We start from the raw sequence: 55101 nt of genomic DNA, 5'->3' as shown, positions 1-55101 counted from the left end.
TGTCGAGCCAGTCATCGGCCTCAACCAGGCGGGTGTCCGCGTTGACCCAGGGCGCCAGCTCCACGCGCGACACCTCCAGCCGCAGGCGCGCCGTCTCGGAGTTCAAGTAGACCTTGGCGGCACGGTGGGCGATGATGCGCGCGCCCAGGGCCTTGAAGGTCTGCAGACCGTAAATATGGTCGGCGTGGTAGTGCGTCAGGATGACATGCGTGATAGGCTGGGGCGTGACCTTGCGGATCTCGGCCACCAGACGCTCGGCCAGCGCCGGCGATCCCAGGGCGTCGATCACCACCACGCCGGCGGGCGTGACCACGAAACCGGCATTGGAGATGAAGTTCTGGTTGGCAGGTGATCCCAGGGCGGACACGCCCTCGACATACCAGGCCGAGGGTGAGACCTGCCGCGCCGCCATGACGGGCACCTCGGCCCGGACCCCGGCCAAGCCGAGCAAGGCCAGCGCAGCCACCATCAGCCGGGCGGCCCAGTGGCCTGCATTCATTCCATTCCTGCGCATCCCATCTCCTCTCGTGGGCTGCCAGACCCGCCTCTTATGCACCCCATGGCATATTTTTGAGGCAGGTCAAGCCGCTACCATTTAATTATGTTTAACATCAAATATAAGCAATTACGAAATTATGGGGCCGCGAGATGAATCTGGCAACCATCCTTGAACAACACGGTGAAAACCTGGTGCTGGCCGCCAGTGGCGCCCTGATCGGCCTGCTGTTCGGCTTTTTCGCGCAGCGCTCCAGGTTCTGCCTGCGTGCGGCGACCATCGAGTTCTGGCACCGCAAGTTCGGCGAGAAGCTCTCGGTCTGGTTGCTGGCCTTCTCCACTGCCGTGGTGCTGGTGCAAGGGCTGATCGTGCTGCACGCGCTGGACGTCAGCGCGGCACGCCAGATCGCCACCCGGGGCAGCCTCTCGGGCGCGCTGATCGGCGGCCTGCTGTTTGGCGCCGGCATGATCATGACGCGCGGCTGCGCCAGCCGTCTGCTGGTGCTCTCCGCCAACGGCAACCTGCGCGCCCTGCTCTCGGGCCTGATCTTCGCCGTCACGGCGCAGGCCGCACTCTCGGGTTCGCTGGCCCCGCTGCGCCTGACCGTCAGCAGCTGGTGGACGGTGGAAGGGGGCCCCACCCGCGACCTGCTGGCCATCACGGGCATCGGGTCCTGGGGTGGCCTGACGGTCGGCCTGCTGTGGTTCGCGGCCGCCCTGTTTTTTGCCATCCGCAGCGGCTGGGGCCTCTGGAAATGGGTGGGTGGCATGGGCACCGGCCTGGCCGTGGCCGCCGGCTGGTGGACCACGCACCTCATCTCCATCAACAACTTTGGCGCGACCCCGGTGCAGGGGCTGACGTTCAGCGGCCCCTCGGCCGAATGGCTGATGCGTGTGCTGGCCGCGCCGGCGCCGCCCGTGGGCTTCGACTTCGGCCTGCTGCCCGGCGTGTTCGCGGGCTCCTTCGCCGGCGCGCTGGTGGGCGGCGACTTCAAGCTCGAAGGCTTCAAGGACGGCTACAGCATGCGGCGTTACATCGCCGGCGCCATGCTCATGGGCTTCGGCTCCATGCTGGCGGGTGGCTGTGCGGTGGGCGCAGGCATGACGGGCGGCGCCATCTTCGCGCTGACGGCCTGGCTGGCGCTGATCGGCATGTGGGCGGGCGCCGGCCTCACCGACCGCTTGATGGACAGCCAGGCCACCCCGCATCAGGCGAACGAGCGCGTGACCGGCACGCCGGCCGATATGAAGGCGCCCTGACCGCTTGCCCGCATACCCGTATGGGTTTCAGGGTAAACACCGGGCGACAATGCAGGAACGCCTCGCTACATTCGTTCCGATTGATGCCAGGTGCACCCAGAAGGAGACCCATGATGCGCTTCAAAACCCGATGGGCCGCGATGCTCTTGTCCGGCATCGCTGCCACCTCCGCCTGCGCGCAGGACGCTGCCCGCCTGCACCAGCGCGCGCTGGCCGCCACCTGCGCCAACTGCCACGGCACCGACGGCCGCACGGTGCAGGGCTCGTCCGTGCCCTCGCTGGCCGGCATGCCCAAGGACTATATGGTCCAGCAGATGAACGCCTTCAGGAACGGCACGCGTCCGGCCACCGTGATGCACCAGTTGGCCAAGGGGCTGACCGATCAGCAGATCGAGTCCGCCGCCAGCTACTTCGCCACCCTCAAGCGCTGAAGGAGAGCATGCCATGAAACGTCGCAGCTTCGTACAAGCCTCTCTCGCGCTCGGCGCCGTGGGCCCGCTGTCCATGGTGGGTTGCGCCAGCACCGCCCCCCTCCCCGCCAAGGCCAAGGTCGTCGTGATCGGCGGCGGCTACGGCGGCGCCACTGCCGCCAAATACGTGCGCATGCTCTCCAACTACCAGATCGACGTGGTGCTGGTGGAGCCCAATGAGAGCTTCATCTCCTGCCCGATCTCCAACCTGGTGATCGGCGGCACCCAGACCATGGGCGATATCACCACGCCCTATGACAGGCTCAAGAGCACCCACGGCGTGATCCACGCGCGCGACCGCGTGACGGACATCGACCGCGGCAAGAAGACCGTCACGCTGGCCGGCGGCGCCACGCTGGCCTACGACAAGCTCATCGTCTCGCCCGGTGTGGACATGATGTGGGGCAGCGTGGAAGGCCTGAAGGACGCGAGCGCCTCGGGCCGGATCCTGCAGGCCTGGAAGGCCGGCCCCGAGACCGCGGCGTTGCGCCGCCAGCTCGAGGCCATGCCCGACGGCGGCGTCTACGCCATCGCCGTGCCGCTGGCGCCCTACCGCTGCCCGCCCGGCCCCTACGAGCGCGCCAGCCAGGTGGCCAGCTATTTCAAGAAGGCCAAGCCCAAATCCAAGGTGCTGATCCTGGACGCCAACCCGGACGTCACCTCCAAGGGCCCGCTGTTCAAGAAGTTCTGGGCCGAGAACTACGCCGGCATGCTGGAGTTCCGCGGCAACCTCAAGGCCATCGCCGTGGATGCGAAAACCAATACCGTCAAGTTCGAAACCTCGGACGACGTGAAGGCCGACGTGCTCAACGTGCTGCCCAATATGAGCGCGGGCCTGATCGCCATGCAGTCGGGTCTGGCCAATGCCAATGGCCGCTGGTGCAATGTGAACTACCAGACCTTCGAGTCCACCGCCGCCAAGGACGTGCACGTGATCGGCGACTCGGTGCTCGCCGCGCCACTGATGCCCAAGTCCGGCCACATGGCCAACTCGCACGGCAAGGTGGTGGCCGCCGCCGTGGTGGCCCAGCTCTCGGGCCTGGAGGTCAACCCGCAACCCCTGCTGACCAACACCTGCTACAGCTTCGTCAACGACAAGCTGGTGGTGCATGTGGCTTCGGTCCACCAGTACGACGCAGCCGAGAAGACCTACAAGACCGTACCGGGTTCGGGCGGCGTCTCACCCGGCCCCACCGAGCTCGAAGGCATCTACGCGATGAACTGGGCGCACAACATCTGGGCGGATACACTGCTCTGATCTTGCCGGGCCCGGTGGCACACCGGGCTCACCGCCGGCCCAGGCCGGCTTTTTCTTGTTGACGGATTAAGGAGTTGCTCATGTACAAAATCATCACCACCCTCGTCCTGGCCTGCGCGGCCACCCTGGGTTTCTCGTCGACAGCACAGGCGCAAGCCACGCAGCAGGTCAAGGCCGTCTACCACGTGAACACCGACGTGAACACGATGCCGGCCATCCTGAACAACATCCGCAACCACCTGAACGCCGATCCCAAGGCCAAGATCGTGGTGGTCACGCACGGCCCGGGCATCAACTTCCTGCTGCAGGACGCCAAGGACAGCCAGGGCCGCGAGTTCAGCGGCGCCGTCAGCGACCTGGCGAGCAAGGGCGTGGATTTCCGCGTCTGCAACAACACGCTGACGACGCGCAACATCAGCCCCGACCGCGTGCTGATGGAGGCCAGGATCGTGCCCTCGGGCGTGGCCGAGGTGGCACGCCTGCAGGCGCAGGAAGGTTACGTCTACCTCAAGCCCTGAGCACCCGACGCGCACAGCAAAAAGGGGCCTCTCAGGCCCCTTTGCTTTGGCGGACGCGCCAGTGCTCAGGCGGCCGGCGAGGTCGAATGCTCGGCCGAGGGCATTTCGAAATTCGCCTCGGAGGCGATCTGTGTGCACACCGCTCGGCACAGGGCCGACACCCGGTCATCGATGATGCGGTAGTAGATCTGCACGCCTTCGCGGCGCTTGCCCAGCACACCGGCCTGGTACAGCGTGGTCAGGTGCTGCGACATATTGGGCTGGGTGGTGTCGATCTTGCCCAGCAGGTAGCTGACGTTGCGCTCGCCGTCGCAGAGGTGGCTGATGATCTTCAGACGCATGGGCGCGGACATGACACGAAAAACCTCTGCCGCCAGTTCGAAAACCTGGTCGGGCTCGGTCACGGTGGCCGGGCTTGTCTGGATGGAACGCTTGCTCATGACAGCTGATCCCTGCTATATAAGTACATGCTCATTCTACAGATGGACGGGTACTTTCATCATCCATTCTTATCACGCAGGGTACGGCTCAGCAACAGCACCGGGATCAGGCCCACCAGCACCAGGGCCAGCGAAGGCAGGGCCGCCTCACCCAGGCGCTCGTCGCGGGCCAGCTGGTAGGCCACCACGGCCAGGGTGTCGCTGTTGAAGGGCCGCAGCACCAGGGTGGCGGGCAGCTCCTTCATCACGTCCACGAAAACCAGCAGCGTGGCCGCCAGCACCGAACGGCGCAGCAGGGGCCAGTGCACACGGGCGAGCAGGCCCCAGCCGCCACCGCCCAGCATGCGCGCGCTGTCGTCCAGGCTGGCCGGGATGCGGGCATAACCGCTTTGCAGGGACTGCAGGGCCACGGCCACAAAGCGCACCAGATAGGCCCAGACCAGGCCCAGCGAGGTGGCCGTGACCCAGTAGGCGGCGCCGGCCTGCGGCCAGCGGGCCTGCACCCAGCCCACGGGCAGGAGCAGGCCCACCACGATGACCGCGCCCGGCACGGCATACCCGAGGCTGGCCAGCCGGACCACGGTGCGTGTCAGCACGTCGGGCAGGCGCCGCAGCGCGTAGGCCAGCAGCAGGGCCACGGCCACGGCCAGCACGGCGCTGATCAGCCCCAGGCGCACGCTGTTGCCGGCCCAAACCGGGAAGCGCTCCCAGGGCAGCTCGGCCCAGCCGGCCACCAGCGGTCGGAACATGAAGAGCACCGGCGCCACAAAACCCATCAGCAGCGGCAGGCCGCAGACGGCCCAGGCGGCCACCAGGCGCAGGCCACGCAGCGGTACCGGCCGCGCTTCCGCATAGGCCTGGCGCGCGGTGCGCGAACTCACGAAACGCAGGCGCTGGCGCGAGCGGTGCTCCAGCCAGAGCAGCAGGGCCACGCAACCCAGCAGCAGGGTGGCCAGCTGGGCCGCGGCGATGCGGTTGTCCATGGCCAGCCAGGCTTTGTAGATGCCGGCGGTGAAGGTCTGAATGCCGAAGTAACTGGCCACACCGAAGTCGGCCAGGGTTTCCATGAGCGCCAGCGCCACGCCGGCGGCCACGGCCGGACGTGCCAGCGGCAGGGCCACCTCGCGGATGCGGCGCGACAGGGGCGCCCCCAATAGGCGGGCCGCTTCCATGAGATGGCTGGCGCGCTCGGCCAGGGCCGTGCGCGCCAGCAGGTAGACGTAGGGATAGAGCGCGAAGGTCAGCACCCAGGCCGCGCCCGCGGTGTTGCGGATCTCGGGGAACATGCGTCCCTGCAGGCCGGTGACCGCGCGCAGCCAGCCCTGCAAGGGGCCGCTGTACTGCAGGAAGTCGGTGTAGGCGTAAGCGATCACATAGGCCGGCATGGCCAGGGGCAGCAGGAGCGCCCATTCAAAGAAGCGCCGACCCGGAAAGTCGAACAGGGTCACGGCCGCGGCCGAGGACAGGCCCACGACGATCACCCCCATGGTCACCAGCAGGCAGAGCCCCACCGTGGTGGCCAGGTAGTCGGGCAGGACGGTGCGCGCCATCTCGCGCAGGATCTCCGTGGCCTGGGCCCCGGGTGCGCCACCGGGCAGCCAGGCGCCCAGGAGCGCGAGCACGGGCAGCATCAGGGCGGCAGTGAAGAGCAGCAGGAAAAGGTGACGAAGCCGGCGCAAGGCCATGAACGGGGCACCCGTGAGGGATAAGGAGCGTAATGAGAATTGTAAGCATCTAAAATGAGCCACCATGTTCCTTGAAGTCTCCAAGCTCGCAGTACGCTACCCCGGCGCGGCCCAGGCCGCAGTGCAGGACGTGTCGCTGGGGCTGCGCGCCGGCGACATCGGCGTGCTGATCGGTCCTTCAGGCTGCGGCAAGACCACACTCTTGCGTGCCGTGGCCGGGCTGGAGCCGGTGAACGGCGGCGAGATCCGCCTCTCGGGCCAGGTGGTGGGCAGCGCCAGCACCCAGCTGGCGCCCGAGGCGCGCCGCATCGGCATGGTGTTTCAGGACTACGCCCTCTTCCCGCACCTGGACGTGGGGCACAACGTGGCTTTCGGCATTCACCAGCTGCCGCGCGCCGAGCGCGCAGCGCGCGTGCAGGAGGTGCTGGCTCTGGTGGGACTGGCAGGCAGCGAGTCGCGTTACCCGCACGAGCTCTCGGGCGGGCAGCAGCAGCGCGTGGCCCTCGCCCGCGCGCTGGCGCCGCGCCCGCAGCTGCTGCTGCTGGACGAGCCCTTTTCCAACCTCGACGTCGAGTTGCGCGAGCGCCTGGCGCACGAGGTGCGCAACATCCTCAAGGCCGCGCAGGCCACGGCCCTGTTCGTCACGCACGACCAGCTCGAGGCCTTCGCCATCGGCGACACCATCGGTGTCATGCACCAGGGCCGCCTGCACCAGTGGGACGATGCCTACACGCTCTACCACCGCCCGGCCACGCGTTTCGTGGCCGACTTCATCGGCCATGGCGTGTTCGCGCCGGCCACCCTGCGCGAAGTGAACCAGCAGATCGTGGTGCAGACGCCGCTGGGCGAGCTGACCGACGTGGCCGAATGCCCCCTGCCCGGTGCGTTTGCCGGCGGCGAATGCGATGTGCTGCTGCGCGCCGACGACATCGTTCACGACGACAACGCGCCCGTGAAGGCCGAGATCATCCGCAAGGCTTTTCGCGGTTCGGAGTTCCTCTACACCCTGCGCCTGGCCGGTGGCCAGACCGTGCTGGCCCATGTGCCCAGCCACCACGACCACAGGATCGGCGAGTGGATCGGCATCCGGCCCGAGGTGGACCATGTGGTCACCTTCGAGCGGGCCTGAGGCTCAGACCGGCGGCGCTTCGCGCAGCTGCATGACCGTGGCGCGCAGTGCCTGCGCCCAGACCCGCCGCTCGCGTCCTTGCGAGTCCTGCACCACGCCAAAGACGATGCGCACCGTGATGCCGCGCGCGCGCACCGTGCGCCAGACCGAACCCAGCAGGGTGTCGTCACCCACATAAGCGGGCGCCCGGCTGCGCTCGCCGCTGCGCGTGTCGATGAACTGCAAGGCCACGGGCTGTACGGGCGCGCCGGCCGCGATGGCGGCCTGCAGCAGGTTGGCGTGAAAGGGCAGCAGGTCCACACCATCACTGGTGGTGCCTTCGGGGAAAACCGCCAGCACGTCACCGGCGCGCAGGCTGTCGGCCATGTGGTGCACCACGCGCATGGCGTCACGGCGTGACTCGCGCTGGATGAAGAGCGTACCCACGCCGCTGGCCAGGGCGCCGATCAGCGGCCAGGCCTGGACGTCGGCCTTGGAGACGAAGCGGCAGAAACGCGCGGCGTGCAGCGAGGTGATGTCCAGCCAGGAGATGTGGTTGGCCACCAGCAGCAAGGGGCCGGGCAAGGCGGCCTCGCCCTGCACTTCGAGCCGGATGCCCAGGCGCGCGAGCATCTCGCGCGACCAGACCTGCACGCGGATGGCGCGCTGCTCCTCACTCAGGCGCGGAAAACGCAGCAGGATGGTCAGCAGGCCCGCGACGATGTGCGTGCTGGCCCGCGCCAGTCGCCAGACCGCACGCAGCCTGGAAACTTCAGGCGGCCTGATAGGCAATCTGCCCACCGACGATGGTGCAGCGCACGCGCGCGGGCAGCTCGTAACCGGCAAAGGGCGTGTGCTTGCCCTGGCTGCGCAGCACTTCAGGCTGCACCGTCCACTCGGCCTGCGGGTCGAAGACGCAGACGTCGGCCACGCCACCCACCACGAGCTGGCCGGCGCTGGCCTGCAGGGTGCCCAGGGCGTTACCCAGCACGCGCGCGGGTTCGCTGCTGAGCACGGCCAGGGCCCGCGTGAGACCCACGCCGCTTTCCTGCCCCCACTTGAGTGCCAGACTCAACAGCAACTCCACGCCGGTGGCGCCGGGTTCGGCCTCGGCAAAGGGCAGCATCTTGGCGTCTTCGTCCACCGGCGTGTGGTCGGAGACCAGGGCGTCGATGGTGCCGTCGGCCAGGGCTTCGCGCAAGGCATCGCGGTCGGCCTGCTGGCGCAGCGGCGGGTTGAGGCGCATGCGGCTGTCGAAGTAACCGATGTCGTTGTCGGTCAGGTGCAGGGAGTTGATGCTGATGTCGCAGGTGACGGGCAGGCCCTGGTCCTTGGCCAGTCTTACCAGGGCCACACCGGCCGCGCTGCTGAGGCGGCACAGGTGCACGCGCGCGCCGGTGGCCCGCATCAGCTCGAAGATGGTGTACAGGGCGATGGTCTCGGCGGCCACCGGCACGCCCGACAGACCCAGGCGCGTGGCCAGCGCGCCGCTGGCCGCCACACCCTGACCCATGTAATGGTCGTTCGGGCGCAGCCAGACCGCGTAACCGAAGGTGCTGGCGTACTGGAAGGCGCGCTGCAGGATCTGGGTGTTGACCAGGGGCACATCGGCCTGGCTGAAGGCCACGCAACCGGACTCGGTAAGTTCGGCCATCTCGGTCAGGATCTCGCCCTGCAGATTGCGCGTGAGCGCGCCGATGGGGAAGACACGCGCCTGGTGCAGCTTCTCGGCGCGGAACTTGAGCATCTCGACCAGGCCCGGCTCGTCGAGCACGGGGTCGGTGTCGGGCGGGCAGGCGAGAGCGGTGACACCACCGGCCACGGCGGCAGCCATCTCGGATTCGAGCATGCCCTCGTGCTCGTGGCCAGGCTCGCGCAGGCGCACCGCCAGGTCCATGAGACCGGGGGCGACGACACAGCCGGCGGCCTCGATCACACGGTTGGGCGCGAAATCGGCCGGCAGCTTGCCGATGGCGACGATGCGGCCGGCGGCGATGGCCAGGTCGGCGATCTCGTCGCGGTTGCTGGCGGGGTCAATGACACGGCCGCCCTTGATCAACAATTTCATTCTGGTTTGCTCCCGCTCACGCTTCGTTACCGGCCACGATGCTCATCACCGCCATGCGCACCGCGATGCCGAAGGTGACCTGCGGCAGGATCACGCTCTGCTTGCCGTCCACCACGGCCGAATCGATCTCCACGCCGCGGTTGATCGGGCCCGGGTGCATGACGATGGCGTCCGGTTTGGCCAGCTGCAGCTTCTCGGGCGTGAGGCCGAAGCTCTTGAAGAACTCCTGGCTGGAGGGCAGCAGCGCGCCGCTCATGCGTTCGTTTTGCAGGCGCAGCATGATGATGACGTCGGCGCCCTTGATACCTTCTTCGAGCGTGTGGCAGACGCGCACGCCCATGGGCGCCATGGCGGCCGGCACCAGGGTCTTGGGGCCGACCACGCGCACCTCGGCGCAGCCCAGGGTGGTGAGCGCGTGGATGTCGGAGCGCGCCACGCGCGAGTGCAGCACGTCGCCGACGATGGCCACCGTGAGGTTGCTGAAGTCTTTCTTGTAGTGCCGGATGGTGTACATGTCCAGCAGGCCCTGCGTGGGGTGCGCGTGGCGACCGTCACCGGCGTTGATCACATGCACGTGCGGCGCCACGTGCTGGGCGATCAGGTAGGGCGCGCCGGATTCGCTGTGGCGCACCACGAAGAGATCGGCCGCCATGGCGCTCAGGTTCGCGATGGTGTCGAGCAGGCTCTCCCCCTTGGAGGCCGAGGAGCGCGCGATGTCGAGGTTGATGATGTCGGCCGACAGGCGCGTGGCGGCGATTTCGAAGGTGGTGCGGGTACGCGTGGAGTTCTCGAAGAAGAGATTGAACACGCTCTTGCCCCGCAGCAGCGGCACCTTCTTGACCTCGCGGTCGCTGACGCTGACGAAGTTGGCCGCCGTGTCCAGGATGTGCGTGAGGATCTCGCGCGGCAGCCCTTCGGTTGAGAGCAGGTGGATCAGCTCGCCGTGCTTGTTGAGTTGGGGGTTGCGTTTGTACAGCATGGGTCTGGTCTGGTCGGTTCGCTCAGTGAGGCAGGGTGCGGGTGGTGTGTTTCATGCCGCCTCCACCTGGAAGCTGAAGCGGTCGCTCTTGTCGCGTGCCAGCGCCAGCGACTGGTCGGCAGCGAGCGCCACGCGCGCGGCGGCGAAATCGGCCTGGATGGGCAGCTCACGCCCGCCACGGTCCACCAGCACGGCCAGTTTGATGTCGGCCGGGCGGCCGTAGTCGAACAGCTCGTTGATGACGGCGCGGATGGTGCGCCCGGTGTAGAGCACGTCGTCGAGCACGATGATCTGCGCCTCGTTGACGTCGAAGGGCAGCACGGTCTGGCCGCCGCCGGACAGGCCGCGCTGGGCAAAATCGTCGCGGTGCATGGCCGAGGAGATGGTGCCGTGCTCACCGGGCAGCTTGAGGTCGCGTTGCAGGCGCTCGGCCAGCCAGGCGCCGCCCGAGGTCACGCCGACCAGGCACGTCTGTGGCGTGCACAGGCCCTGCACGCCGCGAAAAAGCTCGCGGTACAGGGCCTCGGCATCGAGAAACAACGCCCCCACGCTGGCCACTGCGTGTGCTGCGCCGCCCCCCGAGGGGGCCTTCGCGCCTTGGGACGACCCGTCGTCGCTCAGGGTACTCATTCCAGGCTCCTCAAAAACTGCTCCAGGATGACACAGGCCGCTCCCGCGTCGGCATCGGCCGCGCCGGCGGCCAGGGCCTCGGTGGTGCTGTAACGTTCGTCGACCTCGTAGACCGGCAGGCCGAAACGCCCGCGCAGCTGACGCGCGAACTTCTGCGCCCGGGCCGTATTCTCATGCGGCGCGCCGTCGGGGTGGAAAGGCACGCCCACCACCAGGGCGTCGGGCTGCCATTCCTTGAGGCGTTCGGCGATGCGCTCGAAGCGGGCGTCCCCCTCGGCGCGGATGGTGGCTTGGGGCTGGGCCTGGCGCAGCAGGCGGTTGCCGACCGCGACACCGGTGCGCTTGAGACCGAAATCCAGAGCGAGAAAGCTTTGCTGTGCAGCAGGTACGGACGTCACGGCAGGCGCGGACGTTGTACTCATGCGTGCCCCGCATCGGGCGAGAGCATCCAGGCCTGCAGGCCCAGCAGGGACAGGGCCTTGTCGTAGCGCTGGGCCACCGGGGTCTCGAAGATCACGATGGGGTCGGCGTGGACGATGAGCCAGCTGTTTTCGCCGATCTCGGATTCGAGCTGGCCCTGGCCCCAGGCCGAGTAGCCCAGGGAGACCAGCACGCGGCTGGGGCCGGCGCCGGTGGACAGGGCCTCGAGCACGTCGCGTGAGGTGGTCATCTCCAGCCCGCCGGGGATCATCATGGTGGAGGCGTAGACCGGCTCGGGCTTGTCCTCGCCCTCGGCCGGTGGCGGCATGTTCAGCAGGGCCTCGTGCAGCACAAAACCCCGTTCGGTCTGCACCGGGCCGCCGTGGAACACCGGGCTGTCCTTGAGGTCGGCGCGGCCCAGAGGCAGCTCGACCTTGTCGAACAGGCCTTGCAGCTTGATATCGGTGGGTTTGTTGATCATCAGGCCCAGCGCCCCGCGCTCGCTGTGCTCGCAGAGGTAGACCACGCTTTTGGCAAAAGTCTCGTCGGCCAGACCGGGCATGGCGATCAGGAAATGATTCGTGAGGTTGATGGGTGCAGAATCATCGGCCATGCCCTGATTTTAACGGTGATATGCAAAAAACCCTGGATTCCGGTCTGGTCTGGTTCCGCCGCGACCTGCGGGTGGACGATCACGCGGCCTTGCACCTGGCCCTGCAGCAGTGCCGGCGGGTCTACTGCGCCTTTGTTTTCGACCGCGACATCCTCGATCCCCTGCCCCGCGCCGACCGCCGGGTGGCGTTCATCCGTGCCTGTCTGGTCGAGCTGGATGCGGACTTGCGCGCCCTGGCCGGGCAGGAGCGCGCTGGCCTGATCGTGCGCCAGGGCAGCGCCAGCGAGGCCCTGCCGGCCCTGGCCCAGGCGCTGGGCGTGCAGGCCGTGTATGCCGCGCACGACTACGAGCCTCAGGCCCAGGCACGCGACGCCCGCGTGCGCGGCAGCCTGGCCAGCCTGGGCATCGCCCTGCACACCTGCAAGGACCACGTGATCTTCGAGGGCAGAGAGGTCCTCACGGGCGGCGGCACGCCCTACACCGTGTTCACACCTTACAAGAAGGCCTGGCTGGCGCGGCTGCAGGCCACACAACTGCCGGTGTTCGACGTCGGCCCCCTGGCCGCCGGCCTGGCGCCCAGGCCCGAGTCCCTGCGCGACCCCGTGCCCGGCCTGGCCGACATCGGCTTCGAGCCCAGCCACCTGAGCCAGCTCAAGATCCCCGCGGGCAGCAGCGGCGCCCGCCAGCTCTTCGGGGACTTCTTCGAGCGCATGGACCAGTACCACACCACACGCGATTTCCCCGCGCTCAAGGGCCCGAGTTACCTGGGGGTGCACCTGCGTTTCGGCACGGTCTCGCTGCGGCGACTGGTGGGCACGGCCCAGTTGCGCAGTGCCCAGGGCAGCCCGGGGGCGGCCACCTGGCTCAGCGAGCTGGTCTGGCGCGAGTTCTATTGCCAGATCCTGGCCAACTTCCCCCATGTGACTAGCAGCGCCTTCCGCCCTGCCTACGACGCCATCCGATGGGAACAGGGCGCGCACGCCGAAGCGCTGTTTGCAGCCTGGTGCGAGGGCCGCACGGGTTACCCCATCGTCGACGCCGCCATGGCCCAGCTCAACCAGAGCGGCTACATGCACAACCGCCTGCGCATGGTGGCGGGCAGTTTCCTGGTCAAGGATCTCGGCATCAACTGGCAATGGGGTGAGCGTTACTTCGCCGAGAAGCTCAATGACTTCGACCTGGCGGCCAACAACGGCGGCTGGCAGTGGGTGGCTTCCAGCGGCTGTGATGCCCAGCCCTGGTTTCGCATCTTCAACCCGATCAGCCAGAGCAGGAAATTCGATCCTCAGGGCCGTTTCATCCGGCGCTACCTGCCGCAGCTGGCCGCCCTGCCTGACGCCGCGCTGCACGCGCCCTGGCTGGCCAGCCCCGTGGAGCTGGCGGCAGCCGGCGTGACCCTGGGCAGCGGCTACCCGCAGCCACTGGTGGCGCACGACGAGGCGCGCGCGCAGACCCTGGCGCGCTACGCCGTGGTGCGCAAAAACGGGGAGAAGGAAGAAGACTGAGCCACGCAGCCGGGCCTCGTGGCTCGGGGACAGAGCCTGTTCACGGTCTTAGGCCGGAACGGCCTGCGTGCAGTAGTGTTTCACCAGGCCCAGCAACTCGTCTTCGCCGTAGGGCTTGCCCAGATAGTGGTTCACACCCAGCTCCTTGGCATGCTCACGATGCTTCTCGGCAATGCGCGAAGTGATCATGATGATGGGCAGGTCGCGCAGCTTGGCGTCGGCGCGGATGTTGCGCGCCAGGTCGAAGCCGTCCATGCGCGGCATCTCGATGTCGGACAGCACCACGGCCGGACGTTCCTCGGCCAGGCGTTCGAGTGCCTGCAGGCCGTCGGCCGCCATGGACACACGGTAGCCCTCGCGGCGCAGCAGGCGCTGCGTGACACGACGCACGGTGATGGAGTCGTCCACCACCAGCACCAGGGGCAGTTCGCCGCCCGCACTGGGCAGCACTGTCTGTGCGGCCGCCTGCAAGCGCATCTCGCCGGGGGTCTGCGCCGCCAGCGTGGTGGCCTGCTGGAGTTCGTAGGCCTTCTCGCCGAACACGGTGGCCAGCGCGACCGGGTTGTAGATCAGCACCACGGCGCCGGAAGCCAGCACCGACATGCCGGCCAGACCCGGCAGGCGCGAGAGCTGCGGCCCCAGGTTCTTCACCACAACTTCCTGGTTGCCCAGCACTTCGTCCACGTGGATGGCCAGGCGTTGACCGGCGCTGCGCAGCAGCACCACCGGCTGGGTCTTGCCCGCGTGCTCGTAGCTGCGGGCCGAGGCCTGCAAGAGCGCACCAGACCAGAAGAAAGGCACTGTCTCGCCGCCGTAATCGATGCTGCCCTGGGCGTAGGCCTGCTCCAGATCGACATGGCTGAGGCGGCGCACGATTTCGACCAGATTGGCCGGCACGCCCACACTCAATTCACCCATGCGCAGCATGATCACCTGCGTCACGGCCGTGGTCAGGGGCAGCACCAGCTTGAAGCTGGTGCCCGCGCCGGCCGTGGTGGCGGTCTCGATGCGCCCCCCCAGGGCCTGCACTTCGGAGCGCACCACGTCCATGCCGATACCGCGTCCGGCCAGTTCGGTCACGCTGGCTGCCGTGGAGAAACCGGGCATGAAGATCATGTTCGCCGCGTCGGCGTCGCTGAGCGACTGGCCTGGCGCCACCAGGCCCTGGGACAGGGCCTTCTCGCGGATGCGCGGCAGATCGAGGCCGGCGCCGTCGTCGCTGAAGACGACCGAGACGTCATTGCCTTCCTGGTGCAGGCTGATGGTGATGGCGCCGGCGGCCGGTTTGCCGGCCGCTTCGCGCTGCTGCGCCGTCTCAATGCCGTGCGCGACGGAATTGCGCAGCATGTGTTCGAAGGCGGGTGTCATGCGGTCAAGCACGCCACGGTCAATTTCCATGGTGCCGCCGGTGATATCGAGCTTGACCTGCTTGCCCGAGTCCTTGGTGGCCTGGCGCACCACGCCGTACAGGCGTTCGGAGATGCCTTCGAATTCCATCATGCGCGTGCGCAGCAGGTCGCGCTGCAGTTCGCGCGTCTGGCGGCCCTGGGCGATCAGGTCGTCTTCCGTTCCGGTGATGGTCTGCTGCAGATTGCGCTGCACGGTGGCCACGTCGTTGACCGACTCGGCCATCATGCGGGTCAGTTCCTGCACGCGCGTGAAACGGTCGAACTCCAGCGGGTCGAAGCCCTGGGCCGTGTCCTTGGCCTGGGCCAGACGCGACTGCATCTGCGATTCGGCCTGCAGTTCGACATCGCGCAGATGGGTGCGCAGACGGTCCAGGTTGGCGGTGAGCTCGTCGAGCGAACCATTGAGCTGGCCCAGGCGGGCATCGAGCCGGCTGCGGGTGATCATCACCTCGCCGGCCTGGTTGACCAGGCGGTCCAGCAATTGCGAGCGCACCCGCACGGTCTGGCCCGGGGATGAGCGTGTTGCGGGCGTCGGCAATTTGGCCGGCGTCGCCGGCGCCATGACCGGCCGCACTGCCGGCGCAGGACGCGGGGCGGCTGCGGGCTGGGGCGCAGCCGCTGGCGGTACGGCTTTCGGAACTTCCCGCAGCGGCGGCGCAGCGCTGGCCACCAGGGCCGCAGCGGGGGTTTCTTCCTGAGGGCCGCCGCGGCAGAGTTCGTCAAAAACTTCTTGCACACGGTCGTAGCGCGCGAGCATGGGGTCGATCTGCGCGGCCTGGATGAAGTCGCTGCCCATCTGCTCGATGGCCGACTCCATGCGGTGCGCCAGCTCACCCAGGCGCATGGCTCCGGCCAGGCGGGCGCTGCCCTTGAGGGTGTGCAGTACACGCAGCACGTCCAGGCGCGCGCGGCCGTCGTCGGGCCGACCTGACCACTGGCGCAGGGACGAAGCCAGCTGGGGCATGAGTTCAGCGGCCTCTTCCTCGAAGATCGGGAACAGGTCGGGGTCGATCACATCGACGGCGTCGATATCCTCGTCGCTGTCATCGGCCACTGCCACGATCTTGGCAGCCCCCGGCAGGGGCGCGACAGCGGCGGGCGGCGGCGACACGGCGACAGGCCCGGCTGGCGCAGGTGCCGAGAAGTCGAAGCTGAGGTCGCCCAGGTCCAGGTCGGGATCCTCGATGACGGTCAGGGCCGGCTGGGCGCTGCCTGGCTCCATGGCATCAAGCTGGGCGAATTCGGTCCCCAGGATCTGATTCAGCGCTTCAACCAGCCCGGGCTCGGGCGACTTCAGGAAACCGGCCGCAAACTGGTGCAGAAGATGCCGGATGTCATCGGCCGCAGCCACAAAAACCTGGGCGTGCTCAGGCAGGCCCTGGCCGTGCAACTGCACGTGCTGCATGGATTGTTCCAGCGCACGGGCGATCTCGGACAGCGCGGAGAAGCCCACCGTGGCCGAACTGCCACCCAGCGAATGCGCCAGCGCGATGGCGCTGTCGGGCACGGGGTTGTGCAGCTCAAGCGACCATTCGTTGAGCTCGGTCAGCAATCGGCGCGACCATTCGTCGGCCTCGTTGAGAAAGACGTTGTACAAAGGAATGCCGATGCGCAGCGTTCCGATGACCTTGACCTGCTCGTCCGGCGTTTCGGCCGGGGTGGGCGCCGGCAGGTCGAACTCGAAGCCCTCAATCCCGGCGGCCTTTGTATCGGGCACATCCGGCAGGTCATCGTGCATGGAACCGGTCGCGGTATCGGCCCAGTTGTTCTGCAGCTCCGGCAGTTCAAAGGCCGGCAATTCGGTCGGCTCGGCCAGGCGCGTCGTCGCCCAGTCTTGGCTCGCGCCCTCTTTCAGCGGGGACAGATCTTCAGGACCGGCCAGACTGGTAGGTGCCCAGTCGAGGGACAAGCCGAGCTCGCCGTCCTGCCTGGCCGGAGGCTCGCTCACACGTGCAGGCGGCTGCGCGGCCTGGGGCACATTGGACAGACTGCTGAAGTCGATGTCGCCGATCTCCCCCATCGGTTCGACGACGGCTTGTTTGGCCGGCTTGCCAGGGGGCTTGGCATCGACCGACTCCATATCGAACATCCGGGTCGATTCGAAATCGACAGGGGGCGGCTCTTCGGTGAGCGGGGGCAGTTCAGGAACCGGAGGCACAGCCACGGCAGGTGCAGCCTGGGGCGCAGGCGCAGCAACCGGCAGGTCCAGCGCAACGAACCTGCCATCCGTGCGCATGGCGTCGGCCGACTGGCGGAAGGGCGCAGCACTCCAGCCGGCATCCTTGCCGGTGGCGATGTCCTCGACCCACTGCCCCAGGCCTTGCAAGGCGGTATTGGAGAGTTGCAGCAATTCCGGACGGGCCGGCTTCTGCTCGGCCAGCCAGCCGTTCATCATCTGCTCCATGGCCCAGGCGGCTTCGCCGAACTCGTTGAAGCCGACCATGCGCGAACTGCCCTTGAGGGTATGGAAGGCGCGGCGCAGCGTGGTCTGCTGCGACAGATCGGCAGGGTCCCCCAGAAGGGCCAGGACCGCATCCTGTCCGTTGTGCACCACTTCGCGGGCCTCGTCCAGGAAAATGTCGCGCAATTCGGCGCCATCATCGTCGGCGGCATCGACAGCAACCGGGGCGGCTGAGGGCGCCGGCGCAGCCGGCGCTGCGGGGCGGGCAAGCGGCACGGGGGCGGCGGCGGGTACAGGCGCGGTCGGGGCCTCGGGAGCCACGGCCGCCACTTCGCGCTCGCGGCCCATGAGGGGCTTGAATTCACCGAGGTCCTCGTCGTAGACGAAAAGCTTCTTGGCCAGGGCACGCTGGTAGCTCAGCATGTCGATCAGGAAACCCAGGGCGCCCAGGCTGTTGCCGAATTTCTCGAACACACCGGTTCGCGCCGAGTCCTCGTCGATGTTGTCGACCAGGAACTTCTCGACGGTATCGCGCATGCGCACGGTGGCCAGAGAGGCCTGGTCCAGCCCCAGCACCGAGAACACGCCGCGCATCTGCGCCAGCTGGTTGGGAACGTCGTTGAGCGGCGCCTTGTCCTTGGGGCTTCGGAAGAAGGTATCGAGCGACTTCTCGATCTCGGTCAGGCTGCTGCGCAGTTCCTCGACCACGCTGCCCATGGTCTGGCGGTCGCTGACGCGGCGGTACAACTCCTCCATCCAGGGTTCGAGCGCCTCGGGCTGTCCGCCTGCGACCACATGGTCCAGGCGACGCGCCAGCCGGTCGCTGCGCTCCTTCATGCTGGCATCGGTCGGATCCATGTCCTCGTACGCGGCATCAAGGTACAGGATGGAGGTCGCCACTTCCATGGCCACCGGCGTGCTCGGGGGTTCACCTGAGCGCACCGTGCCATCCACGGCCTTGAGCAGGGCGCGCGCCAGTTCCTTGTTCTCGGGGTGCAGCTTGAGCAGCGACTCGCCCACCAGGGTGAACTGTTCGGACACCACCTTAAGGCGGTTGGTGTCACCGCCGGAGAGGGCCGACCAGGTTTCGGTGGCGGTGGCGATGCGCTTGCGCGCCTGCACCAGCACGGCCGGATCGAAACGGCCGTACTGCGGCGTATCGTAGTTGACGGGCTTGGTCTGGGTCAGGCCATAGGCCAGCCTGACAGCGTTCAACACCGGTGCGGCCTGCGCATCGGCGGGGACGGCCTGGGCGCAGAAGAACAGCAGGTCCTGGGCCAGCCGGTCCGAGACTCCGGCCGAACCCTTGGCCAAGCTGGTGTACTGCATGAGTACACGCGAGGCGGCGCGCTTGACGTAGACGTCGGAGGGGCACAGCTTGAGCGCCATGGACTCGAAGTAGGCGGCGCAGATCTTCCAGAAAGAACGCACCTCCAACGCCTGCTGGCCTGCGGCCAGCCCCAGGCAGATGTCGCGCAGGGCCTGGGACGAGGACACGCTGCCGGTCTTGACCACCTTGAGCACGGCCGAGTCCAGCTGGGAGCGCAACCCCGCGTCGTAGCCCAGGGGCTGGGCTGCGGCTGGCGTATCGGCGTCGATCCAGCGCCAGGCATGGGCCCAGAGTTCGGCCGGGTGGACGCGCTCCTCGCCAACCAGCTCCAGGATGTCACGGTATTGCGGGAACAGGGCCACGGCCGAAGCCGCCTTGCCGCGCAGCACGCTTTCCAGGTATTCGATCAGGGCAAAACTGGCGCGCTCGACCTTGGTCGCAGCGTCCTCGCTGCAGGACTCGGGGCGCTCGACGAATTTCTGCGCCAGCGCCTCCATGGACCGCAGCACCTTGGCCGGCTCGGGCAGGCCCACCATTTCCAGGGCACCCACGGCCTGGTGCAGTTGCTGGCGCGCGATGCGCAGCTGGCTGGCGTCCAGCGACTCCAGATCGGAGCCGCGGGCCAGTTCGGCGTCGCGCACGAAACGACGGATGGCCTTGCTGGCGCCATCGAGCGATTTGCGCAGCTCGTCCAGCACCCAGGCCAGGGGCCCCAGGTCGTTGACCGGCTGATCGTTGTCGCCGCTAGCGGCTGCGAGGGCTTGCATGGATACGTCGCTCCTGCGGGTGACCGGCGCCTGAGGGGATCAGGAAATCTTGAATCGCGCCACCGACTGGCGCAGCTCTTCGGCCATGCGCGAGAGTTCGCGCACCTGGGCCGCCGTGGCGCGGGTACCTTCACCGGTCTGCTCCGTCACGGCAAAGATGTGCTGGATGTTGTCGGCCACCACGCTGGCCATCGCGGCTTCCTTGGAGGTCGAATCGGAAATCTGCTCGATCAGCTCGGCCAGCCGGCGCGACACGCGGTCGATCTCGGTCAGCGCGGTACCGGCGTTGTCGGAGAGTCGGGCCCCTTCGACCACACCCTGCGTGGAACGCTCCATGGCGGCCACGGCGTCCTGGGTGTCGGTCTGAATCGCCTTCACCAGCGCCGAGATCTGGCGCGTGGCGTCCGCGGAGCGTTCGGCCAGTCGCTGCACTTCTTCCGCCACCACCGAGAAGCCGCGGCCGGCTTCACCGGCGGACGCGGCCTGGATGGCGGCGTTCAGGGCCAGCACGTTGGTCTGTTCGGTAATGTCCGAGATCAGCTCGGTGATTTCACCGATCTCCTGCGAGGATTCGCCCAGGCGCTTGATCCGCTTGGAGGTGTCCTGGATCTGGTCACGGATGGAGTTCATACCACCGATGGCATCCTGCACGGCCTTGAGGCCGGACTCGGCAGCCTGCAGCGACTGACGCGCCACCGCGGCCGATTCCTGCGCCTGATGCGACACCTGGTTGATGCGGGTCGACATGTCCACGACGGAGCGGCCGGTTTCACGGATCTCGTGCAGTTGTTCGTTGGAGGCGGCCAGCAGCTCGGTGGACGTCTGGTCCACCTCGGCCGTCGTCTGCGCCACCTGGGCCGCCGTGTTCTGCACGTTGCCCACCAGCAGTCGCAACTCTTCCACCGTGTAGTTCACCGAGTCGGCGATGGCGCCCGTGATGTCCTCGGTCACCGTGGCCTCCTGCGTCAGGTCGCCTTCGGCCACCGTCTGCAGTTCGTTCATCAGTCGCAGAATGGCCGCCTGGTTGGCGTCGTTGACGCGCTTGGCTTCCTGCTCCTGGCGTTCGGCTTCGAGTCGCTGCGCTTCGGCCATCACCTGGCGGCGACGGCTGTCCATCAGCTGCACGCGGGCCAGACCGGCCGCGCAGATCAGCGCGAAGACGGCAGCGGCGATCAGGGACAGCAGCGAGGTGGTCCCCAGACCGGTGCGTGCGGCCAGATCGGCCTGCAGAGTCTCCAGGTCGCGGCGCAGGGGCTCGCTGTCGTTGATCACGGTGATCTGCGCGCTGCGCGCCGAAACCAGGCCCTGCAGATTGCCCAGAATGGCGCCGGCCTGCGTGCGGGTCTGCTCGTAGAGCTTGATCAGGGCTTCGATCTGCTCACGCGTCTGCGCGTCCTTGGAGGCATTGAGACGCAGCTCGGGGCTGCCGTCGAGCAGGCCCTGCGCGATTTCCTTGAAGGAGTTCAGGTCCTTGCCCAGCAGGAACACGGCCTCCGGGCTCACGCCTTCGGCCGTCAGGAATTCGTTGGAGGACTTGCCGATACGCTGGGTCAGCATCACCAGCTGGCCGGCCGCGGAAATCTCCGCGGCGCTGGCGTTCTGCTGCAGCTTGAGCGAGGACACGGTCTCGGCGATTTCCAGCAGGTCGGAGGACTGGCGGTTGATCGTGCGCAGGGCGGCGCCGACCTGGGTCAGGATCTTCTCCTGCGCCACGATGGCCGCCGCGCTCTTTTCGGCGCGCTCCATCAAGGGGAAGATCTTCTCGAGCTGGGGCAGCAGATCGGCGTCGATGGGCTCCAGGCGCATAGCGAAGTCGCTGTCGCGCAGGCCCTTGACGGAACGCACCAGATAACCCGAGCTTTCCTTCACCTCGGCGAAGGCCTGGGGCACACCCACCAGCGCCTGCGACACCGATTTGGCCAGACGCTGCGACTGCATGAGGGACTGGCCCGTGGCGTTCAGCTGCTGCGCCACCCGGTCGGCGGCCGTCAGCGCGACGAAGGCGATGGCCCCCAGGATCACCAGCGCCAGACCCAGCAACCACCACAGCAGACGCTGCTGCTCGGCAATCGGACGCTTCCCCAGCAGCGGCACGCTGACCAGGTCGTCCTGGTCCAGCGGGGCCGGCGCGGGCAGGTCCTGCAACCGGGTGTCGTTTACCTTCCCGGGATCTGCCCCACGTTGCGGCTGCAGACCGGACAGGTCGTCAGGCATGGCCAGACTCAGGCCGACACTCTGCTCCGAGTCAGGTGTCTTCTTGGCAAAGAGATGGGTCAGTTTGTTGAGGACGGACATGGTGCAACCTTAGAAATTGACTTAGGCACTGATGCTCAGAAACTCGGCCATTTGCGAGAGCTGCTGCAGATTGATTTCCTGCCAGCGGCTGCCGTCGACATCGACATAACGATTGCCGAAATAGGGGGGTGCGTCTTCCGGCGGCGGCTCGGAGCCCGAGAACGCCCCGACATGGCGCAAACCCGCCAGAGAATCGATCAGCAGGGAGCAGTTGATCTCCAGGGCGGCATTGAGGGTGACGACACTGGCCTCGGTCCAGTACTGCTCGGACCGCGCCGGCGCCTGGCCGGCGATGAAAGCTGCCAGGTCCACCACCCCGTACAGGCCGCCCCGCAGATTGACGACCCCCAGAAACCAGGACTGCGAATAGGGCACCGCCTGCACCGTCGGCAGCGGAAAAATCTCGCCCGACTGGGCCAGAGGCAGCAGGTAGTCCTGCCCCCCCGCGCGCACCGCCAGCCACGAAATGGAGAGACCCTCGGCCTTGGCCGCTTGCAATCGGCTAGCAAGTCGTGACTGCAGGTCTCTGAGAGCTTCGCGATTGGCCATGGGTCGTGAATCAGCCCAGTGCCTTGATCTTGCCCAGCAATTCGGCCTCGTCCACCGGCTTGGTCACATAATCCCGCGCGCCCTGGCGCATGCCCCAGACGCGGTCGGTCTCCAGGTTCTTGCTGGTGCAGATGATGATCGGAATCTCGGCGTATTCGGGCGTGCGGTTGATGGCGCGCGTGAGCTGGAAGCCGTTCTGCCCCGGCATGACCACGTCCATGAGGATCAGGTCGGGCTTGTCTTCGGCCAGGCGGCGGAACGCGTCGTCGGCATCCTCGGCCGTCTTCACGGCCATGCCGTTTTTCTGGAGCAAATCCGTCAGAAACATCAATTCCGTCTTGGAATCGTCCACGATCAAAACTTTGCGTATCGGCATCAATTCACTCCTTGCGAGACTATGCCAAACTGCTGTACGGCCTGCAACAGTTGGTCTTTGGTAAACGGCTTGGTCAGGTAGTCCTGCGCCCCGACCATGCGGCCACGCGCCTTGTCAAACACACCGTCCTTGGACGAGAGCATGACCACCGGCACCGAGGTGAACTTGGCGTTGCGCTTGATGATGGCGCAGGTCTGGTAACCATCGAGGCGAGGCATCAGGATGTCGCAAAAAATCAGGTTGGGCTGGTAATCGTTGACCTTGGCCAGGGCATCGAAGCCATCTTCGGCCAGCATCACTTCGTGGCCACCCTGCTTGAGAAAGATCTCGGCGCTGCGGCGGATCGTGTTGCTGTCATCGATCACGAGGACCTTGAGGGGCGATTCTTGCGTGCTCACTGAGCGCTACTCCTGATTACGGCTGACTGAAGCGATGACGGTCACCCTCTTCCAGACACAGCCTCAGATCTGAACCATTTCGAAATCCTCCTTGCGCGCACCGCACTCAGGACAGGTCCAGTTCATGGGCACATCGGCCCAGACGGTACCCGGCGCTATGCCATGCTCCGGATCGCCGGCCGCCTCGTCATAGATCCAGCCACAAATCAGACACATCCAGGTTTTCTTATCACTCACAGCTTACGGGACCTTCGAATAGAATGCAATATTGTACAAAGTGAAAACCACTCTCGAACGGCTTTCGCGCAACGACTTGCCGTATTCTGCCTGATGCCCATCACAGGCCAGCCCATGCAAACCCCAGTCCCCGAGGAAAACGAGCACGACCCGAGCCTGCCGCCGTGTGTGCTGGTGTTCAATGCCAACGACCCCAGCGGTGCGGGCGGCCTCTCCGGCGACGTATCCGCGATCGCCTCGGCCGGCGCCCATGCGCTGCCCGTGATCACCGGTGCCTACGCCCGCGACACGGCGGAGACCTTCGACCATTTCCCCTTCGACGAGGAGGTGGTGACCGAGCAGGCGCGCGGCCTGCTCGAGGACGTGACCGTGCAGGCCATCAAGGTCGGTTTCGCCGGCACGCCCGAGAACCTCAGCGCCATCGCCGAGATCGCCACCGACTACCCGGACATCCCGCTGATCGCCTACATGCCCGACCTGTCCTGGTGGAACGAGGTGCAGATCGACCTCTACCTGGACGCCTTCCAGGAGCTGGTTTTACCCCAGACGACAGTGTTGGTCGGAAACCACAGCACCCTGTGGCGCTGGCTGCTGCCCGACTGGGACGGCGAGCGCAGCCCGACGGCGCGCGACATCGCCCGTGCCGCCGGCGAATACGGCGTGCCCTACACCCTGGTTACCGGCATTCCCGCCCCCGAACAGCACATCGACAATGTGCTGGCCTCACCGCAAACCGTGCTGGCCAGCGAGAAGTTCGAGCGCTTTGAAGCCGTTTTCTCAGGCGCCGGCGACACCCTGACGGCCACGCTGAGCGCACTGATTGCCAGCGGCTGCGACCTGACCGAAGCCTTCGCTGAGGCTCTGGCTTACCTGGACCACTGCCTGGACGGCGGCTTTCGCCCCGGCATGGGCAACGTGATCCCCGACCGCCTGTTCTGGGCCCAGGCCGACCTCGACGACAGCGATGATGCCGACGACGGGCTGCCGGGCCCGGCCTCCCCATTGGATCTACCCCCCCATGACACCCAGCACTGACCGCAACGAAACCCTGTTCGAGCGCGCCAGGCGCGTCATCCCCGGTGGCGTGAACTCGCCCGTGCGCGCCTTTCGCGCCGTCGGCGGCACGCCGCGCTTCGTGCAGCGCGCCCAGGGCGCTTATTTCTGGGACGCCAACGGCAAGCGCTACATCGACTACATCGGTTCCTGGGGCCCCATGATCCTGGGCCACGGCCACCCTGCCGTGGTCGAGGCCGTGCAGCAGGCCGTGACCGAGGGCTTCTCCTTCGGCGCCCCGACCGAGCGCGAGATCGAACTCGCCGAGGAAATCCTGAAGCACGTGCCCTCCATGGAGATGGTGCGTCTGGTCAGCTCGGGCACCGAGGCCGGCATGAGCGCCATCCGCCTGGCGCGCGGCGCCACCGGGCGCAGCAAGATCATCAAGTTCGAGGGCTGCTACCACGGCCACGCCGACGCCCTGCTGGTCAAGGCCGGCTCGGGCCTGGCCACTTTCGGCAACCCCACCAGCGCCGGCGTGCCGGCCGAGGTGGTGCAGCACACCCTGGTGCTCGAGTACAACAATGTGCAGCAGCTGGAAGAAGCCTTCGCCCTGCACGGCAAGGAACTCGCCTGCCTGATGATCGAACCGATCGCCGGCAACATGAACTTCGTGCGCGCCTCGGCGCCCTTCATGCAGCGCTGCCGTGAACTCTGCACACAGTACGGCGCCCTGCTGGTGTTCGACGAGGTCATGACGGGTTTTCGCGTGGCCCTGGGCAGCGCGCAGAGTGTCTATGCCCAGGCCATCCCGGGCTTCCAGCCCGACATCACCGTACTGGGCAAGGTCATCGGCGGCGGCATGCCGCTGGCGGCCTTCGGCGGGCCGCGCGCGCTCATGGAACAGATGGCCCCGCTGGGCCCGGTCTACCAGGCCGGCACGCTCTCGGGCAACCCGGTCGCCACGGCCTGCGGCCTGGCCACGCTGCGCGAGATCGCCAAGCCCGGTTTCTTCGACGCGCTGTCGGCCAAGACGCGCACGCTGATGGACGGCTTGAAGAAAGCCTCCGCCACCGAAGGCGTGGCTTTCAGTGCCGACTGCGAAGGCGGCATGTTCGGCTTCTTCCTGCTGCCGCAACTGCCGCAGAACTACGCCACGGTCATGAAAACCGAGGGCGCCAGGTTCAACCAGTTGTTCCACGGCCTGCTGGACCGTGGCATCTATATCGCGCCGGCCTTGTACGAAGCCGGCTTCGTGAGCGCCGCGCACAGCGCGGAAGACCTCGAAGTCACCATCGCGGCGGCGCAGCACGTGTTCAAGGCACTGCGCGGCTGAGTCGTCAGCGTTTTTTCAGCAGCAGGTGGCGCGTCAGACCGAAGCGGGCAAAGTCGGCGTCGAACGTCACCAACCGCAGACCGGCCGCCTCGGCCGTGGCGGCCAGCCAGGCGTCGGTCCACAGCCGGGCCGGCAGCGGCGGCTTGGTGGTGGCGGCAAAGCGATCCAGCAGCTTGTCGGCATCGGGCGGCTCGGGCAGCAGACCGATGTCGGGCACCTCGCTCCACTGGCGGTACAACCGCAAAGCCTGGGGTAAGGCCAGCGCCCCCTTGCCCACCACCTTGGGTTGACACAGCAAGCGCACCAGCCCCAGCATGGTGGTACGGCAGAACCACAGGCGCGTGTCCTGCGCCCGCGCCTCCTGCCAGTAGGCGCGCGCGGCCGCGTGAAACGGGTGTTCGCGCACGGCCAGCGCCAACCAAACATTGATGTCGGGCAGATCGCCCGAGGCGAGTATCCAGCCGGGCGCCGGCGGCTCGCTGACGCGCCAGCTCGCGCCGGGGCGGCCCGCCTCAGTCATCCAGCCGCTCGGCCAAAGCCGCGTTGCTCAGTTGCCTGGCGCTCAGCGCCATGGGCGCGCCCAGCGAGATGCTGGGCAAGTCATTCTTCGCGCTACTGCGTTTGTCCAGCGGTGGCGCGGCCAATCCGCGCTCGACCAACGAAATCACCAGCTCACGCAGCGTCCGCCCTTCCAGGGCCGCGCGGGCCTTGAGGTGGCGAAACAGGGAGTCGGGCAGGTCGAGCGAGGTACGCATAAATGCATTTTTGCATAAAGGCGCGCACCAATCAAGTGACTGTATTCCGCCAGCACCTTGCCTGATCTTTGAAATTTCACGCCACCACCTCGCCCAAGGCGGGCGGCGTGAAACAGGGGGCACAAGGCGAGGCAGCGAGTTCGGCAATGGAAGAGCGTCAGAGCCGCTTGCGCTTGCGCTTGCCCCTCACCCCAGCCCTCTCCCCAGAGGGGTGAGGGTGAAGGCGCAGATCAGTGGCGGAAGTGGCGCACGCCGCTAAAGACCATCGCGACACCGCGCTCGTCCGCTGCGGCTATGACTTCCTGGTCGCGCATGGAGCCGCCGGGCTGGATCACGCAGCTCGCGCCAGCGTCCACCACCACATCCAGGCCATCGCGGAAGGGGAAGAAGGCGTCGCTGGCCACCACCGTGCCCTGCAGCGAGAGCTGGGCGTGCTGGGCCTTGATGCTGGCGATGCGCGCCGAGTCCAGGCGGCTCATCTGGCCCGCGCCCACGCCCATGGTCATGCCGTCCTTGCAGAAAACGATGGCATTGCTCTTGACGAACTTGGCCACCTTCCAGGCGAAGAGCAGGTCTTCGAGCTCTTGCTCGGTCGGCGCCTTTTTCGTCACCACCTGGAGGTCGCCGCGCTGCAGCTCATGGGTGTCAGCGGTCTGGATCAGCAGGCCCGAGCCCACGCGCTTCACGTCGTGCGAGTTCAGGCCGCGCTCCCAGGCTGTCTTGCCGTCGCGCTTCACACCCTCGAGCGAGATCTGCAACACGCGCACATTGGCCTTGGCCTTGAACAGCGCCAGTGCCTCGGGTGTGTAGGCCGGCGCCATCAGCACCTCGACAAACTGCTTGCTCACGGCCTGCGCGGCCGCCAGGTCCACCGGGCGGTTGAAGGCGATGATGCCGCCGAAGGCCGACGTCGGGTCGGTCTGGAAGGCCTTGCTGTAGGCCTCGAGCGGTCCAAGCCCCAAGGCCACGCCGCAGGGGTTGGCGTGCTTGACGATCACGCAGGCCGGCGTCTCGAAGGTCTTCACGCATTCCCAGGCTGCGTCGGCGTCGGCGATGTTGTTGTAGCTCAGCTCCTTGCCCTGCAGCTGTTGGGCCGAGACCAGGGAACCGGGGGCCGGGTAGAGATCACGATAGAAGGCCGCGGACTGGTGCGGGTTCTCGCCGTAACGCAGGTCCTGCAGCTTGATGAAGTTGCTGTTGGACTGGCCCGAGAAGGCAGCGTGTGTGCCGTCCTCGTTGATGGCCGACAGGTAGTTGCTGATGGCCGCGTCGTAGTTGGCGATGCGGTTGAAGGCCGCCACGGACAGCGCGAAGCGCAGCTTGTCCGAGAGCTCGCCGTTTTTCTTCAGCTCGTCGAGCACGGTCGGGTACTGCGAGGCGTCGGTCAGCACGCCCACGTCCTTCCAGTTCTTGGCCGCGCTGCGCACCATGGCCGGGCCGCCGATGTCGATGTTCTCGATGGCGTCTTCCAGCGTGCAGCCGGGTTGGGCCACGGCGGCCTCGAAGGGGTAGAGATTGACCACGAGCAGGTCGATGGTGTCGATGTTGTGCGCCTTGAGCGCGGCCATGTGCTCGGGCACGTCGCGCCGCGCCAGCAAGCCGCCATGCACCTTGGGGTGCAGGGTCTTGACGCGGCCGTCCAGCATCTCGGGGAAGGCCGTGACTTCGGCCACCTCGGTCACGGGCAGTCCCTTGTCGGCGAGCAGCCTGGCGGTGCCGCCGGTGGAAATGAGCTTGATGCCCAGAGCGTGCAGGGCCTGGGCGAATTCGACGATGCCGGTCTTGTCGGAGACGGAAAGGAGTGCGTTCATGGGAGGGGAGGTTGAGCGTTTGGCGTTGAGGGTTGAGCGAGGGACGGGGCGGGGAGGGTGTTCACGCTCGACACTGAACGCCCGACGCCGAACCTCATTTCAGGAGCTTGTGTTCGACCAGCTTCTTGCGCAGGGTGTTGCGGTTCAGGCCCAGCCAGAGCGCGGCGCGCGACTGGTTGTGCTCGGCCTGCTGCATCACCACTTCCAGCAAGGGCTTCTCGACGATGCGTACCAGCATGTCGTACATGCCGTCGGGTTCGGTGCCGCGCAAATCCTTGAAATAAGCTTCCAGGCTCGTACGCACGCATTCTTCGATCTGTTTTTTGCTCATGCGGCCAGCTCCATCTGCGCTTCGTCCCTGTCTTCAGAGGCGTCCGCCACGGCCACGGGCATGCGGTCCATGTGGGCGCCCAGTCCATCAAAAAATTCCGCCACGGCCAGCACCTGGGCCTGGCTGTCTTCCAGCGTGTTCATGCGGGCGCGGAAAGCCTCACCGCCCGGCAAGGCCTTGACATACCAGCCGATATGCTTGCGCGCGCTGCGCACGCCGGTGTATTCGCCGTAGAGCGCGTAGTGCTCTGCCAGGTGCTCCAGCAGCAGGCGCCGGACTTCGACCACCAGCGGCGGCGCCAGGTATTCGCCCGTGGCCAGGTAGTGGCCGATCTCGCGAAAGATCCAGGGTCGCCCCTGGGCGGCGCGGCCGATCATCAACGCGTCGGCGCCGGTCGCGCGAAGCACGGCCTGCGCCTTCTCGGGCGAGGTGATGTCGCCGTTGGCCACCACGGGAATGCGCAGCGCGGCCTTGACGGCGGCGATGGTGTCGTATTCGGCCACGCCCTTGTAGCCCTGCTCGCGCGTGCGGCCGTGCACCGTGACCATCTGCACGCCGGCGCTTTCGGCGGCACGCGCGATGGTCAACGCATTCTTTTCGGTCTGGCACCAGCCCGTGCGCATCTTCAGCGTCACGGGCACGTTGCGGGGCGCGCAGGCGGCCACCACCGCCTCGACGATCTTCAGCGCCAGCGTCTCGTCCTGCATCAGGGCCGAACCGGCCCATTTGTTGCAGACCTTCTTGGCCGGGCAGCCCATATTGATGTCGATGATCTGGGCACCGCGTTCGATGTTGTAGGCGGCGGCCCCGGCCATCATGGCCGCGTCGGTGCCCGCGATCTGCACCGCGATGGGCCCGGCCTCGCCCTCGTGGTTGGCGCGGCGCGAGGTCTTGAGGGTGTTCCAGAGGTCCTTGCGCGAAGTCACCATCTCGCTGACCGCGTACCCCGCCCCCAGCGCCTTGCACAGGCTGCGGAAGGGCCGGTCCGTCACGCCCGCCATCGGGGCCACGAACAGGGTGTTCGGCAGTTCGAAGGAGCCGATGTGCATGCGGTTGTGGAGGAAAGATAGACCAATGAAAAATGCCGCCGTCAGAACTGGCAGCAGCCGGGCCGCGTATTTTAGCTGCACAAAATTTCAGCAATTGAAATCAGACTGCATCGTGTGCCGGAGCCTGCCTATACTGCCAGGGCCTGCTCACACTCATTTCGCAAGATGCGTTGCGGATCAAAAGGGGTATGCGGTAGGCGTGTGGACGCCGCCGGGCTTGGGCCCCGGCAAGTCCGCGCAACACCCCGCATGGCCCTTTTGGCCGTAACCCGGAGGGAACGTGATTAAAACCGCGCCACTCGTTGTTGCACTCCTAGCCCAGGCCACCTGCCTGGGCGTCGTCGCACGCCTAGATTGGCGCGGTTTTAATCACGTTCGCACTTGCGAAATGAGTGTGAACAGGCCCTAGCTATGGAAGCCTGGTTTAGCCATCTGCTGGAGCTATTGGCCCTGCCCCAATACGGCCTGGTCACGCTGTTCCTGATCGCCTTCGTTTCGGCCACCCTGCTGCCCCTGGGCTCGGAGCCGGCCCTCTTCGGTCTGCTCAAGCTCAACCCGGATCTGTTCTGGCCCGCCATCCTGGTCGCCACGGCCGGCAACACCCTGGGCGGCGCCGTCAGCTGGGCCATGGGCTGGGGCTCGCACCGGCTGGTGGACACCTACCGTCATTCCGACACACACCTGCGCGCGCTGGACTGGCTGGAGCGCATCGGCCCCCGGGCTTGTCTGCTGAGCTGGCTGCCGGTGATCGGCGATCCGCTGTGCGCGGTAGCCGGCTGGCTGCGCCTGCCTTTCTGGCCCTGCCTGCTTTACATGGCCCTCGGCAAGTTCGCGCGTTACCTCACGCTGACGGCGGCGCTGCTCTGGCTGTTTCCGGGCGGTTTCAGCTTCTAGTGCGCCGGTAACGCCGGACCAGCGGCGGCAGCACCAGCAGCAGCATGGCCACGGCCATCAGCGAGCCCGACAGCGGCCGCGTGAAGAAGGTGAACCAGTCGCCCTGGCTGATCGTGAGGGCCTGCCGCATGGACTGCTCGGCCATGGGCGACAGGATCATGCCGACGATCAGCGGCGCCGCAGGAAAGTCGAAGCGCCGCATGACAAAACCGATCAGGCCGAAGAAGAACAGCAAGCCCACGTTGAACACCGAGTTGCCCGCACCGTAAACACCGGCGGTGGAGATCACGATGATGCCGGCATACAGCCAGGGCGGCGGGATTTTCAGCAGCCGCACCCACAGATGCACCAGGGGCAGGTTGAGCACCAGCAGGATGACGTTGCCGATGTAGAGGCTGGCGATCAGCGTCCACACCAGGGCGCCCTGCTGGCTGAAGAGTTGCGGGCCGGTCTGGATGCCATAACCCTCGAAGGCCGAGAGCATGATGGCCGCCGTGGCCGAGGTAGGGATGCCCAGCGTGAGCAGGGGCATGAGCACGCCGGCGGCGGCGGCATTGTTGGCCGCCTCGGGGCCGGCCACGCCCTCGATCGCGCCGTGGCCAAACTCCTCGGGGTGCTTGGAAAGCTTTTTCTCGGTGTAGTAGGACAGCATGGTGGGCAGTTCCGCGCCGCCCGCAGGCATGGCCCCGATGGGGAAACCGAAGAGCGCGCCGCGGATCCAGGCCTTCCAGGAGCGCGCCCAGTCCTCGCGGCTCAGGCGCAGGCTGCCCGTGAGCTTCATCACCTCGCCGCTGCGCGACTCACGCCCCTGCCAGGCCAGGTACAGGGCCTCGCCCACCGCGAACAGGCCCACCGCCACCACGGTCACCTCCAGCCCGTCGAGCAATTCGGCGCGCCCGAAGGTGAAGCGCGGCTGACCGGTCTGCAGGTCTATGCCCACCAGGCCGCAGAGCAGGCCGGCGCACAGGCTCAGCAGGCCGCGCAGCACGGAGCTGCCCAGCACCGCAGACACGGCCACCAGCGACAGCACCATGAGGCTGAAGTATTCCGCCGGGCCGAAGGCCAGGGCCGCCTCCACCACCCAGGGGGCGAAGAAGGTCAGCGCCAGCGTGCCGATGGTGCCCGCCACGAAACTGCCGATGGCCGCTGTGGCCAGGGCCTGGCCCGCGCGCCCGCGCCGCGCCATCTTGTTGCCCTCCAGCGCCGTCACCACCGAGGCCGATTCGCCCGGGGTGTTGAGCAGGATGGAGGTGGTCGAGCCTCCATAGGCCGCGCCGTAATAGATGCCCGCGAACATCACGAACATGCTGGTGGCCGGCACCTGGTAGGTCAGGGGCAGCAGCAGGGCGATGGTCAGCGCGGGGCTGATGCCCGGCAAGACCCCCACCAGGGTGCCGATCAGGCAGCCCGCAAAGCCCCACATCAGGGTCAGGGGTTGCAGGGCGCTGCCGAAACCGGTCAGCAGGGCGTCAAAGGCTTGCATGCTCGCTCCACTCGCAAGGTCAGGAAATCAGAAAGGCCATTGCAGCGCCGGCCCCAGGCCGATGCCCAGCAACTGGGCAAACACCAGCCAGAAAATGGTCGCGATGGCACCGCAGACCAGCGCAGAACGCCAGCCCAGCGGTGCGTCGAAGGCCCGCGCCACGCCCATGCCGCAGAGCGCGGCCGGCAGCACAAAACCCAGGGGCCCCACCAGGGCCATGAAGACGACGCCACCGCCCAGCAGGCTGGCCAGCCGCCGGCCGCTGCCGGGCAGGGGATCCTGGTCGGGCGCGTGGCTCACGTCGACCTGCCGGCCCCGCCAGGCGCTCACGCCGTAGAGCAGGGCCAGCACAGCCAGCCCCCCCACCACCACGGCCGGGGCCAGCACCGGCCCGACCGTCATCTGCATCAGGGACTCGGGAATGACCGTCACCTGCCAGACGGCCGCAGCAGCGATGGCGAGCAGCAGGACAGCCAGGCGCAGCGGTGTCATAGAGAAGCCCCCGTGCTTCGCACTGCGGCGCGAGTCCCCTTCGGAGCGGCCGTGCGGGGGCTCACTGGGTAACCTCCATGCTGCGCATTGCGGTGCGAGCGCCTTCGGACGGCCGGGCGGCGCTCATGCCAGCCCCAGGTCCTTCATGACCTCCTCGGTGTCACGGATATTGGCTTCGATCTCGCGCTCGAAAGACTGGGCGACCAGGAACACATCGGTCCACTTGCGCGTCTCCAGTTCCTTGCGCCAGGGCTCGGAGGCATGCACCTTGCTCATGAAGTCCACCAGCAGATCACGCTGCGCCGCATTGATGCCCGGGGGCGCGAACACCCCGCGCCAGTTGGCCGCGGTGACCCGCACGCCCAGCTCGCTCAGGGTGGGCACGTCCACGCCCGGGATGCGGCGGTTGCCCGAAACGGCCAGGGGTACGAGTCGACCGGCCTTGATCTGCTCCTCGAACTCGGAGTAGCCCGAAATTCCCGCCACCACCTGCCCGCCCAGCAGGGCCGCATTGGCAGGACCGCCACCGGAGAAGGCCACATAGGCCGCGTCGCGGGGGTTGCGGCCCAGGGCCTTGATGATGAGGCCCAGCAGCACATGGTCGGTGCCGCCGGCGCTGCCGCCAGCCACCGAAACAGCCTTGGGGCCGGCCTTGATCGCGGCTTCCAGGTCCTTCCAGGTCTTGATCTTGCCGCCGGCCGGTACGGCCACCACACCCGCCTCTTCGGTCAGGCGCGCGATCGGTGTCACGTTGCGCATGGTGACCGGGCTCTTGTTCGCGATGGCCGCGCCCACCATCACCGAACCACCGACCATCAGGCTGTTGCCCTGGCCCTTGCGCTGGTTCACGTAACGGGGCAAGCCCACCATGCCGCCAGCGCCGGCCACGTTCTCGAAGGCCATATTGCCCACCAGACCGGCCGCCTTGGCCGCGCGTTCAATAGCGCGGGCCGTGCCGTCCCAGCCACCGCCGGGCGCAGCCGGCACGAACATGTTGAGGGTATCGAACAGGGGCTTGCCCTGGGCCCAGACCGGTAAGGCCAGAGCCGCACCTGCAGCAGCACCCAGACCCAGAAACTCACGTTTGTTCATCTGCATCGCCATCTCCTGTGTAAGAATGAAATCGCAGGCCCAAGCCTGACCCGAGGAATTCTGGCCCCCGCCCCGGCGCGCGGCTTTCAAACAGCTGTCAATCCGGCTCAGTGAATACCCTGATACCCCCGTGAACACGCCCACCGCCCACATCCTGCTGGTCGAGGACACCCCCGACCTTGCGCTCTGGCTGGGCGCCGCCCTGCGCCAGGCGGGTATGAACGTGAGCTTTGCACGCGATGGGCACGAGGCCCTGGCGCAACTGCCGACCGGGCATGGCTTTGACGCCGTGCTGCTGGACCTGCAACTCCCCGGCCTCGACGGCCTGTCCGTGCTGCAAAAGCTGCGCGAGCGCGGCGACCCCGTGCCGGTGCTGGTGCTCACGGCCCGCGCCAGCGTACCCGACCGCGTGCTGGGCCTGAACCTGGGCGCGGACGACTACCTGCCCAAGCCCTTTGACCTGAGTGAGCTGGAAGCCCGGCTGCAGGCCCTGCTGCGCCGGCCCGGTCGCACGAAAAACGCCCACCTGCGCCTGGGGCCCCTGGAGATGGACCGTCAATCGGGCCAGATCAGCCTGTTTGAGCAGACCCTGGCGCTGACGCCCCGGGAATCGGCCGCCCTGCGGGTACTGCTGGAAGCCCCGCAGCGGACCGTGAGCAAGGAGGATCTGCACCGCGCCGTTTTTCCCGACGAAACCGCGGAACTGGAGGCCGTGGAGGTGCTGATCCACCGCCTGCGCAAAAAGCTGGAGTCCGCCCCTGTGCCGCCAGGTCTGGCCGGGGCGCCGGTCATCCACACCATCCGCGGCCTGGGCTATATGCTGATGCCGGCGGCCGGCCAGGACCGCTGAGATGGCGCGCACCGCCGCCTCACTGCGCGCCCGTCTGCTGAGCTGGATCCTGCCGCCGCTGGCGGGGCTGATCGCCATCAATGCCTGGGTGGCCTACGGCAATGCCATCGAAGCCAGCAATGAGGCCTACGACCGGGCCCTCTACCTGGCCAGCCGGGCCCTGGCCGAGGAGCTGGTGTGGCGCGAGGGCGCACTGCAGGTCAACGTGCTGCGCGCCGCCGGTTACCTGCTGGAGAACCACACCGGCGCACGCCTCTACTACCGCATCAGCGACGCCAGCGGCCGGCAGCTGGCAGGGGAAGCCACCCTGCCAGCTGCCGGCCCCGAACCGGCGGCCAGCGTCAAATACTACGCCCTGGTGCAGTTCGAGGATGGACAGTTCCGGGGCCGCCCCGTGCGCCTGGCCCATCTCACCCATGTGCTGGAGGACGAGCAGGACCGGCCGCACATCCTGAAGATCAGCGTCGCGGAAACCCTGGAAACGCGCCAGCAGATGGTGCAGTTGCAATTGCGCGAGACCCTGGTCAGCCAGACCCTGCTGCTGCTGGCGGCGGGACTGCTCGTGATTGCCGGTGTGCAGCACGGCATCCGGCCCCTGGAAAACTTCCGCCAGCGCCTGGCCGAGCGGGGTGACGACGATCTCTCCCCCATCCACCCCCCGGACCTGCCGCGCGAGCTGCGCCCGCTGGTGGGAACGCTCAACAGCTATCTGGCGCGCCTGGGCCGGCTGATCGACATCCGCAAACGCTTTCTGGACAATGCCGCGCACCAGCTGCGCACGCCGCTGACGGTGCTCAAGACACAGCTGGCTCTGGCCGACCGCGAGAGTTCGGCACTGGCTGCGGCGCGCAAAACGACCGATGAGGCCGTGCGACTGACCGAGCAGCTGCTGGCCATGACCCGCGCCGAACATGCTGGCGAAATGCATGCCTCCGCCGCCGGAACGTCCGTGGACCTGGTGCCCCTGGCACGGCAGGTGATCCAGGAATACCTGCCGCGCGCACTGCAGCGTGGCGACGACCTGGGCTTCGAAACCAGCGTGGACCGCTGCGAGGCGCCCGGCACCGAAGCCCTGCTGCACGAAGCTCTCGGCAACCTGATCGACAATGCCTTGCACCACACTCCCGCAGGCACGCGTGTCACCGTGCGCGTGGGGCCCTCCTGGGTGGAGGTGGAAGACACGGGCCCGGGCATCGCCCCCGAGCATCAAGCCCATGTGTTCGAACGTTTCTACCGGGCCGCATCCCCGTCGGTGCGCGGCAGCGGCCTGGGCCTGGCCATCGTGCGGGAAATCGCGCAGCAGTATGGCGCGCAGGTCACACTGCGCAGTGCCCAGGCACCGGATCAGGGTACGGCCGTGCGGCTGACCTGGGGCAAGGACCCGGCCATTTGACGGGCCTCAGGCAGACGAAGCCTGCCTGGCCTTGAGCTGGCGCGCGGCCATGGCGTAACCACCGTCACCGCCATCGACGAAATGGACGTGTTGCGTCATGGAGCGCACAAAGCAGGTCATCAGGGCATGGTCACTGGAATGCAGGCCGTAATCCACCTGCCCGGCGTCCTGCAGCGCCTGCAGGGACGCTTCCAGCGCCTGGGCTTGTGACTCGGTGACGTCCAGCACGGCACGAAACACATCATCGAACTTCAGATGGTCCGTGTTGTCCAGCAGGCCGGTCACGTACCGGCCTGCAGCGGTCCGCTCATCCGCCGCCTGCCGGCGCAGCAGCCGCGAGAACAGGCCAGTCAGCGCCCACAGGCCCGCATGGCACAGGGCACGCAGCCAGGACCGTTGGTGTTTGAGCCGGAGTTCGGTGCCCAGATGGCTCGGCGGCCAGCTCAGGGGCAGGTTGTCGCGACGCACCGGGTTCGCCTGGGGGATCAGGGCCTCGATCTGCGCCAGCAAGCCCCGCAACTGGCTGAGATCGTCGTGCTTCGCTCGCACGATCAGTGTGAGGATGCGGCCGTTGCGCGACGGCACATCGTTCCAGCGACACTCCAGGCCCTGGACCGAGGGATTGCGTCGGCGCTTCGATGAGACGGCATACAGCTGCGGATGGTCTTTCACCAGCGCATCGGCCAGGGACAAGCCACCCCCCGAAAAGAGCGCCATGTCAAAACCCGCGGACAAATGTCGCCGGGCCACCAGCAGATCGCTGCCCAGGGCCCGGATCGTCTTGACGGGCACGCGACCAACGCGCAATTGCAGGCCCAGGGCCGGCGCGGTCTGTTCGCTCAAGCCCAGCAGGACAGCGCCCACCGCGGCCTGCAGGGACGGTGGCACGACGAAGGCGGCACCATCGCCCCCGAAGCTGTAAGGAATGCGGTCGTCGCGGCAGGCGTTGGTGACCGCCACGATACAGGCCACGCCCAGGGCATTGACCGTCTTGTAGCGGCCGGCGGCAATGGCCGGGGTCGACTGCGCCACGTCGGCCACGAAGACGACCCAGTCGTCCGGCAGCGGCGTATAGGACGCACCGCGGATCCAGTCGGCCAGCCGGGTGACCTGACCCGCCTGCAGGTAGGGATCGAGATCTTGCGCCATGCCGTGCTGCTCAGGCGCTGAACAGGAAGTTCATCACGTCGCCGTCCTTGACGACGTACTCCTTGCCTTCGGCGCGCATCTTGCCGGCGTCCTTGGCGCCCTGCTCGCCCTTGCAGGCGATGAAGTCCTCGAAGCCGATGGTCTGGGCGCGGATGTAGCCCTTCTCGAAATCGGTGTGGATCACGCCGGCGGCCTGCGGCCCGGTGTCGCCCACATGGATGGTCCAGGCCCGCACTTCCTTGACGCCGGCGGTGAAGTAGGTCTGCAGGCCCAGCAGCGTGTAGGCCGCGCGGATCAGGCGGTTCAGGCCGGGCTCGCTCTGCCCGAGTTCCTCCAGGAACATCTGGCGGTCCTCGTCGCTCATCTCGGCCATCTCGGCCTCGAGCTTGGCGCAGATCGCCACCACCGGCGCGTTCTGCGTGGCGGCATATGCCTTCAGGCGGTCCAGGTAGGGGTTGTTCTCGAAGCCGTCTTCGCTCACGTTGCCGACGAACATGGCGGGCTTGGCCGTGATGAAGAAGAACTGCTTGAGCAGGGGCTGTTCTTCCTTGCTGAACTCGACCGTGCGCACCGGCTTGCCTTCGTTGAGCGCGGCCTGACATTTCTCCAGGATGGCCACCAGCTTGATCGATTCCTTGTCGCCCGAGCGCGCCGTCTTGGTCACGCGGTGCAGGGCCTTCTCGGCCGCGCCCAGGTCGGCCAGGCACAGCTCGGTCTGGATCACCTCGATGTCCGAGACCGGGTCCACCTTGCCTGCCACGTGGATCACGTTGTCGTCGGCAAAACAGCGCACCACGTTGACGATGGCATCGGTCTCGCGGATATGGGCCAGGAACTTGTTGCCCAGGCCCTCACCGGTGCTGGCGCCGGCCACCAGGCCGGCGATGTCGACGAACTCGACGATGGCCGGCACGATGCGTTCGGGCTTCACGATGTCCGACAGCTGCTGCAGGCGCGGGTCCGGCACCTCGACCACACCCACATTGGGCTCGATGGTGCAGAAGGGGTAGTTCTCCGCCGCGATGCCCGCCTTGGTCAGGGCATTGAACAGGGTGGATTTACCGACATTGGGCAGGCCGACGATGCCGCACTTGAGAGACATGGAATTCCTTTGAAATCAACCCCCTCCGCACCATCTGCCCCATACGGACAGGGTGGGCACACCCGACCGCGCCTGGCGCGAACGGGCGGCAAACGCATCAAACCAAGTGGAGGATGCCATTGTCGAGGAAGTTGTCCTCGTTTTGCCCAGGGGAAACTGGCGCCAATTGTACTGATCGGCGAATCACGGCGCCGTCGCGCCAGGACGCGAGGGCACCGGCATCAAAGCTCCTGCGCCTCCTGCATGGCCCGCGTTTGCAGCAGGCCGGTGGCACGGACCAGCACCTGCCAGCGCTCAAGCTCCGTTTTCACATGCCGCAGCAGTTGCTCCGGCGTGCTGGTCTTGACCTGCGCGCCATCCTGCTCCATGCGCGAGCGCACCTCCGGGTCTTCCAGCACCTGGTTCAAGGCCTGGTTCAATTTCATGATGACGGGTGCGGGCGTCCCGGCGGGCGCAAACAAGGCATACCACTGTGTCAATTCAAGCCCCTGGATGCCCAGCTCCGACAGGGTGGGCACGCCAGGCCAGGCGCTCAGGCGGGCGGCCGAGGCCACGGCCAAGGGCCTGAGCTTGCCGCTCTTCAGGTAAGGCAGGGCACTGAACAGGCTGGGGAACATCCATTGCGACTGGCCCCGCACCATCGCGCCGATGGCGGGCGCGGCGCCTGCATGGTGCAGGCCTTCCTGCCCCGCCACCCCCAGGGTTCGCAGGAACATCTCGGCGGCCAGGTGGGGGAGGGTCCCCTCGCCCGCCGAGGCATAGTGCTGACGCCCCGCCGCGGAGGACTGCAGCAGTTTGATCAGCGCGGGCACATCCTGCACCGGCAGCGCCGTGTTGACGACCAGCACCGTGGGGGAATACCCCACCAGGCCCACCGGCGCAAAATCCTTGAGGGGGTCATAACGCAAGGTTTGCAGTACCGGGTTGATGCCATGGGTGGCGATGTAGCCGAACATCAGGGTGTGGCCGTCGCGCCGGGAGGCCGCCACGTACTCGGCCGCCACACTGCCGTTGGCGCCCGTGCGGTTCTCCACACTCACGACGTGCCCCAGTGCGGGCCCGAGTTTGCGCGTCAGGATGCGGGCCATGGTGTCGTTGCCGCCGCCGGCGCTGGTGGGAACAATGATCCTGACCTCCTCCTGCGGGAAAGGTTCCGGTTCCGCGGCCGGGTCTGCGCCTGCCTCGGCCGTCCTGGCCGGGAAGACATACGCCGGCAGGTGCATCTCCCCCTGCATGATCTTGCGGGCCGTGCGCACCAGGGCGGCGCGCACGACGGCCACGTCGTCGCCCTGCGCCGCGATCTCGACATCCAGGTCGATCTGGCCTTGCGGATGGACGACCGCCAGCGGATGGCGCCCGGGGGCCCTGGCCACGCCGCTGGCCACCGTGCCGGGCAGTGCAAAAGCCGTGCTGACCCCGATGGCCCCGGTCACCGCATGCGAGGCGTGGCATTGGTGGGGGGTGAAATAGCGCGAGACGATGCTGTCGGGATGGTCCCCGGGGCTGACCAGCACGGGTTTGGGGATCACACTGTGGGTGACGTCGCCGAGCCCCATGCGCGCGCCCATCAGGATGCGCAGTTTTTCGATGCGCCCGAGCAGGGTCGCATGAGCGTCCAGTTCCGCGGGGCGCTCGCGGCCGGTGACGCCCAGATCACTGGCACGCAGGATCATCAGGGGCATGGCCGCATCGATGCAGGTCACCTCCAGGCCGTCCACCACATCGATACGCTGGCCCGTGGGAAACACCTTGCCCGTGACGGCGCCCCAGGCGTCCAGGAAGTTCAGCAGGATGGGCGCGGCCGTTCCCGCCACGCCATCGATCCGGGCGTCGCCTTCGTAGGTGACCTGACGGCCAGGGGTGCATACGGTGGACTCGATGGTCGCGCCGGTGTTGACGTTGTGGATGCGCACGGTGGTGCGGCCTTCTTCGGCCGGCACCAGGCCCTGCTCGATCGCGAAGGGCGCCACGCCGGCCAGCATGTTGCCGCAATTCGGACGGGTGTCCACCGACTGGTGGCCCACCCCCACCTGCGCAAACAGGTAGTCCAGATCGCAACCGGGCCGCGAGGACCGCGACACGATCGCCACCTTGCTGTTGAGCGTGCTGCCGCCACCCACCCCGTCCAGTTGCAAGGGATCGGACGCACCGATGGCGCCAATCAGGACCTGGTCACGCTCCTGCTCGTTCTCGGGCAGCCATTCGCGCAGGAAAAACGGACCGCGGGAGGTGCCCGCGCGCATCAGCACACAAGGGATCTTTCTGCCGGACATGCGGCTCAATCCGCTGCCAGCCCGGCACGCTGCACCACGCCCCGCCATTTCGCGAGATCGGTTTTCACCAGCTCGGCCAACTGCTCGGGCGTGCTGGCCTCCACATCCGCCCCATGGCCTTCGATGCGCTTGACGATCTCCGGGTCCACCAGCGCCTTGTTCAAGGCCTGGTTCAGCCTGACGATGATCTCCCTGGGGGTCCCGGCCGGGGCAAAGAGCCCGTACCATTGGTCGACCTCGACACCCTCCACGCCCAGTTCCTTCAGCGTGGGCACGTCCGGCAGCACCTGCGAGCGACGCGATCCGGCGATGGCCAGCGCCTTGAGCTTGCCCGCCTTGACGTAGGGCAGCGCGGTGAACAGGCTGGGAAACATCAGCTGGGTCTGCCCGCTGATGGTGTCCATGACGGCCGGCGCAGAGCCTTTGTAGGGCACGTGCAGCAGGCGGGTCCGGGTCGAGAGCTTGAACAGTTCCGCCGTGAAGTGGGGAGCGGTGCCATTGCCCGCCGAAGCAAAGCTGTAGGCATCCGGTTGGTCCTTGACCATCCGGACCAGGTCCTTCACATCCCTGGCTTTCACGGCGGGGTTGAGCACCATGAGGGTGGGCGAATACCCCACGCGGCCGACCGGCTCGAAGTCCTTGACGGGGTCGTAGCGCAGCTTCTGCAGTGCGGGGTTCATCGCATGGGTGGCGATGTAGCCAAACATCAGCGTGTGGCCGTCCGGCGCCGCCCGGGCCACGTATTCCGCCGCCAGAGCGCCATTCGCACCCGCCTTGTTGTCGACGATGACCGGCCGCTGGAGCAGCACACTCATTTTTTGACCGATCGTTCGGGCCATGGCGTCATTGCCCCCGCCGGCGGCGGTTGGAACGACGATCGTGATCGGACGCTCGCCTTGTGCATGACTGGAAACTGCAGCCCAGGCCATCACGCAGGCCAGCAGCAACTGGAATTGGGATCTCATCTTTCACCTTCCTTCGTGTCGCCTCTTTCACCGGAAAGAGGGCTTGAAAACGGATGGGGCGAATGGTGCAAGAAATCCGGACTTTATTGAAGTGCAACTTTTACTATCATTGATGCATGAAATACATCAATTTCGATCTGCATCAGCTGCAGGCCTTCATTGCCGTAGCCGAGCGGGGGAGTTTCCGGGCGGCCGCCGAACAGATCCACCTGTCACCGCCCGCCCTGAGCCGGCGCATAGAAAAGCTCGAGTCCATCATCGGAACGAAGTTGTTCAACCGGACCACACGGGAGGTCGAACTTACCAGCCTGGGACGCATCTTTCTGGACCGGGCCAGATCTGCCGTCGACGACCTGGAGTCGGCGATGCTGGGGATATCCGACATCGCCGCCACCCGCAGCGGCCGCGTCACGGTGGCCTGCGTTCCCTCGGCCGCCCTTTACTTTCTGCCGCAGGTCATCAGCAGCTTCTCACTCAAATACCCGGCCCTGCGCATCCGGGTCATCGATGAATCCATGAACCAGACGCTGCAAAGCGTGTTGTCCGGAGAATCCGACTTCGGCATCGGTTTCATGAGCACCTTGATGCCCGAGATCCACTTTGAAGGCATCCACAACGACCCCTTCGTCATCGCGATGCGACGCGAGCACCCGCTGGCCACGCGCAAGTCCGTCAGCTGGTCCGCCATCGCAGCGGAGCGGCTCATCTCCGTGGCGCGCAGCAGCGGCAACCGGCAACTGCTGGACGATGTGCTGGCCAAGGCGGGGATCCAACCCAATTTCGCCTTCGAGGTCAGCCATATCGGCACCCTGCTCGGCATGGTTGAAGCCGGCCTGGGGCTGGCTGCGGTTCCACGCATGGCCTTGCCCGCAAACCACAGTGTCGTCATCGGATTGCCGCTGAAAAACCCCACGATCTCGCGCAGCCTGGGCCTGCTCACGCGGCAGGGCCTTTCACTGCGGCCCGCCGCTGCCATGTTTCACGAGCATCTTTCCGTGGCCCTCAGAAGACGTCGGCCTCAACTCGAACCGCTACCCCGCTAGCCGGCTGCAAGCACCACCCGAAAACTCCGCCTGCGATCGATCAGCGTCAGCCAACCCGTCGGTCCGGGCGTTAAAGAACTGCTTGCCGGCAGCTACTGCCCCGCCCGAAAATGCCAACCCGAACCACCCATGAACCATCGACACACCGCCTTCCTGGTCTTGGTCCTCAGCCCGGCCCTTGCTCTGCTCACCGGTTGCGCCAGCCGCGGCTCGCGCAGCCCGGATGCCCGCCCCGTGCTGTACCCCAACGCCGCCTTCAAGCAGATGGGGGAGACCCGGGCCCTGGAAGAGCTCGACGTCTGCATGGGCTCGGCCAGCCGCGCCGGCCTGACCCCCGATGAAAAGGACAATGCCGCCGGGCGCGGTGCGGCCAAGGGCGCCGCCGTGGTTGGCACGGCAGCCGCCGTGGGCTCGCTGATCCGCGGCCGCGGCATCGACGGTGTGGCCACCGCCGGCGCCCGGGGGGCCGTGGTGGGCGGCTCGGTCGGCGCGGTGGCGGGTGCCATGAGCGAAAAACCAAACATGACCTACCGCCACTTCGTGCAGCGCTGTGCGGCCGAAAGCGGCCTCGAAGTCATAGGCTGGCAATGAGCCCGGTTAACCGCCGGGATCGCCTCAGTCGAAGCGGTAGTTCGCGCTGACGGTCTGGCCGACACGCAGCACGGTATCCACACCAGCGCTGACGATGGTGTTCATGCCGAAGGTGACCGCGCCGTTCACGCGCGCATCCTGCCGGTAGCCCTGCAGGGTGTCGCTCACCTCGGGGCTGCTGCGCGCCGTGTCGGGGTCGATATTGGGAATCGGGCAGCGCGGGCAGGGCTTGACCGGCGTCAGCACGGCCGGCCCCCCGGCGGTGGCGAACTGCAAGGGGCCCACACGGTCCTCGTCATGGGCCTCCAGCCCTTCGAGCACGATATTGGGCCGGAAGCGCCGGATGTCCACGGGCGCATGGCCCTGCGCCTGCAGCCGCTCATTGAGCCCCGCGAGTGCGGACTGGCCCAGCACGAGCACGGGGTAGCCGTCGCTGAACTGGTTGGGCGCCTCCACGCCGCCGGTCCACTGCAGGCTGGACAGGCGCCGGTGCTCCGGGTCGAAACGCACCAGGCGGTATTTGGGCGCATCGGCACGCGGCAGGCCCTGCGCGTTGAGCCCCAGGAAATCGGTGAACCACTGGGCCGCGATGTCGCCCATGTCGTAGGCCGGCACCACGTCGTTCCAGACGCGCACACGGGTCGACGCCTCGACGGCGTCCACCAGCAGGTGCAGGGCCAGCATGCCGGGCGCGCGCAGCTGCAGCTCGGTGCCGCCGCGCTTGAAGGCCGGCTGGATCAGGGCCAAACGCGGTTCCTCGCGCTGGGTCACGAACTCGCCCTCGCTGTCCACCACCATCCAGGCACGGTCCAGGTCCAGGCCGGTCTCGGTGAGCAGGACCTCGGGCATCTCGATGCCCGCGCAGGACTTGATCGGGTAGACAAAAAGGCGGGCGATGCGGGCCTGCACGTCGGCAGGGATTGTGGAGGAAGCACTCACGGTTCGATTTCCTGAAAGACGGACAACAGGACCGATTCTGCCCTGCCTTTAGAGCCTGATCACGGCCTCGCAGGGGCCGCGCAAGCGCCTTGCCGGGATGGGATGCAAGGCGCAAAACGAAGTCGGGCTTCATGTCCGGCGAGGCTTTGCAACGCCGCAGACCGCCCGGCAAAAGGTTTGCCCTTCGGGTTGGGGTGTCGTGATCTTGGCGGCCAACTCATCCCGATTGCGCCCCAACGCGCCCCCTGCGAGACCGCGATCAGGCTCTTACAATGCCGGCATGCCCCAAGCCCTGGACATCTGCATACGCGGCAGCGGCATCGTCGGCCGCACCCTGGCCCTGCTGCTGGCGCGCGAACGCCTGCGCGTCGGCCTGGTCGAAGCACCCGCCGCGCCCACCCCGAGCGCCGACGTGCGCGCCTACGCCCTGAACCGCACTTCGCGTGAACTGCTGGAGAGCGTGCGCGCCTGGCCCGAGGACGAAACCGCCGCCACCCCCGTACAACACATGCAGGTCTGGGGCGACCGCGGCAGCGAGCTGAACTTCGACGCCGCCCCGCTGGGTTCACCCGCCCTGACCTGGATCGTCGACGTGCCCGTGCTTGAGGCTCGGCTGGCCGAGGCCGTGCGCTACCAGCCCCAGATCGCGGTGCTCACGGCCCCCGCCCCGGCCAGGCTCACCGTGGTCTGCGAAGGCCGCGTCAGCAGCACCCGGGTCGAATTCGGCGTCGATTTCGACGTCACTCCCTATCCACAGCACGCCCTGGCCACCCGCCTGCACTGTGAAAAACCGCACGGCCAGATCGCTCGCCAGTGGTTTGCTGAGGGCGAAATCCTTGCTTTTCTACCTTTGGGCGGCCCGCAAGGGAACTCCGTAGCCGTGGTCTGGTCTGTCTCTACAGAGCGGGCCGCGCAACTGCAGCAGCTGGAGCCAGCCGCTTTCTGCACGGAACTGACCCGGGCCAGCAAGCAGGCCCTGGGCACGCTGAGCCTGAGCAGCGAACGCAAGACTTGGTCGCTGCAGAAGGCGCAGGCCCGGCAGTGGTCGGGCCGCAGCGCAGACGGCGCCTGGGTGCTGGCCGGTGACGCGGCGCACAACGTGCATCCGCTGGCCGGCCAGGGGCTCAATCTGGGCCTGGCCGATGCGGCGGAACTCACGCGCGTGCTGCACGGTCGCGAGTACTGGCGCGGCGTGGACGACAGCAGGCTGCTGCGTCGTTATGAACGGACCCGCAAGGCCGGCATGCTGGCCCTGGACGTCGGCATGGATGGGCTGCAGTTGCTGTTTGCCCGCGAAGGTGAGGTCTGGAGCGCGCTGCGCAACTGGGGCCTGCAGGGTGTGGAACGCAGCGGGATGTTGAAGAACTGGCTGGCGCGACGCGCCATGAATTTTTGAAAGCTGATGCGATGAAGAACCTGTCCAAACCCCTGCTGGCGGGCCTGCTGGCCCTGCTGACCCTGTCTTCCATGGCGCAGGAAGCTGCCATCCGCAAAAGCATCCAGGAGCGCCTGCCTGATTGGCCCAGGATCGACGAAGTCAACAAGACCCCGATGCCCGGCCTGTACGAAATCCGCATCAATGGCGTCCAGATCTTCTACACAGACGCGGCAGGGAACTATCTGATCGAGGGCGGCAGCCTGGTCGATCTGCGCCAGCGCCGCAACCTGACCGAGGAACGCATGGACAAGCTGACCGCCATCAGCTTCGATGACCTGCCGGTGAAAGACGCCTTTACGGTCGTGCGCGGCAATGGCACACGCAAGGTGGCCATCTTTGCCGATCCGAATTGCGGCTACTGCAAGCATTTCGAGCGCGAGCTCGCCAATGTCGACAACATCACCATCCACACTTTCCTCTACCCCATCCTCAGCAGGGACTCGGCCGAGAAGTCCAGAAACATCTGGTGCGCCAAGGATCGCAACAAGAGCTGGCAAGACTGGATGTTGAATGACCAGGTCCCGCCCCCCCTCAATTGTGATGCCGGGGCCATTGCCCGCAACCTGACTCTGGGACGCAAGCACAACGTCACGGGTACACCGACCTTGATTTTTGCCGACGGCAAGCGGGTGTCAGGCGCCCTGCCTATGCAGCAGTTCGAAAAACAACTGAGTAGCGCGACACGCTGAGCACCCATCCAACGACCCCATGCCACGCACCTTCAGTTCACCGGCTCCCCTGCGCTATCAAATCCGGCCTGCCGACCTGCACGCCCACCTCTATCACGTCACGCTCACTGTCACGCAACCGCAGCCCGGGCAATGCGTGACCCTGCCGGTCTGGATCCCCGGCAGCTACCTGCTACGTGAATTCTCGAAAAACCTGCAGAAGTTCCAGGCCCGACAAGGCCGACGGCGGCTCACGCCGCAACAGCTCGACAAATGCCGCTGGCAGATCGACTGCGACCCCCAGCAAGCGCTCGAACTGAGCTACGAGGTCTACGCCTTCGATAACTCGGTGCGCACCGCCTGGCTTGATGCCACGCGCGGTTTCTTCAACAGCACCAGCCTGTGCCTGCGCGTCGAGGGCCAGGAAGACGCCCCCCACGAACTGACGCTGCTGGCGGGCGCCGCGCCCGCCAACTGGTCGATCGCCAGCGGACTGACGCCCCTCAAGACCGATCGCCGCGGTTTCGGTCGCTACCGTGCAACGAATTACGACGAACTGGCCGACTGCCCTTTCGAACTCGGCACTTTCTGGAGCAGCGGCTTCAGGGCGGGCGGCGTGACGCACCGCTTCGTCGTGACCGGCGCCCCGCCCAGTTTCGACGGCACGCGCCTGCTGGCCGATGCCCAGCGCATCTGCGACACCGCCATCCGCTTCTGGCACGCAGGCGGGCGGGCCACCGGCCGCAGCGGCAGGCCCCCCTTCGCCAGCTATGTGTTCATGCTCAATGCCACCGACGACGGCTACGGCGGTCTGGAGCATCGCAATTCCACCGCCCTCATCTGCGCTCGCCGGGACCTGCCGCGCACCGAGACCAAACCGGGTGAGGGTTACACCACCTTGCTGGGCCTGATCAGCCACGAGTACTTCCACAGCTGGAACGTCAAGCGCCTGCGCCCGACCGAGTTCACGCGCTATGACTACACGCAGGAGAACTACACCGAACTGCTCTGGTTCTTCGAAGGTTTCACCAGCTACTACGACGATCTGCTGCTGCGCCGCGCCGGCCTGATCGACGACACCGCCTACCTGCGCCTGCTCAACAAGACCGTCAACCAGCTGCAGCAGACACCGGGCCGCCTCGTGCAATCGGTGGCCCAGGCCAGCTTCGATGCCTGGGTCAAGTACTACCGGGTCGACGAGAACACGCCCAACGCCACGGTCAGCTATTACGGCAAGGGGGCGCTGGTCGCCCTGTGCCTGGACCTGACGCTGCGCTCCGAAGGGCAGCACACACTGGACGAGGTCATGCGCGCGCTCTGGTTGCGCTGCCAGGCCGGCCCCATGGCCGAGAGCGATCTGCTGGCCGTGCTACAGGAACTGAGCGGCCGCTCCTGGGCACGCGAGTTCAAACGCTGGGTGCACGGCACCGCCGAACTGCCCTTGCGCGAACTGCTGGAGCGCCATGGCGTGGCCATCCACGAAGAACCCGCCCAGCTGGCGCAAGGTCTGGGCTTGCGCGTGAGTGAATCCGGCGGCTCGATCCAGATCAAGACCGTGCTGCGCGGCGGCGCGGCCGAACTGGCGGGTTTTGCCGCGGGCGACGAATGGCTGGCGGTAGAAGTCGGCAAGGGCAGCGCGCGCAGCAGCTGGCGCCTGCACAAGCTCGACGATCTGCTGCTCTACGCGGGTGGACAGCCACGCGTCCAGGCCCTCGTGTCGCGCGATCGGCGCCTGCTCACGCTGAGCCTGGCCCTGCCACGCGGCGTGCGGACCTGGCGCCTGGCGGCGGCGGACAAACAGAAGATCGGCGCCTGGCTGAACGCCTGAACCCGGCCCCAGGTCAGGCCTGAAGCGTGACCTTCTTGAACTTGCGCTTGCCGACCTGCAGCACATAAGTGCCGGCACCAAGCTTGAGGCCCTTGTCACTGACCACGGCCGAGTCCACGCGCACACCGCCGCCATCGATCAGACGGTTGCCCTCGCCGCTGGAAGCCGCCAGGCCGGTCTGCTTGAGCAGTGCCGCAATGCCCATCGGGCCGCCGTCGAGCGTAACGGTCTGCGCCTCGACCTCGTCCGGAATGCCGCCCTTGCTGCGGTTGATGAAGTCCTGCTCGGCCGCCTCGGCGGCGGCATCTGAGTGAAAGCGCGCCGTGATCTCCTTGGCCAGTTGCACCTTGGCGTCCTTGGGATTGCGCCCCCCGGCAACTTCCTGCTTCAGCTTCTCGATCTCGGCCATGGAACGGAAGCTCAGCAGCGTGTACCAGCGCCACATCAGTTCATCGCTGATCGAGAGCGCCTTGGCGAACATGGTGTTGGCCTCCTCGGTGATGCCGATGTAGTTGTTCTTGGACTTGGACATCTTGTCCACGCCGTCCAGCCCTTCGAGCAGCGGCATGGTCAGGATGCACTGCGGCTCCTGACCGTACTCGGCCTGCAGGTGGCGGCCCATGAGCAGGTTGAACTTCTGGTCGGTGCCGCCGAGCTCCAGGTCGCTCTTGAGCGCCACCGAGTCATAACCCTGCATCAGCGGGTAGAGGAACTCGTGCACCGAGATCGGCGTGCCGGCCTTGAAGCGGTCATGGAAATCGTTGCGCTCCATCATGCGCGCCACGGTGTACCTGGCGGCCAGCTGGATCATGCCCATGGAGCCCAGGGGCAGGCTCCACTCGCTGTTGTAGCGGATCTCGGTTTTCGCCGGGTCCAGCACCAGGCTGGCCTGCCGGTAGTAGGTCTCGGCATTGGCCTTGATCTGCTCGGGCGTGAGCGGCGGGCGCGTGCTGTTGCGTCCCGAAGGATCGCCGATCAGGCTGGTGAAGTCGCCGATCAGGAAGATGACCTGGTGCCCCAGGTCCTGCAACTGACGCATCTTGTTGAGCACCACGGTGTGGCCGATGTGGATGTCGGGCGCGGTCGGATCCAGTCCCAGCTTGATGCGCAGCGGCGTGCCCGTGGCCTCGGAACGGGCCAGCTTCTGCACCCAGTCGGCCTCGGGGATCAGTTCCTCGCAGCCGCGTCGGGTCACGGCGAGCGCCTCGCGGACCCGATCGGTGAGGGGGAAAGTCGACACAGACGCTTGATTCATAAAGATTTTTCGCTCTCGCCCGGAGCCGGGCCGATATACTTGGGACTTGCCCTGAGGCCACGATTTTAAGTGGCGCCGCAAGCCCGGCCGGCCCGGCTTCCGAACCTTCGGCCCACATCCTTGAAGACCACGCTGCCCACCATCCTCCCCGCCACCCTGGCAGCCTTGCGCCAGGTGATCCACCGTCACCCGCGCGGGTTCACGACGGCACTGCTCTGCCTGGCCCTGTTTGGCGGCGGCGCCTATGCACTGGCGGCCGCCGTGGTCACACTGGCGCCCGATGTGGCGCAACTGCCCGTGCATGAAGTCAGCGAGGCCGTCACGCCCCTGCCCCTGCAGGAGCAGCTTGCGACGATCGAACTGCACCACTACCGCCTTTACCGTTCCGATGCCTCCCGCGCCAACGACACCGCCGACACCCTGCTGCGCCGACTGGGGCTGGACGATCCGCAGGCCGCCGAATTTCTGCGCCGCGACACCCTGGTCCACCGCCACCTGCTCGGGCGCACCGGCCGCCAGCTGAGCGCCGAGGCCAGCGAGCGCAACACCCTGCTCCAGCTCACCGCACGCTGGAGCCCCGATGACGACGGCAGTTTCAAGCGCCTCGTGATCGAAAGGTCCGGCAGCACCTTCCAGTCCCGGCTCGAGACGGCCTCGCTGACCGCCTCCATCCGGATCGCCAGCGCCACCATCGACAGCTCCCTGTTCGCTTCGGCGGACGAGGCCAATATCCCTGACGCCGTGGCCATCCAGATCGCCGAGATCTTCTCGGGAGACATCGACTTTCACCGCGAACTGCGCAAGGGCGATCGTTATTCGGTGGTCTATGAGGTGCTGGAAGGTGACGGCGAACCCCTGCGCGCCGGGCGCGTGCTCAACGCCGAGTTCGTCAACGACGGCAAGGCCTACCAGGCCATGTGGTTCCAGGAACCGACCGCTGCTCACCCCAACCCGGTAGAAGAAGGGCGTCCCACGCGCACCCAGGGCCGCAGCGGTTACTACACCCTCGAAGGCCAGAGCCTGAAACGCGCCTATCTGGCCTCGCCGCTGGCCTTCTCGCGCGTGACCAGCGGCTTCAAGATGCGTTTCCACCCCATCCTGAAGAAATGGGCAGCCCACCTGGGGGTGGACTACGCCGCGCCGATCGGCACGCCCGTGCGCAGCGTCGGCGACGGCGTGGTCGAGTTCGCGGGGGTACAGGGCGGCTTCGGCAACGTGGTCTTCATCCGTCACCGCAACAGCCACGTCACGGTCTACGCCCACCTGAGCCGCATCTTCGTCAAGCGTGGTCAACGCGTCGAGCAGGGTCAGAACATCGCCGCCACCGGCGCCTCCGGCTGGGCCACCGGCCCGCACCTGCACTACGAGTTCCGCATCAACGGCCACCACCAGAACCCGCTGGCCATCGCGCGCACCAGCGAGTCCGTCCCGGTCTCCCAGGCCGCCCGCTCGGCCTTCAACCGCCTGGCCGCCGCGGCGCGCCAGCAGTTGGCCGCCGCCCAGCTGCTGGCCGTGCGCTGAGCCCGGCATGCCCGAGTTTTACATCGGCCTCATGTCCGGCACCTCGCTGGACGGTGTGGACGGCGTGCTGGCCGACTGCAGTGCCAGCGGCGCCCGCGTCCTGCAGCATGTCCATCGCCCCTTTCCCGCCGAGCTGGCCGCCGAACTGCTGGTGCTCAACAGCCCGGGCGACAATGAACTGCACCGTGCCGCCCTGGCGGCCAACGCCCTGAACCACGTCTACGCGCAGGTGGTCGAGGCGCTGCTCAAGGCCGCGAACCTGCCCGCCACCGCCATCTCGGCCATCGGCGCCCACGGCCAGACGGTGCGACACCGCCCCGGGGCCTATGACGGCACCGGCTACACCTTGCAGCTCAACAACCCGGCCCTGTTGGCCGAGTTGAGCGGCATCACGGTGGTGGCCGACTTCCGCAGCCGCGATGTCGCTGCCGGGGGCCAGGGCGCCCCCCTGGTGCCGGCTTTCCATCAAGCCCTGTTCGGCCGCTCGGGTCAGACCGTGGCCGTGCTCAATATCGGCGGCATCGCCAACCTCTCGGTACTGCGCGACGACGCGGTGCTGGGCTGGGACTGCGGGCCCGGCAACGCCCTGCTGGACGCCTGGTGCCGGCAGCATACCGGCCGGCCTTTTGACGAGCAGGGCCGCTGGGCGGCCAGCGGGCGTGTGCACGCCGAGCTGCTGCGAGTGCTGCTGCAGGAACCCTATTTCGCCCTGCCCGCCCCCAAGAGCAGCGGGCGCGATCTGTTCAACCCGGCCTGGCTGCTCAGCCAACGGGCCGGTTTCGAAACCTTGCCCGCCGTGGATGTGCAGGCCACACTGACCGAGCTGACCGCCCGTGTCTGCGCCGCCGATGTGCTGCGCCATGCTGCGGGCACTCGCCGCCTGATCGTCTGCGGCGGCGGCGCCCTCAACACCCATCTGATGCTGCGCCTGCAGGCGCATCTGTCTGCGCTGGAGGTCATGTCCTCGGAACAGCAGGGCCTGCCGCCGCTGCAGGTGGAGGCGGCCGCCTTTGCCTGGCTGGCACGCAAGACCCTGCAGCGTGAAACCGGCAGCCTGCAAAGCGTCACGGGCGCCCGAGGCGCCCGTGTGCTGGGTGCGATCTACCCGGCCTGAGCCGGGAAGTCCGCTTAGACGGAGAAAGACGAACCGCAGCCGCAGGTGGTGCTGGCGTTCGGGTTCTTGATCACGAACTGGGCGCCCTGCAGGTCTTCCTTGTAGTCGATCTCGGCGCCCACCAGGTACTGGTAGCTCATGGCGTCGATCAGCAGGGACACGCCGTTCTTGGTCATGGTGGTGTCGTCCTCGTTGGCCACCTCGTCGAAGGTGAAGCCGTACTGGAAACCCGAGCAGCCGCCACCCTGGACGAAAACGCGCAGCTTGAGGTCAGGATTGCCCTCTTCGGCGATCAGGTCGGCCACCTTGGCCGCCGCGCTGTCGGTGAAAAGAATGGGGGCAGGCATCTCGGTCTGGATGGATTCGGCAACGGCGCTCATGGAAGACTCCAGGGGAAAATAAGCTGAGGTAATAGTACACCAGACCGCTCGGGAATTCCCGGCTCAGTTGTTTGCCGCCAACTTCAGTGTGGGCTTTTCCTCCATCATGGCCGGCGTGGGACGCAGCAGGCCGGCGATGATGGCCCCCTGGTGCATTTCCAGGGCGGTGTAGTAGACATCACCCTCGATGCGGGCCTTGGGCTGCAGCTCCAGCATGCGGCGGGCATAAACCGGGCCCTTGACCGTGCCGTTGACGATGACGTGGTCGGCGTGCACCTCGCCCGTGACCGAGGCGGTCTCGGAAATCACGAGGATGCTGTTCTTGTCTTCGTTGGATCGCACATCACCCACCACCGCGCCGTCGACGCGCAGGCCGTCGGTGAAGTGGACATGACCCTCGATGCGGTTGCCATCGGCGATCAGGCTGCGTATGGCGGGCTGCTTTTTCTGGCTGAACATCTGGATTTCCCCATCAGGCTTGAATTACAACTTGATCGACTGCACGGCCTTGACCATGGCGCCGTCCATGACTTTGACACTGACTCCCTTGAGCAGGGTCTGGGGCGGCAGATCGAACACGCCTTCGGCGCGAGCGTACTGTCGCAGCTTAATCGCTTGCGGCCCACCGGGCAAGGTCGCCGCCCAGGGCCGGCCGGCCTGCAGGCCGGAGAAGCTGATCTCCAGCCGGCCCGAGAACTCCGGCGCATTCTTCAAGGGCTGGATCACCAGCACCTGCCACTTGACCTGGCGACCGTCCTGCACCTCGGCCTGCAGGCCGCGGATGGCCAGGGCCTCGGTGCCCACGGTGGGAATGAGCTTCTCGAAAAAGCCCAGGTCGTCACGCAGGCGCTGGTTGTCGACTTCCAGCTGTTTGTTGAGCGTGCTGAGCCGCTCCTGGGCCGCTTTTTCAGCCGTCATCATGGTGGTCGAGGTATTGGCCAGGGCCAGGGCCTTGTCACGCTCCTCCTTCATGGCCGCCAGCTCGCGCTGCAGGTCGGCCACGTCGCGCTCCAGCCGCGCCAGGTACTCGACACGCCCATCGTCGATGCCGGCGATCTCCTTGCCGAACTCGAAAGCCCACAGGCCGACGGCCGCGCAAAACCCCAGCACCACGGCTGCGACGATCCAGCGGAAAGGCCAGGGCAAGGCGCTGCGCACCGACATGCGCGGGGCGCTGACCGTCAGGCGGCGTAGGAACAGTCGCAATCGCATAAGCAGACGAGTCTAGCAGCCACAAAGACCGAGGCCGCCAGAATTTCCATTCTGGCGGCCTCGGTTTTGCAACAGATTGTTTGCCCCTGCGGGCAACAGACAGGCTTAACGCTTGCTGAACTGCTTGCGACGGCGTGCAGAGTGCAGACCGACCTTCTTGCGCTCGACCTCGCGGGCATCACGGGTCACGAAGCCGGCCTGCGACAGGGCGGGCTTGAGCGATGCGTCGTAGTCGATCAGGGCACGCGTGATGCCATGGCGGGTCGCGCCGGCCTGGCCGGACTCACCGCCGCCGTGCACATTGACCTGCACGTCGAAGGTTTCGGCGTGGTTGGTCAGCAAGAGCGGCTGCTTGGCGATCATGATCGAGGTTTCGCGGCCGAAATATTCCTGGATATCCTTGCCGTTGACCGTGATCTTGCCGGTGCCTTTTTTCAGAAACACGCGGGCGACGCTGGACTTGCGACGGCCGGTGCCATTGTTCCATTCACCAATCATCTCAAGGCTCCTTAGATTGCCAACACTTGGGGTTGCTGGGCGGTGTGCGGGTGCTCAGCACCACCGTACACCTTGAGCTTCTTGATCATGGCGTAGCCGAGCGGGCCCTTGGGCAGCATGCCCTTGACGGCCTTCTCGAGTGCGCGGCCGGGGTGCTTGGCCTGCATGTCGCGGAAGTTGGTGGCGTAGATACCGCCGGGGAAACCGGAATGGCGGTAATAAACCTTGTCGAGTTCCTTGGTGCCGGTCACGCGCAGCTTGGCTGCGTTGATGATGACAATGAAGTCACCGGTGTCGACGTGAGGCGTGTAAATGGCCTTGTGTTTGCCGCGCAAACGGAGAGCAACTTCGCTGGCTACTCGTCCGAGGACCTTGTCGGTCGCGTCAATCACAAACCACTCGTGCTTCACGTCAGCGGGTTTGGCGCTGATCGTTTTGGTCATGAGTTTTCTCTGAAAAGAGGGTTTGGGCAGCCCTTTTCCACGGTCGGTTTTCCTCTGTCGGGAATCTCTTAGGTGGGCAGGAAACCTTCGCCGCGGGGCCACGAAAGCGCTGCGAAGCCTGCCATTATACGAGTTTTGGCCCGTCGTGTGGTCCGGGCTGACTCAGGGCGTCGCTGCGGGCTGATTGGCAGGGTTGCGGCTCTCGACGCAGACCGGGCGGTTGTAGTTCTCGGCCTTCAGGCATTCCCGGAACAGGCAGATGGGCCGGCCAAAAACGCCGGAATCCGCGCACAGGGGCTTGAGTGCCGGCCTGGCCGGACGCGCAGCGGCCCGGGGAGCCGAAGCGGGACTGGCGGCCTGGGCCGCCGGCCGGGTTGCCTCCTGGGAAGGCTCGACCGCCTGCGCAGGGGCTGGCGCTGGCGTGGCCACGATCGGCGCGGGCTCTGGCGCTGCGACCAGCGGCGCGTCGTCGAAAAACGGCCCCCAAGCCAGCCCCAGGCCAGTCAGCAGGACGACCGCCCCCGCCAGACGCCAGACCCAGCCACGCCGACGCGGGACAGGAGGATGGGGCGCCACAACGGCGGGCTGGACCCGGGCTTGGGCCTCGGTCCGGGCCAGGGTCGGATCGTGTGAACCCGAGGGCGCCTCACGGACAGGCAGCAGATCGGCGCCGAGCGCGGAGCGCCAATCGAACCTGCCCAGCCCCGCCGGGGCCTGCAGGCCCATTTCCTGCAGGAATTCATGCACGCTCTGCGGCCGCTCGGTCGGTTGCACCACCAGCGCATGGCTGACGGCCTGCACAAAGGCGTCCGAGTATGTCTGGCCGAAGTGCTCACTCACCGTCTTGGCCACGCTTTGCATGGAAGGCATGCTGTCGCGCACCACGCGTGTCGTGGCCGGCAGCGGCGGGTCGTTGCGCAGGCAGCTGTAGACCACGGCCGCCAGGGAGTAGAGGTCGGTCCAGGCGCCCTGCTTCAGATCTTCGGCCTCGG

Annotated in this window: 53 protein-coding genes (1 of these 53 only partly in view); 18 read left to right on the top strand and 35 right to left on the bottom strand. The window is 66.9% G+C overall.

What is annotated here, in order from left to right; all coding sequences use genetic code 11:
- A protein-coding gene (locus ACYVH8_RS14610; protein WP_460489540.1) for an MBL fold metallo-hydrolase crosses the window boundary here: on the bottom strand, positions 1–499 show its 5' portion. It extends 452 nt beyond the left edge of the window; only the first 499 of its 951 coding nucleotides appear in the window; its start codon is at positions 497–499; its stop codon lies beyond the left edge, outside the window.
- A gap of 149 nt (positions 500–648) precedes the next feature.
- Here ACYVH8_RS14610 and ACYVH8_RS14605 point away from each other — a divergent pair, with 149 nt between their 5' ends.
- The 4 genes from ACYVH8_RS14605 to ACYVH8_RS14590 all read left to right on the top strand — a co-directional run bounded on the left by ACYVH8_RS14605 (position 649) and on the right by ACYVH8_RS14590 (position 4001).
- Positions 649–1755 carry a YeeE/YedE family protein gene (locus tag ACYVH8_RS14605; RefSeq protein WP_460489539.1) on the top strand — a complete coding sequence of 369 codons (1107 nt, stop codon included), beginning with the start codon at positions 649–651 and terminating at the stop codon, positions 1753–1755.
- Positions 1756–1865: 110 nt separating this feature from the next.
- On the top strand, positions 1866–2186 hold the full coding sequence (locus tag ACYVH8_RS14600) for a c-type cytochrome (RefSeq protein ID WP_460489538.1): 321 nt from the start codon (positions 1866–1868) through the stop codon (positions 2184–2186).
- Positions 2187–2199: 13 nt separating this feature from the next.
- On the top strand, positions 2200–3483 hold the full coding sequence (locus tag ACYVH8_RS14595) for an NAD(P)/FAD-dependent oxidoreductase (protein ID WP_460489537.1): 1284 nt from the start codon (positions 2200–2202) through the stop codon (positions 3481–3483).
- Positions 3484–3563: 80 nt separating this feature from the next.
- Positions 3564–4001: a DsrE family protein gene (locus ACYVH8_RS14590; RefSeq protein ID WP_460489536.1), complete on the top strand. Its 438-nt coding sequence runs from the start codon at positions 3564–3566 to the stop codon at positions 3999–4001.
- A 65-nt stretch (positions 4002–4066) separates the two neighbouring features.
- Here the strand turns inward: ACYVH8_RS14590 and ACYVH8_RS14585 are convergent, their stop codons facing one another.
- Together ACYVH8_RS14585 and ACYVH8_RS14580 are read right to left on the bottom strand one after the other, a co-directional pair.
- Positions 4067–4441 carry an ArsR/SmtB family transcription factor gene (locus ACYVH8_RS14585; protein WP_460489535.1) on the bottom strand — a complete coding sequence of 125 codons (375 nt, stop codon included), beginning with the start codon at positions 4439–4441 and terminating at the stop codon, positions 4067–4069.
- A gap of 59 nt (positions 4442–4500) precedes the next feature.
- Positions 4501–6126, bottom strand: coding sequence for an ABC transporter permease (locus ACYVH8_RS14580; RefSeq protein WP_460489534.1), 1626 nt, complete (start codon positions 6124–6126; stop codon positions 4501–4503).
- Positions 6127–6190: 64 nt separating this feature from the next.
- Between ACYVH8_RS14580 and ACYVH8_RS14575 the strand changes: the two genes are divergently transcribed.
- Positions 6191–7255, top strand: a complete 1065-nt coding sequence (locus ACYVH8_RS14575; protein ID WP_460489533.1) for an ABC transporter ATP-binding protein — start codon at positions 6191–6193, stop codon at positions 7253–7255.
- Between the two features lie 3 nt (positions 7256–7258).
- Here the strand turns inward: ACYVH8_RS14575 and ACYVH8_RS14570 are convergent, their stop codons facing one another.
- The 6 genes from ACYVH8_RS14570 to ACYVH8_RS14545 all read right to left on the bottom strand — a co-directional run bounded on the left by ACYVH8_RS14570 (position 7259) and on the right by ACYVH8_RS14545 (position 11944).
- Positions 7259–8026 carry a lysophospholipid acyltransferase family protein gene (locus tag ACYVH8_RS14570; protein ID WP_460489532.1) on the bottom strand — a complete coding sequence of 256 codons (768 nt, stop codon included), beginning with the start codon at positions 8024–8026 and terminating at the stop codon, positions 7259–7261.
- Complete coding sequence (locus ACYVH8_RS14565; protein ID WP_460489531.1) at positions 8007–9302, bottom strand: dihydroorotase; 1296 nt, start codon at positions 9300–9302, stop codon at positions 8007–8009. Before ACYVH8_RS14565 ends, ACYVH8_RS14570 begins: the two co-directional genes overlap by 20 nt.
- A gap of 16 nt (positions 9303–9318) precedes the next feature.
- Positions 9319–10281, bottom strand: a complete 963-nt coding sequence (locus ACYVH8_RS14560; protein WP_460489530.1) for an aspartate carbamoyltransferase catalytic subunit — start codon at positions 10279–10281, stop codon at positions 9319–9321.
- Between the two features lie 51 nt (positions 10282–10332).
- Complete coding sequence (gene pyrR / locus ACYVH8_RS14555) at positions 10333–10830, bottom strand: bifunctional pyr operon transcriptional regulator/uracil phosphoribosyltransferase PyrR (protein WP_460489551.1); 498 nt, start codon at positions 10828–10830, stop codon at positions 10333–10335.
- Between the two features lie 77 nt (positions 10831–10907).
- Complete coding sequence (gene ruvX, locus ACYVH8_RS14550; RefSeq protein ID WP_460489529.1) at positions 10908–11333, bottom strand: Holliday junction resolvase RuvX; 426 nt, start codon at positions 11331–11333, stop codon at positions 10908–10910.
- Positions 11330–11944 (bottom strand): YqgE/AlgH family protein, encoded by a 615-nt coding sequence (locus ACYVH8_RS14545; protein ID WP_460489528.1) that lies wholly within the window; start codon positions 11942–11944, stop codon positions 11330–11332. The genes ruvX and ACYVH8_RS14545 overlap by 4 nt, the downstream gene beginning before the upstream one ends.
- A 20-nt stretch (positions 11945–11964) precedes the next feature.
- Between ACYVH8_RS14545 and ACYVH8_RS14540 the strand changes: the two genes are divergently transcribed.
- Positions 11965–13449, top strand: coding sequence for a cryptochrome/photolyase family protein (locus ACYVH8_RS14540; protein ID WP_460489527.1), 1485 nt, complete (start codon positions 11965–11967; stop codon positions 13447–13449).
- A 48-nt stretch (positions 13450–13497) separates the two neighbouring features.
- Here ACYVH8_RS14540 and ACYVH8_RS14535 read toward each other — a convergent pair whose 3' ends face one another.
- The 6 genes from ACYVH8_RS14535 to ACYVH8_RS14510 all read right to left on the bottom strand — a co-directional run bounded on the left by ACYVH8_RS14535 (position 13498) and on the right by ACYVH8_RS14510 (position 23190).
- Complete coding sequence (locus ACYVH8_RS14535) at positions 13498–19356, bottom strand: hybrid sensor histidine kinase/response regulator (protein WP_460489526.1); 5859 nt, start codon at positions 19354–19356, stop codon at positions 13498–13500.
- Between the two features lie 39 nt (positions 19357–19395).
- The gene (locus ACYVH8_RS14530; RefSeq protein WP_460489525.1) at positions 19396–21651 is read right to left on the bottom strand and encodes a methyl-accepting chemotaxis protein; all 2256 of its coding nucleotides are present in this window, start codon (positions 21649–21651) and stop codon (positions 19396–19398) included.
- Between the two features lie 21 nt (positions 21652–21672).
- Entirely contained in the window at positions 21673–22200 is a 528-nt protein-coding gene (locus ACYVH8_RS14525) for a chemotaxis protein CheW (RefSeq protein ID WP_460489524.1), read from the bottom strand.
- A gap of 10 nt (positions 22201–22210) precedes the next feature.
- A complete protein-coding gene (locus ACYVH8_RS14520) occupies positions 22211–22576 on the bottom strand; it encodes a response regulator (RefSeq protein ID WP_057674732.1) in 366 nt (121 codons plus the stop codon).
- Positions 22576–22974, bottom strand: a complete 399-nt coding sequence (locus ACYVH8_RS14515; RefSeq protein ID WP_174250896.1) for a response regulator — start codon at positions 22972–22974, stop codon at positions 22576–22578. Before ACYVH8_RS14515 ends, ACYVH8_RS14520 begins: the two co-directional genes overlap by 1 nt.
- A gap of 63 nt (positions 22975–23037) precedes the next feature.
- A complete protein-coding gene (locus ACYVH8_RS14510; protein WP_174254106.1) occupies positions 23038–23190 on the bottom strand; it encodes a rubredoxin in 153 nt (50 codons plus the stop codon).
- A gap of 135 nt (positions 23191–23325) precedes the next feature.
- Here ACYVH8_RS14510 and thiD point away from each other — a divergent pair, with 135 nt between their 5' ends.
- A complete protein-coding gene (gene thiD / locus ACYVH8_RS14505; RefSeq protein WP_460489523.1) occupies positions 23326–24246 on the top strand; it encodes a bifunctional hydroxymethylpyrimidine kinase/phosphomethylpyrimidine kinase in 921 nt (306 codons plus the stop codon).
- Positions 24230–25540 (top strand): glutamate-1-semialdehyde 2,1-aminomutase, encoded by a 1311-nt coding sequence (gene hemL, locus ACYVH8_RS14500; RefSeq protein WP_460489522.1) that lies wholly within the window; start codon positions 24230–24232, stop codon positions 25538–25540. Before thiD ends, hemL begins: the two co-directional genes overlap by 17 nt.
- A gap of 4 nt (positions 25541–25544) precedes the next feature.
- Here the strand turns inward: hemL and ACYVH8_RS14495 are convergent, their stop codons facing one another.
- From ACYVH8_RS14495 to dusB, 5 genes are all read right to left on the bottom strand, one after another.
- The gene (locus ACYVH8_RS14495) at positions 25545–26060 is read right to left on the bottom strand and encodes a TA system VapC family ribonuclease toxin (protein ID WP_460489521.1); all 516 of its coding nucleotides are present in this window, start codon (positions 26058–26060) and stop codon (positions 25545–25547) included.
- Entirely contained in the window at positions 26053–26295 is a 243-nt protein-coding gene (locus ACYVH8_RS14490) for a hypothetical protein (RefSeq protein ID WP_460489520.1), read from the bottom strand. Before ACYVH8_RS14490 ends, ACYVH8_RS14495 begins: the two co-directional genes overlap by 8 nt.
- 230 nt (positions 26296–26525) lie before the next feature.
- Complete coding sequence (gene purH, locus ACYVH8_RS14485; RefSeq protein WP_460489519.1) at positions 26526–28106, bottom strand: bifunctional phosphoribosylaminoimidazolecarboxamide formyltransferase/IMP cyclohydrolase; 1581 nt, start codon at positions 28104–28106, stop codon at positions 26526–26528.
- 94 nt (positions 28107–28200) lie between these two features.
- A complete protein-coding gene (locus tag ACYVH8_RS14480; protein WP_460489518.1) occupies positions 28201–28437 on the bottom strand; it encodes a Fis family transcriptional regulator in 237 nt (78 codons plus the stop codon).
- Positions 28434–29486, bottom strand: a complete 1053-nt coding sequence (gene dusB, locus ACYVH8_RS14475) for a tRNA dihydrouridine synthase DusB (protein WP_460489517.1) — start codon at positions 29484–29486, stop codon at positions 28434–28436. The genes ACYVH8_RS14480 and dusB overlap by 4 nt, the downstream gene beginning before the upstream one ends.
- Positions 29487–29897: 411 nt before the next feature.
- Here dusB and ACYVH8_RS14470 point away from each other — a divergent pair, with 411 nt between their 5' ends.
- Positions 29898–30380: a YqaA family protein gene (locus ACYVH8_RS14470; protein ID WP_460489516.1), complete on the top strand. Its 483-nt coding sequence runs from the start codon at positions 29898–29900 to the stop codon at positions 30378–30380.
- Here the strand turns inward: ACYVH8_RS14470 and ACYVH8_RS14465 are convergent.
- The 3 genes from ACYVH8_RS14465 to ACYVH8_RS14455 all read right to left on the bottom strand — a co-directional run bounded on the left by ACYVH8_RS14465 (position 30370) and on the right by ACYVH8_RS14455 (position 33453).
- Complete coding sequence (locus ACYVH8_RS14465) at positions 30370–31863, bottom strand: tripartite tricarboxylate transporter permease (protein ID WP_460489515.1); 1494 nt, start codon at positions 31861–31863, stop codon at positions 30370–30372. The genes ACYVH8_RS14470 and ACYVH8_RS14465 overlap by 11 nt on opposite strands.
- 27 nt (positions 31864–31890) lie before the next feature.
- Entirely contained in the window at positions 31891–32355 is a 465-nt protein-coding gene (locus ACYVH8_RS14460) for a tripartite tricarboxylate transporter TctB family protein (protein ID WP_460489514.1), read from the bottom strand.
- A gap of 123 nt (positions 32356–32478) precedes the next feature.
- Positions 32479–33453 (bottom strand): Bug family tripartite tricarboxylate transporter substrate binding protein, encoded by a 975-nt coding sequence (locus ACYVH8_RS14455; RefSeq protein WP_460489513.1) that lies wholly within the window; start codon positions 33451–33453, stop codon positions 32479–32481.
- Between the two features lie 124 nt (positions 33454–33577).
- On the opposite strand from ACYVH8_RS14455, the gene ACYVH8_RS14450 reads away from it, so the two are divergent.
- Both ACYVH8_RS14450 and ACYVH8_RS14445 read left to right on the top strand, forming a co-directional pair.
- Positions 33578–34297, top strand: a complete 720-nt coding sequence (locus ACYVH8_RS14450; protein ID WP_460489512.1) for a response regulator transcription factor — start codon at positions 33578–33580, stop codon at positions 34295–34297.
- A gap of 1 nt (position 34298) precedes the next feature.
- Positions 34299–35690: a sensor histidine kinase gene (locus ACYVH8_RS14445; protein WP_460489511.1), complete on the top strand. Its 1392-nt coding sequence runs from the start codon at positions 34299–34301 to the stop codon at positions 35688–35690.
- A 6-nt stretch (positions 35691–35696) separates the two neighbouring features.
- Here the strand turns inward: ACYVH8_RS14445 and ACYVH8_RS14440 are convergent, their stop codons facing one another.
- The 4 genes from ACYVH8_RS14440 to ACYVH8_RS14425 all read right to left on the bottom strand — a co-directional run bounded on the left by ACYVH8_RS14440 (position 35697) and on the right by ACYVH8_RS14425 (position 41179).
- Positions 35697–36839: a DUF3095 family protein gene (locus ACYVH8_RS14440; protein WP_460489510.1), complete on the bottom strand. Its 1143-nt coding sequence runs from the start codon at positions 36837–36839 to the stop codon at positions 35697–35699.
- A 10-nt stretch (positions 36840–36849) separates the two neighbouring features.
- Entirely contained in the window at positions 36850–37941 is a 1092-nt protein-coding gene (ychF, locus tag ACYVH8_RS14435) for a redox-regulated ATPase YchF (RefSeq protein WP_460489509.1), read from the bottom strand.
- A 221-nt stretch (positions 37942–38162) separates the two neighbouring features.
- Complete coding sequence (locus tag ACYVH8_RS14430; RefSeq protein WP_460489508.1) at positions 38163–40214, bottom strand: 4-oxalomesaconate tautomerase; 2052 nt, start codon at positions 40212–40214, stop codon at positions 38163–38165.
- A 5-nt stretch (positions 40215–40219) separates the two neighbouring features.
- A complete protein-coding gene (locus ACYVH8_RS14425; protein ID WP_460489507.1) occupies positions 40220–41179 on the bottom strand; it encodes a Bug family tripartite tricarboxylate transporter substrate binding protein in 960 nt (319 codons plus the stop codon).
- A 116-nt stretch (positions 41180–41295) separates the two neighbouring features.
- On the opposite strand from ACYVH8_RS14425, the gene ACYVH8_RS14420 reads away from it, so the two are divergent.
- Together ACYVH8_RS14420 and ACYVH8_RS14415 are read left to right on the top strand one after the other, a co-directional pair.
- Positions 41296–42222, top strand: a complete 927-nt coding sequence (locus ACYVH8_RS14420) for a LysR family transcriptional regulator (protein ID WP_460489506.1) — start codon at positions 41296–41298, stop codon at positions 42220–42222.
- A 129-nt stretch (positions 42223–42351) separates the two neighbouring features.
- A complete protein-coding gene (locus ACYVH8_RS14415) occupies positions 42352–42813 on the top strand; it encodes a glycine zipper family protein (RefSeq protein WP_460489505.1) in 462 nt (153 codons plus the stop codon).
- A gap of 24 nt (positions 42814–42837) precedes the next feature.
- Here the strand turns inward: ACYVH8_RS14415 and ACYVH8_RS14410 are convergent, their stop codons facing one another.
- Complete coding sequence (locus ACYVH8_RS14410) at positions 42838–43752, bottom strand: MOSC domain-containing protein (RefSeq protein WP_460489504.1); 915 nt, start codon at positions 43750–43752, stop codon at positions 42838–42840.
- Between the two features lie 280 nt (positions 43753–44032).
- Here ACYVH8_RS14410 and ACYVH8_RS14405 point away from each other — a divergent pair, with 280 nt between their 5' ends.
- The 3 genes from ACYVH8_RS14405 to ACYVH8_RS14395 are packed head-to-tail and all read left to right on the top strand — an operon-like array spanning position 44033 to position 47686.
- Positions 44033–45148 carry an FAD-dependent monooxygenase gene (locus tag ACYVH8_RS14405; RefSeq protein WP_460489503.1) on the top strand — a complete coding sequence of 372 codons (1116 nt, stop codon included), beginning with the start codon at positions 44033–44035 and terminating at the stop codon, positions 45146–45148.
- Between the two features lie 11 nt (positions 45149–45159).
- Positions 45160–45879, top strand: a complete 720-nt coding sequence (locus tag ACYVH8_RS14400; protein WP_460489502.1) for a DsbC family protein — start codon at positions 45160–45162, stop codon at positions 45877–45879.
- Between the two features lie 19 nt (positions 45880–45898).
- Positions 45899–47686 (top strand): M61 family metallopeptidase, encoded by a 1788-nt coding sequence (locus ACYVH8_RS14395; RefSeq protein WP_460489501.1) that lies wholly within the window; start codon positions 45899–45901, stop codon positions 47684–47686.
- Positions 47687–47699: 13 nt separating this feature from the next.
- Here ACYVH8_RS14395 and tyrS read toward each other — a convergent pair whose 3' ends face one another.
- The gene (gene tyrS / locus ACYVH8_RS14390; protein WP_460489500.1) at positions 47700–48941 is read right to left on the bottom strand and encodes a tyrosine--tRNA ligase; all 1242 of its coding nucleotides are present in this window, start codon (positions 48939–48941) and stop codon (positions 47700–47702) included.
- 120 nt (positions 48942–49061) lie between these two features.
- Between tyrS and ACYVH8_RS14385 the strand changes: the two genes are divergently transcribed.
- Positions 49062–50462, top strand: a complete 1401-nt coding sequence (locus ACYVH8_RS14385) for a peptidoglycan DD-metalloendopeptidase family protein (protein WP_460489499.1) — start codon at positions 49062–49064, stop codon at positions 50460–50462.
- A 7-nt stretch (positions 50463–50469) separates the two neighbouring features.
- The gene (locus tag ACYVH8_RS14380; protein WP_460489498.1) at positions 50470–51576 is read left to right on the top strand and encodes an anhydro-N-acetylmuramic acid kinase; all 1107 of its coding nucleotides are present in this window, start codon (positions 50470–50472) and stop codon (positions 51574–51576) included.
- A gap of 14 nt (positions 51577–51590) precedes the next feature.
- Here ACYVH8_RS14380 and erpA read toward each other — a convergent pair whose 3' ends face one another.
- The 6 genes from erpA to ACYVH8_RS14350 all read right to left on the bottom strand — a co-directional run.
- Complete coding sequence (gene erpA, locus ACYVH8_RS14375) at positions 51591–51956, bottom strand: iron-sulfur cluster insertion protein ErpA (RefSeq protein ID WP_460489497.1); 366 nt, start codon at positions 51954–51956, stop codon at positions 51591–51593.
- 63 nt (positions 51957–52019) lie between these two features.
- Positions 52020–52415 carry a bactofilin family protein gene (locus ACYVH8_RS14370; RefSeq protein ID WP_460489496.1) on the bottom strand — a complete coding sequence of 132 codons (396 nt, stop codon included), beginning with the start codon at positions 52413–52415 and terminating at the stop codon, positions 52020–52022.
- A gap of 24 nt (positions 52416–52439) precedes the next feature.
- Positions 52440–53168 (bottom strand): DUF6776 family protein, encoded by a 729-nt coding sequence (locus ACYVH8_RS14365; protein WP_460489495.1) that lies wholly within the window; start codon positions 53166–53168, stop codon positions 52440–52442.
- Between the two features lie 105 nt (positions 53169–53273).
- Positions 53274–53666 carry a 30S ribosomal protein S9 gene (rpsI, locus tag ACYVH8_RS14360; RefSeq protein WP_460489494.1) on the bottom strand — a complete coding sequence of 131 codons (393 nt, stop codon included), beginning with the start codon at positions 53664–53666 and terminating at the stop codon, positions 53274–53276.
- Positions 53667–53677: 11 nt separating this feature from the next.
- On the bottom strand, positions 53678–54109 hold the full coding sequence (gene rplM / locus ACYVH8_RS14355) for a 50S ribosomal protein L13 (RefSeq protein ID WP_460489493.1): 432 nt from the start codon (positions 54107–54109) through the stop codon (positions 53678–53680).
- Positions 54110–54271: 162 nt separating this feature from the next.
- On the bottom strand, positions 54272–55101 hold an 830-nt coding region (locus tag ACYVH8_RS14350; protein ID WP_460489492.1), incomplete at its 5' end, for a serine/threonine-protein kinase.

The organism is Curvibacter fontanus (assembly GCF_054780335.1).
The sequence above is the reverse complement of the archived record's forward strand: the minus strand, read 5'-3'. Positions and strand labels throughout refer to the sequence as shown.

What these genes read in the sequence shown, in the direction of transcription:
- ACYVH8_RS14605 (WP_460489539.1), top strand. Translation starts at nt 649, where the DNA reads ATGAATCTGGCAACCATCCTTGAACAACACGGTGAAAACCTGGTGCTG.
- ACYVH8_RS14600 (WP_460489538.1), top strand. Translation starts at nt 1,866, where the DNA reads ATGATGCGCTTCAAAACCCGATGGGCCGCGATGCTCTTGTCCGGCATC.
- ACYVH8_RS14595 (WP_460489537.1), top strand. Translation starts at nt 2,200, where the DNA reads ATGAAACGTCGCAGCTTCGTACAAGCCTCTCTCGCGCTCGGCGCCGTG.
- ACYVH8_RS14590 (WP_460489536.1), top strand. Translation starts at nt 3,564, where the DNA reads ATGTACAAAATCATCACCACCCTCGTCCTGGCCTGCGCGGCCACCCTG.
- ACYVH8_RS14585 (WP_460489535.1), bottom strand. Translation starts at nt 4,441, where the DNA reads ATGAGCAAGCGTTCCATCCAGACAAGCCCGGCCACCGTGACCGAGCCC.
- ACYVH8_RS14580 (WP_460489534.1), bottom strand. Translation starts at nt 6,126, where the DNA reads ATGGCCTTGCGCCGGCTTCGTCACCTTTTCCTGCTGCTCTTCACTGCC.
- ACYVH8_RS14575 (WP_460489533.1), top strand. Translation starts at nt 6,191, where the DNA reads ATGTTCCTTGAAGTCTCCAAGCTCGCAGTACGCTACCCCGGCGCGGCC.
- ACYVH8_RS14565 (WP_460489531.1), bottom strand. Translation starts at nt 9,302, where the DNA reads ATGAAATTGTTGATCAAGGGCGGCCGTGTCATTGACCCCGCCAGCAAC.
- ACYVH8_RS14560 (WP_460489530.1), bottom strand. Translation starts at nt 10,281, where the DNA reads ATGCTGTACAAACGCAACCCCCAACTCAACAAGCACGGCGAGCTGATC.
- ruvX (WP_460489529.1), bottom strand. Translation starts at nt 11,333, where the DNA reads ATGAGTACAACGTCCGCGCCTGCCGTGACGTCCGTACCTGCTGCACAG.
- ACYVH8_RS14545 (WP_460489528.1), bottom strand. Translation starts at nt 11,944, where the DNA reads ATGGCCGATGATTCTGCACCCATCAACCTCACGAATCATTTCCTGATC.
- ACYVH8_RS14540 (WP_460489527.1), top strand. Translation starts at nt 11,965, where the DNA reads ATGCAAAAAACCCTGGATTCCGGTCTGGTCTGGTTCCGCCGCGACCTG.
- ACYVH8_RS14535 (WP_460489526.1), bottom strand. Translation starts at nt 19,356, where the DNA reads ATGCAAGCCCTCGCAGCCGCTAGCGGCGACAACGATCAGCCGGTCAAC.
- ACYVH8_RS14530 (WP_460489525.1), bottom strand. Translation starts at nt 21,651, where the DNA reads ATGTCCGTCCTCAACAAACTGACCCATCTCTTTGCCAAGAAGACACCT.
- ACYVH8_RS14525 (WP_460489524.1), bottom strand. Translation starts at nt 22,200, where the DNA reads ATGGCCAATCGCGAAGCTCTCAGAGACCTGCAGTCACGACTTGCTAGC.
- ACYVH8_RS14520 (WP_057674732.1), bottom strand. Translation starts at nt 22,576, where the DNA reads ATGCCGATACGCAAAGTTTTGATCGTGGACGATTCCAAGACGGAATTG.
- ACYVH8_RS14510 (WP_174254106.1), bottom strand. Translation starts at nt 23,190, where the DNA reads ATGTGTCTGATTTGTGGCTGGATCTATGACGAGGCGGCCGGCGATCCG.
- thiD (WP_460489523.1), top strand. Translation starts at nt 23,326, where the DNA reads ATGCAAACCCCAGTCCCCGAGGAAAACGAGCACGACCCGAGCCTGCCG.
- hemL (WP_460489522.1), top strand. Translation starts at nt 24,230, where the DNA reads ATGACACCCAGCACTGACCGCAACGAAACCCTGTTCGAGCGCGCCAGG.
- ACYVH8_RS14495 (WP_460489521.1), bottom strand. Translation starts at nt 26,060, where the DNA reads ATGACTGAGGCGGGCCGCCCCGGCGCGAGCTGGCGCGTCAGCGAGCCG.
- ACYVH8_RS14490 (WP_460489520.1), bottom strand. Translation starts at nt 26,295, where the DNA reads ATGCGTACCTCGCTCGACCTGCCCGACTCCCTGTTTCGCCACCTCAAG.
- purH (WP_460489519.1), bottom strand. Translation starts at nt 28,106, where the DNA reads ATGAACGCACTCCTTTCCGTCTCCGACAAGACCGGCATCGTCGAATTC.
- ACYVH8_RS14480 (WP_460489518.1), bottom strand. Translation starts at nt 28,437, where the DNA reads ATGAGCAAAAAACAGATCGAAGAATGCGTGCGTACGAGCCTGGAAGCT.
- dusB (WP_460489517.1), bottom strand. Translation starts at nt 29,486, where the DNA reads ATGCACATCGGCTCCTTCGAACTGCCGAACACCCTGTTCGTGGCCCCG.
- ACYVH8_RS14470 (WP_460489516.1), top strand. Translation starts at nt 29,898, where the DNA reads ATGGAAGCCTGGTTTAGCCATCTGCTGGAGCTATTGGCCCTGCCCCAA.
- ACYVH8_RS14465 (WP_460489515.1), bottom strand. Translation starts at nt 31,863, where the DNA reads ATGCAAGCCTTTGACGCCCTGCTGACCGGTTTCGGCAGCGCCCTGCAA.
- ACYVH8_RS14460 (WP_460489514.1), bottom strand. Translation starts at nt 32,355, where the DNA reads ATGACACCGCTGCGCCTGGCTGTCCTGCTGCTCGCCATCGCTGCTGCG.
- ACYVH8_RS14455 (WP_460489513.1), bottom strand. Translation starts at nt 33,453, where the DNA reads ATGCAGATGAACAAACGTGAGTTTCTGGGTCTGGGTGCTGCTGCAGGT.
- ACYVH8_RS14445 (WP_460489511.1), top strand. Translation starts at nt 34,299, where the DNA reads ATGGCGCGCACCGCCGCCTCACTGCGCGCCCGTCTGCTGAGCTGGATC.
- ACYVH8_RS14440 (WP_460489510.1), bottom strand. Translation starts at nt 36,839, where the DNA reads ATGGCGCAAGATCTCGATCCCTACCTGCAGGCGGGTCAGGTCACCCGG.
- ychF (WP_460489509.1), bottom strand. Translation starts at nt 37,941, where the DNA reads ATGTCTCTCAAGTGCGGCATCGTCGGCCTGCCCAATGTCGGTAAATCC.
- ACYVH8_RS14430 (WP_460489508.1), bottom strand. Translation starts at nt 40,214, where the DNA reads ATGTCCGGCAGAAAGATCCCTTGTGTGCTGATGCGCGCGGGCACCTCC.
- ACYVH8_RS14425 (WP_460489507.1), bottom strand. Translation starts at nt 41,179, where the DNA reads ATGAGATCCCAATTCCAGTTGCTGCTGGCCTGCGTGATGGCCTGGGCT.
- ACYVH8_RS14420 (WP_460489506.1), top strand. Translation starts at nt 41,296, where the DNA reads ATGAAATACATCAATTTCGATCTGCATCAGCTGCAGGCCTTCATTGCC.
- ACYVH8_RS14415 (WP_460489505.1), top strand. Translation starts at nt 42,352, where the DNA reads ATGAACCATCGACACACCGCCTTCCTGGTCTTGGTCCTCAGCCCGGCC.
- ACYVH8_RS14405 (WP_460489503.1), top strand. Translation starts at nt 44,033, where the DNA reads ATGCCCCAAGCCCTGGACATCTGCATACGCGGCAGCGGCATCGTCGGC.
- ACYVH8_RS14400 (WP_460489502.1), top strand. Translation starts at nt 45,160, where the DNA reads ATGAAGAACCTGTCCAAACCCCTGCTGGCGGGCCTGCTGGCCCTGCTG.
- ACYVH8_RS14395 (WP_460489501.1), top strand. Translation starts at nt 45,899, where the DNA reads ATGCCACGCACCTTCAGTTCACCGGCTCCCCTGCGCTATCAAATCCGG.
- tyrS (WP_460489500.1), bottom strand. Translation starts at nt 48,941, where the DNA reads ATGAATCAAGCGTCTGTGTCGACTTTCCCCCTCACCGATCGGGTCCGC.
- ACYVH8_RS14380 (WP_460489498.1), top strand. Translation starts at nt 50,470, where the DNA reads ATGCCCGAGTTTTACATCGGCCTCATGTCCGGCACCTCGCTGGACGGT.
- erpA (WP_460489497.1), bottom strand. Translation starts at nt 51,956, where the DNA reads ATGAGCGCCGTTGCCGAATCCATCCAGACCGAGATGCCTGCCCCCATT.
- ACYVH8_RS14370 (WP_460489496.1), bottom strand. Translation starts at nt 52,415, where the DNA reads ATGTTCAGCCAGAAAAAGCAGCCCGCCATACGCAGCCTGATCGCCGAT.
- ACYVH8_RS14365 (WP_460489495.1), bottom strand. Translation starts at nt 53,168, where the DNA reads ATGCGATTGCGACTGTTCCTACGCCGCCTGACGGTCAGCGCCCCGCGC.
- rpsI (WP_460489494.1), bottom strand. Translation starts at nt 53,666, where the DNA reads ATGATTGGTGAATGGAACAATGGCACCGGCCGTCGCAAGTCCAGCGTC.
- rplM (WP_460489493.1), bottom strand. Translation starts at nt 54,109, where the DNA reads ATGACCAAAACGATCAGCGCCAAACCCGCTGACGTGAAGCACGAGTGG.